Annotated in this window: 58 protein-coding genes and 1 pseudogene; 8 read left to right on the top strand and 51 right to left on the bottom strand. The window is 61.1% G+C overall.

All coding sequences use genetic code 11. The features are described 5' to 3' along the window. Positions 1-34: 34 nt before the first annotated feature. The 3 genes from ABUA09_RS12725 to ABUA09_RS12735 form a co-directional block, all read right to left on the bottom strand. The gene (locus ABUA09_RS12725; RefSeq protein ID WP_075704193.1) at positions 35-886 is read right to left on the bottom strand and encodes a patatin-like phospholipase family protein; all 852 of its coding nucleotides are present in this window, start codon (positions 884-886) and stop codon (positions 35-37) included. A 73-nt stretch (positions 887-959) separates the two neighbouring features. Continuing rightward, positions 960-1,970 (bottom strand): tRNA (adenosine(37)-N6)-threonylcarbamoyltransferase complex transferase subunit TsaD, encoded by a 1,011-nt coding sequence (gene tsaD, locus ABUA09_RS12730; RefSeq protein WP_058118026.1) that lies wholly within the window; start codon positions 1,968-1,970, stop codon positions 960-962. Beyond that, positions 1,951-2,211 carry a helix-turn-helix domain-containing protein gene (locus ABUA09_RS12735; protein ID WP_052082637.1) on the bottom strand — a complete coding sequence of 87 codons (261 nt, stop codon included), beginning with the start codon at positions 2,209-2,211 and terminating at the stop codon, positions 1,951-1,953. Before ABUA09_RS12735 ends, tsaD begins: the two co-directional genes overlap by 20 nt. Positions 2,212-2,296: 85 nt before the next feature. Here ABUA09_RS12735 and ABUA09_RS12740 point away from each other — a divergent pair, with 85 nt between their 5' ends. Further along, on the top strand, positions 2,297-2,536 hold the full coding sequence (locus ABUA09_RS12740; RefSeq protein WP_195973945.1) for a hypothetical protein: 240 nt from the start codon (positions 2,297-2,299) through the stop codon (positions 2,534-2,536). On the opposite strand, the gene ABUA09_RS12745 is transcribed toward ABUA09_RS12740, so the two are convergent. The 6 genes from ABUA09_RS12745 to ABUA09_RS12770 form a co-directional block, all read right to left on the bottom strand. Further along, positions 2,500-3,078 (bottom strand): GNAT family N-acetyltransferase, encoded by a 579-nt coding sequence (locus tag ABUA09_RS12745; protein ID WP_227151982.1) that lies wholly within the window; start codon positions 3,076-3,078, stop codon positions 2,500-2,502. The genes ABUA09_RS12740 and ABUA09_RS12745 overlap by 37 nt on opposite strands. Then, positions 3,065-3,523: a ribosomal protein S18-alanine N-acetyltransferase gene (rimI, locus tag ABUA09_RS12750; RefSeq protein WP_116722408.1), complete on the bottom strand. Its 459-nt coding sequence runs from the start codon at positions 3,521-3,523 to the stop codon at positions 3,065-3,067. Before rimI ends, ABUA09_RS12745 begins: the two co-directional genes overlap by 14 nt. A gap of 1 nt (position 3,524) precedes the next feature. Continuing rightward, positions 3,525-4,115, bottom strand: coding sequence for a GNAT family N-acetyltransferase (locus ABUA09_RS12755; protein WP_033117536.1), 591 nt, complete (start codon positions 4,113-4,115; stop codon positions 3,525-3,527). Between the two features lie 24 nt (positions 4,116-4,139). Continuing rightward, on the bottom strand, positions 4,140-6,788 hold the full coding sequence (polA, locus tag ABUA09_RS12760; protein ID WP_033117535.1) for a DNA polymerase I: 2,649 nt from the start codon (positions 6,786-6,788) through the stop codon (positions 4,140-4,142). Between the two features lie 119 nt (positions 6,789-6,907). Further along, the gene (locus tag ABUA09_RS12765; RefSeq protein WP_349949409.1) at positions 6,908-8,269 is read right to left on the bottom strand and encodes an MATE family efflux transporter; all 1,362 of its coding nucleotides are present in this window, start codon (positions 8,267-8,269) and stop codon (positions 6,908-6,910) included. 197 nt (positions 8,270-8,466) lie between these two features. Then, the gene (locus ABUA09_RS12770; RefSeq protein ID WP_306792529.1) at positions 8,467-8,715 is read right to left on the bottom strand and encodes a PF20097 family protein; all 249 of its coding nucleotides are present in this window, start codon (positions 8,713-8,715) and stop codon (positions 8,467-8,469) included. A 357-nt stretch (positions 8,716-9,072) separates the two neighbouring features. Between ABUA09_RS12770 and ABUA09_RS12775 the strand changes: the two genes are divergently transcribed. From ABUA09_RS12775 to ABUA09_RS12785, 3 genes are read left to right on the top strand one after another with little or no spacing between them, the layout of a single operon-like run. After that, positions 9,073-9,207 carry a hypothetical protein gene (locus ABUA09_RS12775; RefSeq protein WP_257534837.1) on the top strand — a complete coding sequence of 45 codons (135 nt, stop codon included), beginning with the start codon at positions 9,073-9,075 and terminating at the stop codon, positions 9,205-9,207. Between the two features lie 8 nt (positions 9,208-9,215). Further along, positions 9,216-9,392, top strand: coding sequence for a hypothetical protein (locus tag ABUA09_RS12780; protein WP_165366567.1), 177 nt, complete (start codon positions 9,216-9,218; stop codon positions 9,390-9,392). Then, on the top strand, positions 9,392-9,523 hold the full coding sequence (locus ABUA09_RS12785; RefSeq protein ID WP_264464865.1) for a hypothetical protein: 132 nt from the start codon (positions 9,392-9,394) through the stop codon (positions 9,521-9,523). The genes ABUA09_RS12780 and ABUA09_RS12785 overlap by 1 nt, the downstream gene beginning before the upstream one ends. A gap of 53 nt (positions 9,524-9,576) precedes the next feature. On the opposite strand, the gene cysS is transcribed toward ABUA09_RS12785, so the two are convergent. The 13 genes from cysS to smc form a co-directional block, all read right to left on the bottom strand. Further along, complete coding sequence (gene cysS / locus ABUA09_RS12790) at positions 9,577-10,986, bottom strand: cysteine--tRNA ligase (RefSeq protein ID WP_349949410.1); 1,410 nt, start codon at positions 10,984-10,986, stop codon at positions 9,577-9,579. A 12-nt stretch (positions 10,987-10,998) separates the two neighbouring features. After that, a complete protein-coding gene (gene epsC, locus ABUA09_RS12795; RefSeq protein ID WP_033117530.1) occupies positions 10,999-11,652 on the bottom strand; it encodes a serine O-acetyltransferase EpsC in 654 nt (217 codons plus the stop codon). A gap of 339 nt (positions 11,653-11,991) precedes the next feature. After that, the gene (locus ABUA09_RS12800) at positions 11,992-13,020 is read right to left on the bottom strand and encodes a hypothetical protein (protein ID WP_195614885.1); all 1,029 of its coding nucleotides are present in this window, start codon (positions 13,018-13,020) and stop codon (positions 11,992-11,994) included. Next, on the bottom strand, positions 13,013-13,492 hold the full coding sequence (locus ABUA09_RS12805; protein ID WP_058118034.1) for an RNA polymerase sigma factor: 480 nt from the start codon (positions 13,490-13,492) through the stop codon (positions 13,013-13,015). The genes ABUA09_RS12800 and ABUA09_RS12805 overlap by 8 nt, the downstream gene beginning before the upstream one ends. Positions 13,493-13,613: 121 nt before the next feature. Next, complete coding sequence (gene rsfS / locus ABUA09_RS12810; protein ID WP_058118035.1) at positions 13,614-13,973, bottom strand: ribosome silencing factor; 360 nt, start codon at positions 13,971-13,973, stop codon at positions 13,614-13,616. Positions 13,974-13,998: 25 nt separating this feature from the next. Continuing rightward, positions 13,999-15,489 carry an LCP family protein gene (locus ABUA09_RS12815; protein ID WP_052082635.1) on the bottom strand — a complete coding sequence of 497 codons (1,491 nt, stop codon included), beginning with the start codon at positions 15,487-15,489 and terminating at the stop codon, positions 13,999-14,001. Next, complete coding sequence (yqeK, locus tag ABUA09_RS12820; RefSeq protein ID WP_058118036.1) at positions 15,486-16,700, bottom strand: bis(5'-nucleosyl)-tetraphosphatase (symmetrical) YqeK; 1,215 nt, start codon at positions 16,698-16,700, stop codon at positions 15,486-15,488. The genes ABUA09_RS12815 and yqeK overlap by 4 nt, the downstream gene beginning before the upstream one ends. 32 nt (positions 16,701-16,732) lie before the next feature. Continuing rightward, positions 16,733-17,038 (bottom strand): ribosome assembly RNA-binding protein YhbY, encoded by a 306-nt coding sequence (gene yhbY / locus ABUA09_RS12825; RefSeq protein ID WP_033117555.1) that lies wholly within the window; start codon positions 17,036-17,038, stop codon positions 16,733-16,735. Next, positions 17,022-17,621: an XTP/dITP diphosphatase gene (locus tag ABUA09_RS12830; RefSeq protein ID WP_058118037.1), complete on the bottom strand. Its 600-nt coding sequence runs from the start codon at positions 17,619-17,621 to the stop codon at positions 17,022-17,024. Before ABUA09_RS12830 ends, yhbY begins: the two co-directional genes overlap by 17 nt. A gap of 3 nt (positions 17,622-17,624) precedes the next feature. Beyond that, a complete protein-coding gene (gene rph / locus ABUA09_RS12835) occupies positions 17,625-18,341 on the bottom strand; it encodes a ribonuclease PH (RefSeq protein ID WP_058118038.1) in 717 nt (238 codons plus the stop codon). A 41-nt stretch (positions 18,342-18,382) separates the two neighbouring features. Next, positions 18,383-18,589 (bottom strand): hypothetical protein, encoded by a 207-nt coding sequence (locus ABUA09_RS12840; RefSeq protein WP_058118039.1) that lies wholly within the window; start codon positions 18,587-18,589, stop codon positions 18,383-18,385. Between the two features lie 22 nt (positions 18,590-18,611). Beyond that, entirely contained in the window at positions 18,612-19,478 is an 867-nt protein-coding gene (gene ftsY, locus ABUA09_RS12845) for a signal recognition particle-docking protein FtsY (RefSeq protein ID WP_033117520.1), read from the bottom strand. Positions 19,479-19,540: 62 nt separating this feature from the next. Beyond that, positions 19,541-23,110, bottom strand: a complete 3,570-nt coding sequence (smc, locus tag ABUA09_RS12850) for a chromosome segregation protein SMC (protein WP_349949411.1) — start codon at positions 23,108-23,110, stop codon at positions 19,541-19,543. A 180-nt stretch (positions 23,111-23,290) separates the two neighbouring features. Here smc and ABUA09_RS12855 point away from each other — a divergent pair, with 180 nt between their 5' ends. Then, positions 23,291-23,902 (top strand): hypothetical protein, encoded by a 612-nt coding sequence (locus ABUA09_RS12855; protein WP_058118040.1) that lies wholly within the window; start codon positions 23,291-23,293, stop codon positions 23,900-23,902. 79 nt (positions 23,903-23,981) lie between these two features. Here ABUA09_RS12855 and ABUA09_RS12860 read toward each other — a convergent pair whose 3' ends face one another. From ABUA09_RS12860 to ABUA09_RS12920, 13 genes are all read right to left on the bottom strand, one after another. Further along, positions 23,982-25,358 (bottom strand): sodium-dependent transporter, encoded by a 1,377-nt coding sequence (locus ABUA09_RS12860; protein ID WP_058118041.1) that lies wholly within the window; start codon positions 25,356-25,358, stop codon positions 23,982-23,984. A 230-nt stretch (positions 25,359-25,588) separates the two neighbouring features. After that, a complete protein-coding gene (gene rnc, locus ABUA09_RS12865) occupies positions 25,589-26,281 on the bottom strand; it encodes a ribonuclease III (protein ID WP_033117516.1) in 693 nt (230 codons plus the stop codon). A 71-nt stretch (positions 26,282-26,352) separates the two neighbouring features. Then, positions 26,353-26,589, bottom strand: coding sequence for an acyl carrier protein (gene acpP, locus ABUA09_RS12870; protein WP_033117515.1), 237 nt, complete (start codon positions 26,587-26,589; stop codon positions 26,353-26,355). Positions 26,590-26,681: 92 nt separating this feature from the next. Next, entirely contained in the window at positions 26,682-27,719 is a 1,038-nt protein-coding gene (plsX, locus tag ABUA09_RS12875) for a phosphate acyltransferase PlsX (RefSeq protein WP_033117514.1), read from the bottom strand. A 236-nt stretch (positions 27,720-27,955) separates the two neighbouring features. Continuing rightward, positions 27,956-29,254 (bottom strand): methylenetetrahydrofolate--tRNA-(uracil(54)-C(5))-methyltransferase (FADH(2)-oxidizing) TrmFO, encoded by a 1,299-nt coding sequence (trmFO, locus tag ABUA09_RS12880; RefSeq protein ID WP_033117513.1) that lies wholly within the window; start codon positions 29,252-29,254, stop codon positions 27,956-27,958. Between the two features lie 55 nt (positions 29,255-29,309). Further along, positions 29,310-31,682, bottom strand: coding sequence for a type I DNA topoisomerase (gene topA, locus ABUA09_RS12885; protein ID WP_207743471.1), 2,373 nt, complete (start codon positions 31,680-31,682; stop codon positions 29,310-29,312). A gap of 81 nt (positions 31,683-31,763) precedes the next feature. Continuing rightward, a complete protein-coding gene (gene dprA, locus ABUA09_RS12890) occupies positions 31,764-32,981 on the bottom strand; it encodes a DNA-processing protein DprA (RefSeq protein WP_058118043.1) in 1,218 nt (405 codons plus the stop codon). A 22-nt stretch (positions 32,982-33,003) separates the two neighbouring features. Further along, positions 33,004-33,780, bottom strand: coding sequence for a TrmH family RNA methyltransferase (locus ABUA09_RS12895; protein ID WP_207745821.1), 777 nt, complete (start codon positions 33,778-33,780; stop codon positions 33,004-33,006). After that, on the bottom strand, positions 33,777-34,433 hold the full coding sequence (locus ABUA09_RS12900; RefSeq protein ID WP_033117510.1) for a potassium channel family protein: 657 nt from the start codon (positions 34,431-34,433) through the stop codon (positions 33,777-33,779). Before ABUA09_RS12900 ends, ABUA09_RS12895 begins: the two co-directional genes overlap by 4 nt. Positions 34,434-34,459: 26 nt before the next feature. Then, a complete protein-coding gene (locus ABUA09_RS12905) occupies positions 34,460-35,842 on the bottom strand; it encodes a TrkH family potassium uptake protein (protein ID WP_033117509.1) in 1,383 nt (460 codons plus the stop codon). 106 nt (positions 35,843-35,948) lie between these two features. After that, complete coding sequence (lysS, locus tag ABUA09_RS12910; protein ID WP_033117508.1) at positions 35,949-37,451, bottom strand: lysine--tRNA ligase; 1,503 nt, start codon at positions 37,449-37,451, stop codon at positions 35,949-35,951. Positions 37,452-37,478: 27 nt separating this feature from the next. After that, entirely contained in the window at positions 37,479-37,955 is a 477-nt protein-coding gene (gene greA / locus ABUA09_RS12915; RefSeq protein WP_033117507.1) for a transcription elongation factor GreA, read from the bottom strand. 173 nt (positions 37,956-38,128) lie between these two features. Further along, positions 38,129-38,833 carry a hypothetical protein gene (locus tag ABUA09_RS12920; protein ID WP_279203468.1) on the bottom strand — a complete coding sequence of 235 codons (705 nt, stop codon included), beginning with the start codon at positions 38,831-38,833 and terminating at the stop codon, positions 38,129-38,131. A gap of 198 nt (positions 38,834-39,031) precedes the next feature. Here ABUA09_RS12920 and ABUA09_RS12925 point away from each other — a divergent pair, with 198 nt between their 5' ends. Further along, positions 39,032-40,576 carry an alkaline phosphatase gene (locus ABUA09_RS12925; RefSeq protein WP_279203467.1) on the top strand — a complete coding sequence of 515 codons (1,545 nt, stop codon included), beginning with the start codon at positions 39,032-39,034 and terminating at the stop codon, positions 40,574-40,576. Between the two features lie 91 nt (positions 40,577-40,667). Next, positions 40,668-41,810, top strand: coding sequence for a YibE/F family protein (locus tag ABUA09_RS12930; protein WP_279203465.1), 1,143 nt, complete (start codon positions 40,668-40,670; stop codon positions 41,808-41,810). A 136-nt stretch (positions 41,811-41,946) separates the two neighbouring features. Here the strand turns inward: ABUA09_RS12930 and ABUA09_RS12935 are convergent, their stop codons facing one another. From ABUA09_RS12935 to ABUA09_RS12960, 6 genes are all read right to left on the bottom strand, one after another. Further along, entirely contained in the window at positions 41,947-43,113 is a 1,167-nt protein-coding gene (locus tag ABUA09_RS12935) for a S41 family peptidase (RefSeq protein ID WP_058118045.1), read from the bottom strand. A 70-nt stretch (positions 43,114-43,183) separates the two neighbouring features. After that, on the bottom strand, positions 43,184-44,455 hold the full coding sequence (locus ABUA09_RS12940) for a murein hydrolase activator EnvC family protein (RefSeq protein ID WP_033119072.1): 1,272 nt from the start codon (positions 44,453-44,455) through the stop codon (positions 43,184-43,186). 34 nt (positions 44,456-44,489) lie between these two features. Further along, a complete protein-coding gene (gene ftsX / locus ABUA09_RS12945) occupies positions 44,490-45,386 on the bottom strand; it encodes a permease-like cell division protein FtsX (RefSeq protein ID WP_033119071.1) in 897 nt (298 codons plus the stop codon). Further along, positions 45,373-46,062: a cell division ATP-binding protein FtsE gene (gene ftsE / locus ABUA09_RS12950; RefSeq protein ID WP_033119070.1), complete on the bottom strand. Its 690-nt coding sequence runs from the start codon at positions 46,060-46,062 to the stop codon at positions 45,373-45,375. Before ftsE ends, ftsX begins: the two co-directional genes overlap by 14 nt. A 127-nt stretch (positions 46,063-46,189) precedes the next feature. Beyond that, entirely contained in the window at positions 46,190-47,281 is a 1,092-nt protein-coding gene (locus tag ABUA09_RS12955; protein ID WP_208318642.1) for a PucR family transcriptional regulator, read from the bottom strand. Between the two features lie 154 nt (positions 47,282-47,435). Next, on the bottom strand, positions 47,436-48,203 hold the full coding sequence (locus ABUA09_RS12960; protein WP_207742840.1) for a pseudouridine synthase: 768 nt from the start codon (positions 48,201-48,203) through the stop codon (positions 47,436-47,438). A 58-nt stretch (positions 48,204-48,261) separates the two neighbouring features. Between ABUA09_RS12960 and ABUA09_RS12965 the strand changes: the two genes are divergently transcribed. Next, on the top strand, positions 48,262-48,744 hold the full coding sequence (locus ABUA09_RS12965; RefSeq protein ID WP_033119068.1) for a DUF4830 domain-containing protein: 483 nt from the start codon (positions 48,262-48,264) through the stop codon (positions 48,742-48,744). 46 nt (positions 48,745-48,790) lie between these two features. On the opposite strand, the gene ABUA09_RS12970 is transcribed toward ABUA09_RS12965, so the two are convergent. From ABUA09_RS12970 to ABUA09_RS13015, 10 genes and pseudogenes are all read right to left on the bottom strand, one after another. Continuing rightward, entirely contained in the window at positions 48,791-49,348 is a 558-nt protein-coding gene (locus tag ABUA09_RS12970) for a hypothetical protein (protein ID WP_033119067.1), read from the bottom strand. 20 nt (positions 49,349-49,368) lie between these two features. Further along, positions 49,369-50,229, bottom strand: a complete 861-nt coding sequence (locus tag ABUA09_RS12975) for a mechanosensitive ion channel family protein (RefSeq protein ID WP_227151990.1) — start codon at positions 50,227-50,229, stop codon at positions 49,369-49,371. Positions 50,230-50,386: 157 nt separating this feature from the next. Further along, positions 50,387-51,586, bottom strand: a complete 1,200-nt coding sequence (gene tuf, locus ABUA09_RS12980; RefSeq protein WP_033119065.1) for an elongation factor Tu — start codon at positions 51,584-51,586, stop codon at positions 50,387-50,389. 95 nt (positions 51,587-51,681) lie between these two features. After that, a complete protein-coding gene (fusA, locus tag ABUA09_RS12985) occupies positions 51,682-53,787 on the bottom strand; it encodes an elongation factor G (RefSeq protein ID WP_033119064.1) in 2,106 nt (701 codons plus the stop codon). A gap of 20 nt (positions 53,788-53,807) precedes the next feature. Further along, a complete protein-coding gene (gene rpsG / locus ABUA09_RS12990; protein WP_033119063.1) occupies positions 53,808-54,278 on the bottom strand; it encodes a 30S ribosomal protein S7 in 471 nt (156 codons plus the stop codon). Positions 54,279-54,471: 193 nt separating this feature from the next. After that, positions 54,472-54,894: a 30S ribosomal protein S12 gene (gene rpsL / locus ABUA09_RS12995; RefSeq protein WP_349949412.1), complete on the bottom strand. Its 423-nt coding sequence runs from the start codon at positions 54,892-54,894 to the stop codon at positions 54,472-54,474. A 78-nt stretch (positions 54,895-54,972) separates the two neighbouring features. After that, positions 54,973-55,215 carry a ribosomal L7Ae/L30e/S12e/Gadd45 family protein gene (locus ABUA09_RS13000; RefSeq protein ID WP_033119061.1) on the bottom strand — a complete coding sequence of 81 codons (243 nt, stop codon included), beginning with the start codon at positions 55,213-55,215 and terminating at the stop codon, positions 54,973-54,975. Positions 55,216-55,625: 410 nt separating this feature from the next. Beyond that, entirely contained in the window at positions 55,626-55,919 is a 294-nt protein-coding gene (locus ABUA09_RS13005) for a hypothetical protein (RefSeq protein WP_058118048.1), read from the bottom strand. A 3-nt stretch (positions 55,920-55,922) separates the two neighbouring features. Continuing rightward, positions 55,923-56,171 carry a phage holin gene (locus ABUA09_RS13010; RefSeq protein ID WP_279204727.1) on the bottom strand — a complete coding sequence of 83 codons (249 nt, stop codon included), beginning with the start codon at positions 56,169-56,171 and terminating at the stop codon, positions 55,923-55,925. A gap of 16 nt (positions 56,172-56,187) precedes the next feature. Next, positions 56,188-56,508, bottom strand: a pseudogene (locus tag ABUA09_RS13015) (N-acetylmuramoyl-L-alanine amidase); the annotation flags it as partial.

Consider the following 56,508-nt stretch of genomic DNA (forward strand, 5'->3'; position numbering starts at 1 on the left):
TTGAAAGGCCGTGCCGTTTTTTCGTCTTTTCCGTCTACTGCCCCCAGAACGACCGGACCTCGCCGGCGCGGGCCTTTGTCTGCTCGTATCCGTCCTGCCAGAGCGCCCGGATCTTGTCCACATCCCGCTCGATACGGGAAAAGCCCTGGGTATTTTGGGGCGCAAACAGGAGGACCTTCCCCTCCCGCTCCAACTGGAAGAGGTGCTCCCGGGAGGCATTATAGGTCTCCGCCCGGCGGCGCATGGTCTCGCAGAAGTGAGGATACCGCCTGTACCGCACGTCGATAAAGGGCTGGAGCTTCTCCGGCTCCCTGCGGTAGCTCCGCTCCCGGGTGAGAACCACCACCACCCGGTCGCAGCCCATCTCAAAGGCCCGCTCATAGGGAATGGCGTCCGCCGCTCCGCCGTCCAGGCAGGGCATCCCGTCCAGGTGGTAGACGGGAAACAGAAGCGGCATGGCGCAGGTGGCCTGGAGCAGCAGAAAATGCTCGTCCCGCCGGGGTACCGGCAGGTACTCCGCCTTGCCGGTGTTCAAATTGGTGACCACCGCCTCCACCTCTCCGGGAAAGGCGGCAAACGTATCATAGTCAAAGGGCACCAGCCGGTTGGGGATGTCCTCATAGGTGAATTTCAGCCCGAAATAGCAGCGGTTGGCGGGCCGCAGCAGGTTCCGCTTGCCCATGTACCGCTTGTCATTGGCGTACTTGGTCAGGATCTCCAGATTGCGTCCGAACTGGCGGGAAACGTAGCTCACCCCATAGGCGATCCCGGCGGATACGCCGATCACATAGTCCGGCAGCAGTCCCGCCTCCAAAAGTCCGTCGCAGGCACCGCTGGAAAAGATGGTGCGGAGGGCGCCGCCCTCCAGCACGATGCCGGTTTTCATGGATACCACTCCTTTGGTAAGGGATATTATACCTCTTTTCGCCTCAAATTGCAAAGGGCCAAGGGAGTCCCCCTCAGCCCTTTGCGATGTCCCGGTTGGCATAGGCGTTGAGCGCCATATCCGCCGTATGCCCGGCCAGATATTCGTAATAGGCCTGACAGCCGATCATGGCGCCATTGTCCCCGCACAGGGAGAGCGGAGGCAGGTAGAGGCGGCATCCGGCCGCGGCACAGGCCGCCTCCAGGTCCGCGCGGATGTGGGAATTGGCCGCCACGCCCCCCGCCACCGCCACCTTGCGGCGGCCGCAGCGGCGGGCGGCCTCCATGACCCTGGGGACCAGCATATCGCTGACCGCTGCGGAAAAGGAGGCGGCTAGGGACGGGAGATCCAGCGCCTCCTCCTTCTGCCGGGCGTTGTGGATGAGATTGATGGCGGCTGTCTTCAGGCCGGAAAAGGACATGTCCAGCGGAGCGTCGTGGACCTGCACCCTGGGGAAGGCGTACCTTCCGGCGTCTCCCGTCCGGGAGAGGCGGTCCATGGGGGCCCCTCCGGGGTAGCCGATGCCCAGCACCCGGGCCACCTTGTCAAAACACTCCCCCGCCGCGTCATCCCTGGTGGCGCCCAGGACCGCCATCTCGGTGTAGTCCCGCACATCCACAATGAGGGTGGTGCCGCCGGAGACGCACAGGCACACGAAAGGGGGCTCCAGCTCCGGGTGGGCGATGTAGTTGGCGGAGATATGTCCCCGAACATGGTGGACGGGGATGAGAGGCACCCCCAGCCCATAGGCCACGGACTTTGCGAAATTCACCCCTACCAGCAGCGCCCCAATGAGGCCGGGGCCATAGGTGACGGCCACCGCGTCCACATCGGCTTTCCGGAGACCCGCTTCGGCCAGCGCGGCGTCCGCCAGACCCGCGATGGCCTCCACATGCTTGCGGGAGGCGATCTCAGGCACCACGCCTCCGTAGAGGGCGTGCATGTCGGCCTGGGAGGCTATGGCGTCGGAGAGGACGGTCCGCCCGTCCCGCACCACGGCGGCCGCAGTCTCGTCACAGGAGGATTCAAAGGCCAGAATGTTCAAGGGCAGGTCCTTCTTTCTCTGGAGCGGAGGCTCCGTATCGGGTGGGATCGTCGGAGCGGCCCACCAGGTAGTCCAGCGACACATCATAGAGGTCCGCCAGGAAAATCCAACCCTCAATGCTCAGCGCCTGCTCACCGTGTTCATACCTCTGATATTGGCGAAGTGTAACACCCATCGCATCCGCAACATTACTCTGGGTCATTTTTTTCTTTTCCCGCAGTTTACGCATCCGAAACAGCATTTTATCTTCTCCCTCTTGACGTGACCTACTAAGACATATTATAATATGTCTTAGTAGGTCATATTTATAGGGGTGATACTTAAACATGTCAAGTATTCTAACAGAGCTATATGAAATCGTGGTTATCAAGTCGGAGATATCCAGTCCCGATTACCAGGCCGCCATGGCGGAGTGGCGCCGCGCCCGCGGGGGGAGCTGGCTGGACCTGGAGGATGCGGCCTATGCCCGCATGTACACCTGGGGAGAAATCTCCTTTTCCGCCGGACTGCGCATGGGCCTGGAGCTCTCTCACGACCTCTCGGGGATATGGATGAACCGATCGTAGAGCCAGGGGCTGAACTCATAGTGGTAGAGCCGCTGGTGGGCCTCCATGGCCTCCTCCCCGGTCCGGTCCCCGTACAGGAGCATGGCGTACCGCACGCCGAAAATACGCGCCACATAGCCCAACTCCCGGAACCCCAGGCGGCGGTAAAAGGCCAGCCGCCTGGCCCGGAGCCCATTCTCCTCCGGGGAGGCGTCGTCCCCCTCCGCCTCAGCCTCCACCAGAATCCCGCTGACGTGGCGGTACTGCCCCATCAGATGGGCCACCATCACGGTGCCGATGCCCTGTCCCCTGGGCTTGTCCCGGCAGACGCCCAGATAGTCCAGCAGCACGAAGCCGCCTTCCGGGTCCCTCCACAGCAGGGCATACGCCATCAGTTCCTCTCCCCGGTAGAGTCCCCAGGGCTCGTATCGCCCGGCGGACAGAAGCTTTTCCATGGCGGAGAGGGGTTTGCGTTCGGCGGGGGGAAAATCCGGCGTCAGGTGTTCCCGGTAGACAAGGTGCAGGGCGTCCAGATCCAGTCGCTTACATTCATACTGTTCCAATCCGATCAAACTCCACCGTCATTAAAATCGCGTCCTCATGGAGATCCGCGTAATAATTCTTTCTCCGGCCCACCGTCTCAAAGCCCATCTTCTCGTAGAGGGCGATGGCTGGGGCGTTGGACGCCCGCACCTCCAGGGTGAGAAACGCCAGATGGGCCTCCCCAAAGCGGAGAAAAGCGCCCAGGATCTCCTCCGCCACCCCTTGACGGCGGCTGTCCTCCGCCACGGCGATCTTTTCCAGGCAGCCCTCGTCCAGCACCACGCTCACCTCGCCGTAGCCCAGCACGGCGCCGTCCTCCCCCTCAGCCACTACCAGGGAGACGGCGTCGTTGTAGAGTTCGTCCGCAAAGGTCTGCTCCGACCAGGGCTTGGAAAAGCAGGCCCGCTCAATGGCGAGCACCTGCGGCAGATGGGAGCGGTCCATGGGCACCAGTTTTCTCTTCAAGTCAGTTTCGTCCCTTCATCCAATATGGGGGTTCCGGTGTCTCGCCGGGCCCCAGCGGGATCTTCGCATCGGGGCGCCCGGGGCCGTAAATGGCCCGGTGGGCCGCCATCAACTCCTCCATGCCGGCGGGCATCCGACCCAGGACCAGGGCCCGGAACCGAACGCCGCAGGACCCTATGTCATACACCGGCGCAAAGCCGCACCGCTCGTAAAAACCGATGCGCCGCAGCCGCAGGGCGTTTTCCGCCTCGGGGCCGCCGGGGACCGGGGCCTCCGCCTCAGTGATGATCAGGGCCCGGCCCGCATACCGCTCCCCCAGCAGCCGGAGGATGGCCGCGCCCAGCCCGCCGTTCCGCCGTCCGGCGGTAACGCCGAGGTAGTCCAGCAGCACATAGCCGGGGAACGCCTCCCGGCTCCAGAGCGTGGCATAGCCCAGCAGCGCCTGCCCCTCATAGAGGCCTAGCGGCTCATAGCAGCCCCGTTCCATCTCAGACACCATATCGGCGAGGGGTTTGCGCTCGTTCTCCGGGAACGCCTCAGAGAGCTCCCGCGCATACCAGCCTGCCAAATCAGAGATCGGCCGCAGCTCCATGGATGGTCCTCCCCTCTGCCTGTCTCACTCCTTGGCCTCCGCCCAGCTCTGTCCGGCGGCGGAGTCGGCCTTCATGGGCACGGAGAGCGCGGCCACGCCCTCCATCTCCTCGGTCAGCAGCGCCTTGACCCGCTCCACCTCGGCGTCGGGACACTCCACGATGAGCTCATCGTGGACCTGAAGGATCAGCCGGGCCGCCAGCCCCTCCCGGCGCAGGCGGTCGTCCACCCGGATCATGGCCAGCTTGATGAGGTCGGCGGCGGTGCCCTGGATGGGCATATTGAGGGCCACCCGCTCGCCGAAGGCGCGCAGATTGAAATTGGAGGACTTGAGTTCGGGCAGCCAACGGCGGCGGCCCATCAGGGTGGAGACGTAGCCGTCCTGCCTGGCCTGTTCCACCACCCGCTTCCTGTAATCCCGGACGCCGGCGTAATGGCCCAGATAGCGCTCGATATAATCCCTGGCCTCCGCCACGCTCACGTGGATGTCCTCGGAAAGGGAGAAGGCCGAAATGCCGTACACGATGCCGAAATTCACCGCCTTGGCGGCGGAACGCTGGGCGTGGGTCACCTGCTCCGGCGGGATGCCCAGCACCTGGGCGGCGGTGGCCGTGTGGATATCCTCGCCGGTGAGGAACGCCTCCTGCATGGCTTTGTCGCCGGAGATATGGGCCAGCAGCCGCAGCTCAATCTGGGAGTAGTCCGCGTCCACCAGCTTGTACCCCGCCGGCGCCACAAACATCTTCCGGAGCTCCGCCCCCAGCTCCGTGCGGACGGGGATGTTCTGGAGGTTGGGCTCCGTGGAGGAGAGGCGCCCGGTGGCGGTGACGGTGTTCTGGAAGGAGGTGTGGATGCGCCCATCGTCGGCGATGACCTTGGTCAGCCCGTCCACATAGGTGCTCTTGAGCTTGGCAAGCTGGCGGTAGTCCATGATGACGTCGATGATGGGGTGTTTTCCCCGCAGCTTTTCCAGCACCTCCACATTGGTGGAATAGCCGGTCTTGGTCTTTTTCACCGGCGGCAGGCCAAGCTGCTCGAACAGGACGCGCCCCAACTGCTGGGTGGAGTTGATGTTGAATTCCTCTCCCGCCAGCTCGTAGATGATCCTCACATCGGCCTCGATGCGCCCGTCCAGCATCTCGCCAAAGGCCGCCAGAGCCCTGCGGTCCACCAGCATCCCCGCCCGCTCCATGCGGGCCAGCACCGGGCACAGGGGGAGGTCCACCTGATAGTAGAGCTCGTGCATGCCCAGCTCCTCCAGCTTGGGGGAGAGCGCCTCATACAGGGCGGCCACCATCCCCGTCCAGGCCGACAGCGCCGCGAGGGCGGGCGCCGGGTCGGCCAGAGGTCCCCACGCCTCCGGCTCCGCCCAATCCTTCCGGGACGGCAGCTCGGTGTTGAAATAGGATATGGCTAGCTTATCCATGGCATAGCTCCCGTCGGTGGGGGCCAGGAGGTAGGCCGCCAGGGCCGTGTCGAAGACAAAGCCCTCCGCGGTGAGCCCCTCCCCCAGGAGCTGATGCATCAGATCCTTCCCGTCATGGGAGACCTTACGCACCGCGCCGCTGAAAAAGGTCTTGAGAAAATCCCGGTAGGGTCCCGCCCCCACCCGCTCGGCAAACACAGCGGACATACGCTCCCCCTGGAGCACGCATACGCCGTCCAGGGAGGGCAGCGCCTGGAGAAAGACCCGCTCGGCCCCTTTCCACTCCTCCAAAAGTCCGGCGAGGGCCGCCGGGTCGGTGATCAGCTCCGCCTGGACCTGAGGCGCCTCCGCCTTTTCGGCGTGCGCCAGCCCCTGGCTCCCTTTGAGTCCCAGCTTATCGATGAGCTTGGCGAATTCCAGGCGCAGAAACAGCTCATAGAGCACCGGCTCGTTGACCGGCCTGCGCAGCGCCTCCTCCGGGGTGAAGCGCACAGGGGCGTCGCACCGGATCGTGGCCAGCTCGTAGGACATCCGGGCCTGCTCCCGGCCTTCGCCCAGCTTTTTGAGGACGGCGGGCTTGGCCTCCACCGCTTCCAAATCGGCGTAAATGGCCTCCACGCTCTGGTATCTCTGGATGAGGTCCATGGCGGTCTTTTCCCCGACGCCCTTCACGCCGGGTATATTGTCGGAGGCATCCCCCATGAGGGCCTTGAGATCGATGATGTGGATGGGGTCAAAGCCGTACTCCGCCCGAAAGGTCTCGGGCGTCATATCCCGGGTGGCGGTCTGCCCCATGCGGGTGGTCACCAGCTTGACCCTGGCCGTCTGGGTGATCAGTTGGAGCGAGTCCTTGTCCCCGGTGACGATCACGGTCTCCCAGCCGGCGGCGGTATCCAGCTTTGAGATGGTGCCGATGAGATCGTCAGCCTCCCAGCCCTCCAACTCATAGCGGGGAATATTCATGGCGTCCAGCACCTCCTTGAGGAGGGGCACCTGGACCACCAGGTCCTCCGGCATGGGCTTACGCTGGGCCTTATAGCCCTCATAGGCCAAATGGCGGAAGGTGGGCGCCTTCAGATCGAAACAGACGCACAGGGCGTCGGGCTCCTCCTCCCCCACCAGCTTCTGGAGGATGGTGAGAAAGCCATAGACGGCGTTGGTGGGCGTGCCGTCCCGGGTAGAGAGGGGCCGGACGCCGTAAAAAGCCCGATTGAGGATGGAATTTCCGTCGATGACCATAAGTTTCATGGAGAAGCCTCCCGCCTGCGGATCAAAATAAGTTCTTACAGTATATCAGTTTTCCCCCACATGGGCAAGCTAAAACAGGCCCCGCCCGGGAGTTTGCGCCGGACGCGGCGTTTTCCCTCTCAGCTCCCCGCCCGCTCCAGGCTGCCCAGCGGCCGGTAGACCACCGCATACATGGTGAGGAAGCAGGCCAGACCCCCGATGAGCTGGGAGACGGCCTCGGCGACGAACACGCCGTCGGTCCCCATGCCCAAATAGGGAAGCAGCAGCGTAAGGGGGGCGTTGATGATGGCTTTCCGCAGCAAAGAGAAAAAAATGGCGTTTTTGGAGCGGCCCAGCGCGGTAAAGACGGACTGACCCGCGATTTGGAGCGACATGATGATGAAGAGGCTGAAATAGATGCGCAGCGCCGGGATTCCCACGTCCAAAATGGGCTGTTCGCTGGTGAACAGGCGGATCATCGCCTCCGGCGCCAGCATGATAATCGCCCAGGCCGCAGCCGAATAGAGGACCACCACGATGGAGGTGAAGCGAATCCCCTGCCGGACTCTGCGGGACTCCCCCGCGCCGTAGTTGTAGCCCAGCACGGGCTGGGACCCGTTGGAGAGCCCCTGGACCGGCATGGAGACCACCTCGCGGATGGAGTTGATGATGGTCATGGCCCCCACATAGAGGTCGCCGCCATAGGCCTGGAGCGTGGTATTACAGACCACCTGGACCAGACTGTTGGTGAGGTTTACAAAGAATCCGGCCAACCCCAGCGAGACGATCTTTCTGACCCGGCGCGCGGAAAGGGCCATGCAGTCAAATTTCAGCCGCAGGATAGCCCTCTTCCCGGTGAGGAATTTGAGCACCCACACCGCCGAGCAGCCCTGTGCGATCACAGTGGCCAGCGCCGCCCCCTGGACTCCCATATCCAGCACAAAGATGAACACGGGGTCCAGGACGATATTCACCACTGCGCCCAGCCCCACCGTCATCATACCGATCTTGGCAAAGCCCTGCGCATTGATAAAGGGGTTCATGCCCAGGCTCACCATAACGAAAAGGGTGCCGCAGAGGTAGATGGTGAGATAGGCGTCGGCATAGGGAAAGGTGGCCTCACTGGCGCCGAAGAGACAGAGCACCGGGCGCTTGAGCAGGAGAAAGACCAGGGTGGCCGCCGCACCCAGGATCAGCAGCAACGTGAAGGAATTGCCCAGAATATGCTCGGCCTCCTCATCGTCTCCCTGCCCCCGGCAGATGGAGCACAGCGGCGCGCCGCCCATGCCGCAGAGGTTGGCAAACCCCATCAGAATGGAGACGATGGGCATGGTAAGTCCCAGTCCGGTGAGCGCCAGATGCCCGGGCAGCCGTCCGAGGTACATCCGGTCCACCACGCTGTAGAGGACATTGATGAGCTGCGCCAGCGTCATAGGGGCCGCCAGCGTCAGAATATTTCTTGGAATGCTTCCCTTTGAAAAGTCGTTCTTCCGTTCCGACAAGGCACTCTTTCCCCTTCTGTTGTATCTTGCAGAAAAATAATATAAAATTGTAGCACAAATTTCCTCCCGGGGCAAGGAGGGCGGACCTTCTGTCCCTTTTCCCCACCTGTGCATTTGTGCTGGAACCAGTGAAGGGCAGCCTCGAGAAGAAGGCTGCCCGTAAAGACTGGTTTGTCCAACGGCCTATGACGCAGCCGTCACGGTTGGGTCGCTGCGATCACTATTTTGCAATCTGCACAGTAATGCGCCTGGGCCATATATCCGTTCGCCTTCAGCGGCTTGAACCCACCTAGGAGGGGAATCCCCTTTTCGGCCGTTGAAAAGGCAAGCATAGAGGGCCTTTCCCCGTCAGGAATCCACTGGACCGGCTGGCCTCCGTTTGGAATATAACCGGATCTCATTTCTTTTTGGCAATATGGACACTTCATTTTATCGGCGCCTCCCATTCAACCGCGGCAGATCCCTGCTGCGCTCCTGCTTGCAGTATTGTACCATGAAGGCAGTGATTTTTCAACGCGCGGCCAAATCGCTGTATGCCTGATCCGCGCGCAAAGGAACGAATTTCTGAAAGATTCGGCTGGACAGAGGATTTGCTATGAATTCCCTGCTTGAAAGGACCCGGGCGCTCTACCCCGCGCGCAAGGACCTGAAGGACGGCCTGCACCGTCACCCGGAGCTGAGCTGTTGTCCCAGTCCGCGCTGCCATGTCCCTCCTGGAACGGCTCGGCTTCGTAAATCCAAACCACAATTTGTCTGATTGATTTTGCCTTGCACCGCACAGACTAGCGATGAGGTGATTGGAAATGCCGAAGGACAGTCAGCCTGACAGCAAGCAGGCTCGGATGAAAAAAAGCAAAGGGCAAACGCCCATCACCCGAGAGAACCAAAACCAGAACCGGAACGCCAAGAAACAGTCGATTCCGGGCAACGACGTGTGAGGTGCACCATGCAGCGCGAATATGCGGATATGTACGCCCTGTTTCGGCACGACCACAAGGCCGAGGCCTACTTCGAGTCCCTGCCCGATTATGTGCGGGACCAGATCAGTATGCGCGTCAAGAACGTGAATACCTTTGACGATCTCCAGGGCTATGCCGACAACCTATTGCGGGGGGACGGCTGATGGCAAAGCAGGGGATGAAGCGTCCGGAGCGGACCCATACGCAGCCCCGGAACGATCTCCCGCCGGTCCCCGAGCTCCAAGGCGGGCCCAAGCGTACCAAGGAAAAAGCCAAACCCATCACAGAACCATGAGAAAGGCCCCGTCGTCCGAACAGCAGTCGGACGGCGGGGCCTTGCCGTGTGGGTCAGATCCGCTTCCACTCCACCCCGGCGGGGGTGTCCTTGATCTCCACGCCCATGGCCTTGAGCACGTCGCGGATACGGTCCGCTTCCGCCCAATTTTTGTCTTTTTTCGCCCCGGCCCGCCGGGCGATGAGCGCCTCGATCTCCTCGGCTCCCTCGACGGGGACCTTCTCTTTCTCCCGGAGCGCCGCGGCCTTCTCCAGCAGGTCCAGGCCCAGGACCTGGTCAAAGCTTCCGACCAGGGCGCGCTTGGTCTCGTCGTTCAGGTCCGCCTTCAGCACGTCATAGAGACGGGTGACGGCCAGCGAGGTGTTCAGATCGTTGCCCAGTGCCTCCTTGAAAGCCGCTTGATGCGCCTCCACCGCTGCCTCGTCCACGGTACCCTCTCCGGTCAGCGCGGCTACCCGGGCCACCAGCTTGTCATAGGCCGCTCTGGCGTTGTCCAGGTTCTCCCAGGAGAAGGTAAGACTCTTACGGTAGTGCGACTGGAGGCAGAAAAGGCGGTAGACCAGGGGATCATATCCCCTCTCCTCCAGGGTGGTGACGGTGGTGAACTCGCCCTTGGACTTGGACATTTTTCCGCCGGCGGTGTCCAGGTGGTGGACGTGGACCCAGTATCTGCACCAGGGATGCCCCAGATATGCCTCACTTTGCGCGATCTCGTTGGTATGGTGAGGGAAGGCGTTGTCGATACCGCCACAGTGGATGTCCAGGTATTCGCCCAGATACCGCATGGAGATACAGGAACATTCGATGTGCCAGCCCGGGTACCCCACGCCCCAGAGGGAGTCCCACTTGAGGGCCTGATCCTCGAACTTGGATTTGGTGAACCAGAGCACAAAATCCGTCTTGTTCCGTTTATTGTCGTCCGCGTCCACGCCCTCCCGGACGCCCACCGCCAGGTCCTCCTCGTCGTGGTCGTTAAACACATAATAGTGCTCCAGCTTGGCGGTGTCAAAATAAACATTGCCCCCCGCCTGATAGGCGTAGCCCTTTTCCAACAGCCCAGAAATGACCTTGATATAGCTCTCGATCATACCGGTGGCGGGCTGCACCACATCGGGATATTTGATATTGAGCTTCTTGCAGTCGTCAAAAAAGGCTTCGGTATAAAACCGGGCGATTTCCATGACGGACTTGTGCTCCCGCTGAGCCCCCTTGAGCATCTTGTCCTCGCCGGTGTCGGCGTCGGAGGAGAGGTGTCCCACATCGGTGATGTTCATCACGCGCTTGACCTCATAGCCGTCGTAGCGGAGAAACTTCTCCAGAATATCCTCCATAATATAGCTGCGGAGATTTCCAATATGGGCAAAATGATAGACCGTAGGGCCGCAGGTATACATGGATACCTTGCCGGGCTCATGGGGGATAAACTCCTCCTTGGTATGAGACGCGGAATTGTACAATTTCATACTGATAGCTCCTTACAAATTTTCACTTTTTGCCTGCTCATCCATCAGTTTTTCCAGCCACTCCAGCCGGGAACTGATGGCCTGAAGCTCTTTTTGTACCGGATCGGTGATATGGATCTGGTCCACATCGGCGGCGTAGTTCATCTTTTCACCCGCGATGCGCACCACCCGGGCCGGGACGCCCACGGCCGTGGCCTCTGCCGGGATCTCGCTGAGCACCACGGCGTTGGAGGCGATCCGTGCCCCGTCTCCCACCTTAAAAGGCCCCAGGACCTTGGCCCCGCAGGCGATCATGACGCCGTTTCCAATGGTGGGGTGCCGCTTCCCCTGGTCCTTTCCAGTGCCGCCCAAGGTAACGCCGTGGTAAAGGAGCACGTCGTCTCCGATCTCTGTGGTCTCTCCGATGACGATGCCCATACCGTGGTCGATGACGAAGCGGCGGCCGATCCGGGCGCCGGGATGGATCTCAATGCCGGTGATGTGTCGGGCGATCTGAGAATTAAGCCGGGCCAGAAAGAACAGCCTGTGCCGGTACAGCCAGTGGGATACCCGGTGAAAGAGGATGGCGTGTACGCCCGGATACAGCAAAAATATCTCCAGCTTGGATCGGGCCGCCGGGTCCCGGGCCTGATAGGCCGCCAGAGTCTCGGAAAGTCGTTTGAACATAGGGTCCCTCCTATTCTTGGACAAGCAAAAACGCCTCTCATGCCCAAAGGCATGAGAGGCGTCGTCACAGACAAAACGCGGTTCCACTCTCGTTTCTCACTCAAGGAGCCGATAACGGGGCCACCCGTGGGACGTTACGTCCCCGCGCTCCCGGATGCACTTCACGCAGGGCTCCCGTGGGACCGCTTTCAGCCGGTGGCGTTCCCTCTCTGCCCGGTATGACTCCCCCCGCGCTACTCTTTCCGTTCCTCGCGCCGTTTTTTCCTATGTCCTCAGTATATTATCACCTTGGCGTAATCGTGTCAAGTCTTCCGCGCCGCCCGTCCATTTGCGGAGACATTACGGGGTCTGGCTGCCCGGCTCCGTCTGGCGGGGCAGCTCGGAGAGCCAGCGCCCCTCCCCCGCGGCATCGCCGCACAGGGGGAGGTACCAGTAGGCCAGGGAGATGCCGGTCACGTCCTCCGGGTCCACCGGTTCCTCAAAGGTCCAGCAATCCAATCCGCGGGGATCTATCGTCCAGTGATCGTCTTTCAGTCCGAAGCCGCCGCCGCCCTCCCACCGTGGGAACAGGACCGTTCCATCAGACAAATAGACTGCCAGGGGACTGTACTGGAGCAGAGACTCCGCCTCCTGCTCAAAGAGAATGGAGGGTCCCAGCGGGGACAGGTAAAGCGTACGCAGCCGGACCGTGCCGATCATGTCTGAGAGCGCGACCTCCCGACTGGAGAGGATCTCGATGTCCAGAGGAATCCGCCAGTGGTCCTCCCCTATCTTCCCCCGGCCTAATCCGTCCGGATATATGCCCAGAACCAGCAGCTCCATCCCCTCCAGCCCGCCGTCCGCCGCAGTACCGAAGTAGGTCCCCCACGTTCCAAACTCCAACAGTGCCGTACCGCTCTCCGGGTCGAATCCGACGCACTTGCCGCCTATTGTGCGGGAATTCCCCTCCTGCTCCCCCTTTCCGTCCTCTTCCGGCCGTTCGACACCCCCCCACACATCCATGTCGGCTCTCAGCCTGTTCTGCCCTGTTACGTCCCGGGCCTGCGCATAGACCTTGACCATGGCCCTGTCTGCCATGGCGGAAATCACTTTGATCTCAATCCCGTTCGCGGTGCAGGCCGCCGCCTCCACAGGCTGCGCATAGGGCGCAAAGCCCCCCAGGAATTCCTCCAGGGTATCCCGCAGCGTCGGAGCCGAGGCCACCACCGTCATCACCATTGCGGCGCAGGCCGCCGCCACCAGCAGTATGGTCCTCCGAAGCGGCCTGGGCCGGCGTCCCTTTTGCTCCATGGCCGCCAGCAGCCGCTCCATCTGTTCCCGATCCGGTCCCACAGCTTCCATCTCCTTTCTGTATTCCTCTTCAAACATGCTCCTCGTCTCCTTCCAGCCCTCTCCGCAGCATTCCCCTGCCCCGGTGGAGCCGGGTGCGGATCACATCCTCACTTTTCCCCAACAGCCTGGCGATCTCCGCCACGGAGTAGCCCTCATAATAAAACAGGTGGAGTGGAATCCGATAGTTGGACGGCAGGGTCATCACCGCCTCCAGTACACTGCTCATCTCCTGCCCAGGCTGTGTCAGGCCCTGAGCCTCCTCCAGCGGACGCGCCTTCCTTCGCCAGGCAGAGCGGAACAGATCCCCCGCGCAGTTGGCCGCCACCCGCAGAAGCCAGGCCTTGGCGTGCTCATCATCCCGAAAATCCGGGGCGGCGCGCATCAGCCGGAGGAACACCTCCTGCATCACGTCCTCGGCGTCCGCTCTGTGCCCTGTTCTGGCATAGGCCAGCCGGTACACCGACGGGGCAAACCGACGTGCCAGCCGTTCCGCCTCTTCCCTGTCCATCTTCCATCCCCCCTCTTGCCCTTCTCTAATTATGACACGGATCAGCCGGCCAAAAGGTGACAAAAAAAGAGCGGATCGCCGCCCGGTAAGCACCGCCGCGCCGATCCGCTCTTTTTTCGCCTCAGTTGGGCTTGAGGATATCGCTCAGGTCCACATCCACGGCATCCTTCCACAGCCGCTCCAGATCGTAGAACTGCCGGGCCTCGTCCATAAACAGGTGGACCACAACGCTGGAGAAGTCCAGCAGCACCCAAGTGCCGCCCCGGTGGCCCTCTATGTGGTGGGGCGCCTCGCCCCGCTCCTTCATGACCTTTTCGCACTCATCCGCCAGTGCCTTCACCTGCGTGGTGGAGGTGGCGGTACAGATGACGAAATAGTCCGCCAGGGTGGTGAGGGCTCCGGTCTCCAGGACCTTGATGTCCTGTCCCTTTTTGCTGTCCAGCGTTTCCGCGAGGACCAATGCCATTTCTTTGGGCGTCATAGGCGTTCGCTCCTTATCTGAAATTTCAAATGATGGGGATCCCCTCAGGGGGCCCGCTCTCCGCCCCGGAATCAGGCGTAGGCGTGGGCTCAGGCGCCGCCGGCTCGTCGTCGGTGGGCCCCTCCAGCCCGGCGGACGGTGTCGCCGTGGGCGCCGTGGTCTCTCCGCCGCCTCCGCCGGGTGGAGCGGAGGTGGCGCCCGGGTCCGGTGTGACGCCGGGAGCCGGTGTTTCCGTGCTCTCAGGGAGCTCAGGGGTCTCGCTCACCTCCGGCGTGGGCGTCTCCTTGGGTGTGCTCTTATAAGCGGCCCAGGCCGAGTTATGCCTGGTATCCTCCAGTACGCCGGTGCTGGAGCCGATGGTCCCGTCGCTGTTGACATACATAATATCCAGATCTTTATCGTCCAGATCTTCCAGATAGGGGTTGAAATACTCGTTCACCACGGATACCAGCTCTTCGGTGTTGGGCACCACATAGGACTGGAACTGGTAGCTCTTTCCCGCAAAACTGCGGCTCCACACGCTCTTGTTGGTGCAGGGCATGGTGACAAAGTTCACATTGTCAATGCTCAGGGGCGGCTTCCCCAGTACGGCCTGCTGCCCAAACCAGAAGATATTCTGTACGGTGAGATCTGTGGTCACGTTCTCTGTGAACACACCCGCCAAATTCAGGATGGTGGAGGGCTCTGTTACCTTTGTCAGCAGCTTCTCCACAATGGCTTTGAGCAGCTTCTGCTGGGTCTCGATACGGCCGATGTCTCCGTTTACGTATCCGGTGTTGTTGTTGCCGTCCCGGAACCGGAGGACCTTCATCACGCCCTCCCCATCCAGATGCTGCATCCCCTTGGAGATATGGATATGCAGGTCCTGGGTCGGATCGTCGTAATTCATGTTGACGGGGACCTCAAAGTCCACGCCGCCAATGGCCTCCGCCATCTCGCCCACGGCCTCCCACTCCACCACTACGGAAAAGTCGGGGATAAAGCCCACCAGCTGGCTCACCTCGTCGAAGAGCGCCTGGATGCCCTCGTCTCCTCCCCCGTATACGTTATAGACGGAGTTGATGCGCTTGATGTCCCAGGAGACGTTGACCATGGTGTCACGGGGAATGTTCATGACGCTCAGCTTCTGATTGGGCACATCGTAGGCCACCAGCATCACCGTGTCGGTGTTCCCGCCGCCGCCCGTGTCCCGCCCAATGATGAGAAAGGTGAAGAAATCTTCTTTCCGCCCGCTGTCGTTGATCTCCGGCGCGTCGGAGGAGATCGGCTCCCCGCTGGCGACCGGCGGCTTGGGGCGGTTCTGCGTGGTGGGGACGTTCGGCTTGACAAACAGGAGGCGGGATGCCGCAAACGCCGTCACAATGATCGCCGCAATGACTGTGACAACGATATAGACCACCCGCAGGGCTTTCTGTCGGGACGTCAGCGGCACACGCGGCTTTTTCTGCTTCTCCGGTTTCTCGGTGCTTTTCTGGAGGCGGCTGCCGCCTTTTTTATGCTCTTTCTCTGGGTTCATCGGTTTCGTCCTTTCAGATAGTCACGTGCCTGGAGGGTATTGGTATGGACGGGCATCCCCCGTTCTTCCATATCCCCGATGGTCAGCTCGCAGCCCAGCAGAAGGGCGGCGTCCAGATCCTCATAGGCCAGCTTCCGAAGCTTTGAAAGGCCCGGGAAGTCGGCCCGGGAGGGCTCAATGTAGTCGGCCAGATACAGCACCTTAGACAGCAGGTCCATATCCGCTTTTCCGGTGGTGTGCCAGTAGATGGCCATGCAGACCGCCTCCGGCTCTCCAAAAACGTGCCGTGCGATGGCCGCGCCGGTCTTGGCGTGGAGAAGCTTGACCGCCACCCGCTCCAGCTCGTCCAGTGCGATCCCATACCGGTCACACAGCGCCAGCTGCTCGTCCAGCTCCAGATACTTAGTGCAGTCGTGGAGGATGCCCGCCCGCCGGGCCAGGCGGGCATCCGCTCCCCACCGCTCCGCCAGCCGGACCGCCTCCTCCTCACAACCCCGGATGTGGGGGATGCGCTTGGCCTTCACCATGGAGAGCGACGCACAGCGCAGATCGTCGTCAGAGAGGCGCTTCAAATCGGCGCTCACGCCATAGAGCCCCTCCCGCAGGATATAGCCGTAGACCTGGCACCACAGAAGCGCCCTGGCCTCCACCCGGTTGCGGACCAACAGCTCCCGCACCTGTGTGGAGGAGATCTCCATCACCCGGGGCAGCCGGACCAGGGCCACACGGGCCCCATACCGCTCCCGAAGCCGCCGGGCCTGCCCTTCCATCCCGCCGCTGTCTGCCTCCGTCCGGTCAAAGGCAGCGATCCCGGCCAGGGATATGATCTTTTCCGGCTCCCGCCAGGTCTGGAGAGAGAGGAACATGTCGGTGCCCAGCAAAAGCCACAGCTCGTCCTCGGGATAGCGTTCCCGGAGCTGGGCCAAGGTATCCGCCGTATAGCTCTTCCCCGTCCTGTCCATCTCGGCGGCGCTGGCCTCGGCAAGCCCGGGGCTTTTCAGCTCCAGGTTCACCCCATCGGCCACCATGGCTGCCATGGCGAGTCTGGCCTGGGGCGCCACCGCGTCAGGCGGCAAAGCCTTGTGGGGCGGCACGGCCGCGGGTATCAGCAGCAACTTGTCCAGCCCCAGCGCTTCCGCCGCGGCCCGTGCAGCCTCCATGTGTCCCAGGTGCGGCGGATCAAAGGTGCCGCCGTATACGCCGATTTTCATAGAGATTCCTCCACAGACAGATCATTGTGAGTTTATTTCACCAGGGCGATCCTGTCCTTCTTGTCCTTGTTATGGCTTTGACGATACAGCACGAATTTTGTTCCAATGACCTGGACCACCTCGCTACGGGTGGCCCTGCTCAGCGCGTCGGCGGCCTCCCGGGGGGAGAGCATAGCGTTCTCCAGCACCCGGCATTTGATGAGCTCCCGGGCCTCCAGTGCGTCGTCCGCCTGCTTGACCAGATTCTCCCCCAGGCCGTCCTTGCCGATGTGGACAATGGTATCGATGGAATTGGCCAGCCCCCGAAGCTGGGCCCGCTGCTTACTTGTTAGATCCATTTAAATAACGCTCCAATTTGATTTGAAATTCTTTCAGGGCATTCCCCCGATGGGAGATGGCGTTCTTTTCCTCTCCGGTGAGCTGGGCGAAGGTCTTCTTTTTTTCCGGGACAAAGAAAACGGGGTCGTACCCGAAGCCGTTTTCCCCCTGCGGCGCGTAGGCAAGTGTGCCCCGGCACTCTCCGCGGGCGGTGATCACGTCGCCGTTGGGCATACACAGTGTAATGACCGAGACAAACCTGCATGTCCGGTCCAGCTGTCCCCTCATGTTCTCCAGCAGAAGGCGGTAACGTCCCACATCGTCCAGTCCTTCACCGCCGTAGCGGGCGGAATAGACGCCGGGCGCTCCGTTCAGCGCGTCCACCACAAGCCCCGAGTCGTCGGCAATGGACGGGAGCCCGGTGCACTCCATGACGGCCCTGGCCTTCAGCAGGGAGTTTTCCTCAAAGGTGGTTCCCGTCTCCTCCACTTCCACGTCCGCGCCCACCTCGGACTCCAGGACCACCTCCACGCCCTGGGCGGCCAGGATGTCCCGCATTTCCACCAGCTTATGCTGGTTTTTACTGGCTAGTACCACTTTCATCCTTTACCCTCCCAGCGCCTGCCGCTGGATGGCCTGCACTTCCCGGATGCCCTTGGCGCACAGGTCCACCAGCACACGCTGCTCTTCTATGGTGAATGCCCGGCCCTCGCCGGTACCCTGGAGCTCCACCAGCTCGCCCTCTCCCGTCATCACGCAGTTGAGGTCCACTTGGGCGGAGGAATCCTCCTCATAGCAAAGGTCCAGCATGGGCTGGTCGTCCACGATACCGGCGGAGACGGCCGCTACGCAGGTCTTCAGCGGCATCTCCGGCAGAACGCCTTCGGACACCAGCTTGTGGAGGGCATAGGAGAGGGCCACAAAGCCGCCGGTCACCGAGGCGGTGCGTGTGCCGCCGTCTCCCTGGAGCACGTCGCAGTCCACCGTAATGGTCCGCGCTCCCAGCTTCCGCATATCCACCGCCGCCCGAAGGGCGCGGCCCACCAGGCGCTGGATCTCTGCCGAGCGCGGGGAGAGCTTCAGCTTGGCGATGTCCCGCTTGGAGCGCTCCCGGTTGGCCCTGGGCAGCATGGAGTACTCCGCCGTGACCCAGCCCTCCCCCTCGGGGACGTGGGGCGGCGTGCGCTCCTCCACGGAAGCCGTGCACAGCACATGGGTGCTGCCGCAGCGGATGAGGCAGGAGCCCTCTGCAAACCGATTGACGTTTGGAATGATCTCAATGGGGCGGAGCGCATCATAGGCTCTGCCGTCGATACGAGGCATGTGGTTTCCTCCCAATATAATTTTTTGTTCTCAAGTTCAGATCACAGCAAAAAAGCCGCCGCGATGATCAGTGCTCCAACCGCCAGGAGCACGGCGCCCCGCCGCCGGAGGTCGCCCACCGTCAGGCGGCGCTTGGGTCCGCCGCCCCGCCCGCTTCGGCCGGAGATCCACTTCGCTCCCGTCAGATAGACGGTGCCGGTAACCGCCACGATCACGCCCGCGGCAAACATGCGTCCCGTCCCGTTCATACAGACACCTCCGGCGCTTTTCTCATACCAGCGCCTCGGTGAAGGCCTCGGCGTCAAAGGGACGCAGGTCCTCCACACCCTCTCCCAGGCCGATATATTTCACCGGGATCTGCAGCTCGTTGGCAATCGCCACCGTGATCCCGCCTTTGGCGGTGCCGTCCAGCTTGGTGAGTACAATGCCGGTGACCCCCGCAGCCTCACGGAACTGTTTGGCCTGGATAAGGCCGTTCTGACCGGTGGTGGCATCCAGCACCAGCAGCGTTTCACGGGCACAGCCGGGAAGCTCGCGGTCGATCACCCGGGAAATCTTGTTGAGCTCATTCATCAGGTTTTGCTTGTTGTGGAGCCGTCCTGCGGTATCTACCAGGATCACGTCGGTGTTTCTCGCCTTGGCCGCGCTCACCGCGTCGAAGACCACGGCGGCTGGGTCGGCTCCCTCATGCTGCTTGACGATCTCCGCACCGGAGCGCTGTGCCCAGACGGTGAGCTGCTCCGCGGCAGCGGCCCGGAAGGTGTCCCCCGCGCAGAGGAGGACCTTCTTCCCCTCCCCCTTCAGACTGGCCCCCAGCTTGCCGATGGTGGTGGTCTTTCCTACTCCGTTGACACCGATGAAGAGGACCACGGAGGGTTTGGTGTCCAGCTTCAGGCCCTGGTCGCCCACGGCGAGCATCTCCTGAAGGACCCGGCGCAGACAGGCGCGGACGCCCTCCTCATCCTTGATCTTCTCGCCCTTGACCCGGCTTTTGAGCTCCTCCACCGCCTTGAGCGTGGTATCCATCCCCATATCGGACAGAATGAGGGTCTCCTCCAGCTCGTCATAAAAATCATCGTCAATGGCGGAAAAGCCGGAAAAAATGTTCAGCTTTTTGATCTTATCAAAAAATCCCATTTTCTGCCTTCCTTTAGTTTAATTTTTCCCCGCAATGGGGGTAGTACCGGATATTTCCCCCGTCACTTCAGGTTCAGCTCCCGCTCCACATCGCTCAGATTGATGGTCAGCAGCCGGCTGATCCCCTGTTCCTGCATGGTGACGCCGTAGAGGACGTCGGCCTCCTCCATGGTCCCGCGGCGATGGGTGATGACGATGAACTGGGTCCGGTCGCTCATGCCGCGCAGGTAGCGGGCGAAGCGGGCGACATTGGCGTCGTCCAGCGCGGCCTCAATCTCATCCATGACGCAGAAGGGGGTCGGGCGGACCTTTAAAATCGCAAAGTAGAGCGCAATGGCCACAAAGGCTTTCTCTCCGCCGGAGAGCAGGGAGAGGACTTTCAGCGCCTTACCCGGCGGCTGGACCCTGATCTCAATGCCGCAGTTGAGGATATCTTCCGGATCGTCCAGCTCCAACGTGGCCTTGCCGCCGCCGAAGAGCTCCGCAAAGGTCTCCCCGAAGGCGGTATTGATGACGCCGAATTGCTGGGAGAAGATCGTCTTCATCTCGCCCGTGATCTCGGCGATGACCTTCTCCAGCTCCCGCTTGGACTGCGCCACATCGTCCCGCTGTCCGGTGAGATAGGTGTATCGCTCGTTCACCCGCTCGAACTCCTCGATGGAGTCCAGGTTGATGTTTCCCAGGCTCGAGATGGCGCGTTTGAGCTCACCGACCCGTTTCTGTGCCTTGGCTGTGGACTCCAGCTCCAGGCGCTGGGCCCGGGCCGCCTCGTGGGAGAGCTCATAGGTCTCCCACAGCTTGTCCAGGATCTGCTTTTCCTCCAGGGCGGCGGTAACCTTCTTCTGCTCCAGCACCGAGACTTCCCGCTCCAGATTCAAAAGCGCGGCATTTTTCTCCCGGCTCTCCCGGTCCGCCCGGTTCCGCTGGGCCTCCAAAGCCAGCTTCTCTTCGCTGAGGCGGGCGACGGCCTCTTTTTTGCTCTCAGTGGCGCCCCGGATCTCCTGGAGCCGCGCCTCCTGCTCCCCGATCCGGGCGGTCAGGCTCTCGTTTTTCTCCTGGTACCCAGTGAGCAACGTCTCCCGCTGGGCCCTGTCTCCGGTGATGTCCCGGCACAGCGCCTCCAGCTCCCGGAGCGCCTGCTCGGAGGCGGACTGCTCGGCCTCCAGCGAGGCCACCTCCAGCCTGAGCTGGGCAATACGGGCATTCACCCGCTCCATCCGCGCCCGGCTCTCCTCCTGTCCGGCGGCCTTGCCCTCAGCCTCCGTCCGCAGGGCCTCCGCCGCGCCCTCCAGCGCCTCGATCCTGGCGCGGGCGTTCCGGGTATCGGCCTCGGTCTGGCGGGATCGGGCCTCGATCTGCGCCAGCTCCTCCCGAAGTCCGGCCTGCTGGGCGTCCAGCTCGGCATAGGACTTTTGATAGCCCTGAAAACGCTCCTCCAGTTTGAGGATACTGTCCTCCAGCTCACGGCGCTGGGCCTGCGCCGTCTCCATCTCATAGGCGGCTGCGGTGTGCTCCCGGCGGGCTTCCTCCAGTGTCCGGGCCGCCTCTCCGAGGCGGCCGCGGATGTCTTCGATCTGGGTGTTGAGCCGCTCCAGCTCATTGGCCCGGCTGAGGATCCCCGCGCTGCGGGAGGCGGAGCCGCCGGTCATGGAGCCGCCCGGGTTCAATACCTGCCCGTCCAGTGTGACGATGCGGAACCTATAGTGGTATTTCCGTGCCATGGCGATGGCGGCGTCCATGTCCTCCGTAACCACGACCCGCCCCAGCAGATTGGAAAAGACGCGCTGATAGCGGGGGTCGAACTTCACCAGCTCATCTCCCATGCCCACAAATCCGCGCTCCCCCCGCACGCCAGCGTCCCGAAACTCGCCGGGGCGGATGGAGGAAAGGGGGAGGAACGTGCATCGGCCCCCGTCTCTCCGCTTCAGGTAGGAGATCGCCGCTTTGCCGTCCTCCTCGCGCTCCACCACAATATTCTGCATGGCCGCCCCGAGGGCGATCTCGATGGCCACGGTATAGGCGTCCGGCACATGGACAAGCCCGGCCACCGGACCGTGGACGCCCCGAAGGCTCCCCCGCCCGGCCTCGCCCATCACCAGCTTGACCGCTTTGGAATACCCCTCATAGAGCTTTTCCATCTCTGTGAGCATATGGATACGGGCGGAGAGGGCATTTTCCTCCATCTGGAGTTTGACATGCCGCTCCTCTGCCGACTTGGCCTTTTTCTGACGGGCCTCCACCCGCAGTGCGTATCCGCTGATCACATTCAGCAGCGCGTTACGGTCCTCCCGGGCCTGTTCCAGTTCCCGCCGGACGCCGTCCCCCTCCGCATGGGTCTGGCTGATCCTCGCCTCTCCGGCGGAGAGTTCCTGCCGGACGGCCTCATCCCGATCCAGCAGCTCCTGGGCGGCGGCGGCCAGCGCGGAGAGCAACGCCTTGGCCTCCGCGGCGGAGGCGCTCTCCACCGCCGCCTTTTCCCGCAGGACCTCCCGCTCCGCCTGGAGGAGGCCTGCACTCTTGCTCTCCGTCCTGCTCTGGGCCTCGGACTCCTCCAGGCCCGCTTTCAACTCGACCATCCGCGCGGAGATCTCGTCCAGGCGCGCCCGGCGGTCCGCGATCTGCGCCGAGATAGACCCAGCCCGGCCCTCCTGGGCCTCCAGTTCCCGTTTCACCCGGTCCGCGTTTTCCAGATTGCTCTGGATCTGGGACTTGAGTACCGCGATGGCCCGCTCGCACTCGTTGGCGTCGGCCTCCCGCTGCTGCATCTGGAAGCGAAGGCCCTCCGCCTCCATATCCTTTTCCCGCATCTGCGCCGCATATCCCTCCGCGGCCGCATAGAGGGACTCCACCTCGTGCTGCGCCTCCTCCTTCTGGCGGACGGCGTTTTCAAAGTCAGATGTGATCTTGATGGTATTGGCGCGGATCTTATCCAGCTGCTCCATCCAGAGGGAGATTTCCAGGCCCCGGAGCTCGTCCCGGAGGATCAGGTACTTTTTTGCTTTCTCCGATTGAGCGCGCAGGGGCTCCACCTGGAGCTCCAGTTCGTCGATCTTGTCGTTGATGCGCACCAGATTCTCTTCGGTGCGCTCCAGCTTCCTCTCAGCGTCCTCCTTGCGGTGACGGTAGCGGGAGATGCCGGCGGCCTCCTCAAAAACCTCCCGGCGGTCGGCGCTCTTGACGGACAGGATCTCATCGATCTTACCCTGTCCAATGATGGAGTAGCCCTCCCGGCCCAGCCCCGTGTCCATAAACAGCTCGTTGACATCCTTGAGCCGGACGGCATGGCGGTTGATGTAGTATTCGCTCTCCCCCGAACGGTAATACCGCCGGGTGACCATGACCTCGCTCTCCTCCCGGTCGAAGAGATGCCCGGTATTGTCCAACACCAGAGAGACCTCTGCAAAGCCCAGCTGCTTCCGCCTGGCGGTGCCGCCGAAGATGACGTCCTCCATCTTGCCGCCCCGGAGCGCCTTGGTGGACTGCTCCCCCATCACCCAGCGGATGGCGTCGGAAATATTGGATTTTCCGCTGCCGTTTGGCCCCACGATGGCGGTGACATCGTGGTCAAAGGTCAGCACTGTTTTATCCGGAAAGGATTTGAATCCCTGGATCTCCAGCGCCTTTAAATACAAAAGCACGCACTCCCTATAAGCCCATTGTGTTAATTAAAATATTATACCAATTTTGCCGTCGCATTGCAAACCTTTCCCTGCCGATATTTGCTGTTTCAAAGAGGCGGTTTTTGTGATATGATACCCTTGATCCGCACGGTACGGAATACCGCATGGGAATTCAACGCTTGGAGGACTGAAATGAAAAGACGAATTGCACCGCTACTGCTTCTGTCTATTCTGGTTGGACTGCTCTCTGGCTGCTCGGGACAGGGCGCATCGGATATGCCCTTTACCGCAGGCGCCTGGAGCGGAGACCACTACGACAGCGCCTTTCTGGACCTGCGCTTTACCTTGCCCGAGGGGTGGGAGGCCTCGGGAGCCGACCAACTGGCCGACATGAGCGCCGCTGCCGACAAGGCCCTGGACCTCCAGAAAGGCGGAACCGGTGAACATCCGGAATCCATCTATCACTACGAGCTCTCCGCCAAGGACCCGGAGACCGGCGCAGGCGTTCTGGTCCTGGTCAACGCTTACAGTGCCAGCGCTACCGACTATACCTCCGGTCTCCAGAAGGGGGCGGAGGCCGAGGGCGCCTCCTATACCGTCGGGAGCACGGAGACCGTGACCCTGGCGGGCCGCCGCTACCTGATGGTGCCGCTGACCATGGAGGGCCAGGAGACTCCCTACCAGCGGCAGTACGTCCGCAAGGACGGCGACTATCTCATCACCGTGATGCTCTTTGCCCCCACCGACAGCGCGGAGGCCTTCACCGAGATGGAGGGCTTCTTCACCCAGCTCTCCAGGTCTTAAGGGCGCAAAACGCTCCAGCCGGCGGAACCTCCGGCGCAGCGCAAACCGGGCGCACCGCTGATGCGGTGCGCCCGGTTTTTCATTGGAAGAACTTCTGATAATAGCCCATAGCAAAGATCACCAGTACAATGAAGGGCAGGACATACGTGACATAAGCTCTCGACCACTTGGGGAATTTGAGCCCTTCCCCGGCGTCCGCCTCCGCCAGGAATTGTTTCCACCCCCAACCCCGTCGGGAGGTGCAGAAGAGCAGATAGACCAAGCTGCCCAGGGGGAGCAGATTATTGGATACGATAAAATCCTCCAGATCCTGAATATTGCCCACGGGCGTGGAGAATCCGCTCCAGACGTTGAACCCCAGCACACAGGGCAGGGACAGCAGGATCAGGGCGATCCCATTGACCACGATAGCCTTTTTCCGGCTCCAGCCCAGGTCCATGGCAAAGGCGACGATGTTCTCAAACACCGCAATGATGGTGGACAGCGCCGCAAAGGACATGAACAGAAAAAAGAGCCCGCCCCATACGCCGCCCAGCGGCATCTGGTTGAAGACGTTGGGCAGCGTGACAAAGATCAGCCCCACACCCTGACCGGGGTTGACGCCGAAGGCAAAGCAGGAGGGGAAGATGATCAGGCCCGCGACGAGGGCCACAAAGGTATCCAGCACACTGATGCTGATGGCCTCTCCGGTGAGGGACCGCTCCTTGCCGATGTAGCTGCCGAAGATGGCCAGGGCGCCGATGCCCAGGCTCAGGGTGAAGAATGCCTGGCTCATGGCGTCGTAGATCGCCGCGCCCAGAATAAATCTGCCGTCCGTGTCATATGCCAGGTCATGGAAATCGGGTACCAGGTAGAACTTGAGGCCCTCCACAGCCCCCGGCAGCGTAACGCTGCGAACCGCCAGGACCAGCATCAGGAGCAGCAGACAGACCATCATCGCCTTGGTGATGCGCTCCACGCCTTTTTGCAGCCCCAGGGAGCAGATCCCAAATCCCAGGAAGGTGACGACCAGCATCCATCCGATCATAGGCCCCGGCTGGGCCAGCATGTCGTAAAAAGCCGTCTCCACCCCCGCCGCGTCCAGGCCGCTGAACTCTCCCAGGAACATTTTGCAGACATAGGAGAACATCCAGCCGCCCACCGTGGTATAGAACATCATGAGCAGATAGTTGCCCGCCATGGCGCCATAGCGGTAGAGGTGCCACTTGGCGCCCTTGGGCTCCAGAATGTTGAAGCTCAGCGCCGCCGACTTCTGGCTGGCCCGGCCCACAGAAAACTCCATGACCATAATGGGCAGGCCCAGGATCAGCAGGAACACCAGATAGACCAGCACAAATGCCGCTCCGCCGTATTTGCCGGTGATGTAGGGAAAGCGCCATACGTTGCCCAGGCCGATGGCGCACCCGGCGGAAATGAGGATGAACCCCAGCCGGGATGAAAACTTCTCTCTCTCCAATTGTAGATCCTCCAACCTCTTTGTTTTCGGACACAGGGCCGGCTTTGCCTTTGAGAATCGGCTCGCAATAACACGCTGGCCGGCGGCGCCTTCCCCGCCCGGCTTTCACCATGGTATTGCGAACCACTTCACATCCGCTGCCGCCCCCGCCGCTTTTTCAGAGCTTCGGCGCCCTCTGTCCGGTTCTCCGCCGTCCCGCCGCGCCTCCGGGAGGGCGGCCTGTGGGGCCCTCAGCCGTCCGCCGCCGCGCCCGTCAGGTGCGCGATGGCCGCCTTCGCCGCGCTCTGCTCGGCCTCCTTTTTGCTGCGCCCCTCTCCCTTTCCGGCGGGCGTCCCGTTGAGATCCACCTCCACACGGAACACTTTGGCATGGTCCGGTCCGCTTTCGCCCGTCAGGCGATAGGACAGCACCTGACCGCTCTCCCGCTGCACCAGCTCCTGGAGCGCCGTTTTGTAGTCCCGGATGCCGCCCTCCTGCTCCCGCTCGTTGTTGGTCAGGATAAAACTTGTGATGAACTTCCGCGCCGAGCCGATGCCGCCATCCAGGTAAACCGCAGCGATCACCGCCTCCACGGCATCCGCCTGAATGGACGGCCGCTTCCGCCCGCCGCCCGCGTCCTCACCGCGGCCCAGCTTGAGATACTGCCCCAGCTCCAGCTTTCGGGCCACCTCCACCAGGCTCTCCTCACATACCAGAGCCGCCCGCGTCCGGGTGAGCTCCCCCTCCGGCATATCGGGGTGGCTCCGGAACAGGTGATCCGCCACCACCATGCCCAGTACGGAGTCGCCCAGAAACTCCAGGCGCTCGTTGCTGGCCTCGCCCTTCTGCTTGTTTTCGTTGGCATAGGAGCTGTGGGTCAGAGCGTTCTCCAACAGGGACCTGTCGTGAAACAGATATCCCAGCCTCTCTTCCAACTGCTTCATACGTTTCTCCCCTCCTTCACACGCGAAAAGAGAGGCCCCGCCTTGGCGGGGCCTTTCATGCTTGTCGATTCTCAGGCGTCCAGCTTGTTCTGGAGATAGTGCACCAAGTCGCCCACCGTGGTGATGGAGGATATCTCATCCTCTCCCATCTCAGAAACGCCGAACTCCTCCTCCAGGGCCATGGAGAGCTCCACGATATCCAGAGAATCCGCGCCCAGATCATCCTCAAAGGTGGTCTCCATCGTGATCGTGTCCGGCTCCACCCCAAACTGCTCCGAAATGAGTTCACTCAGCTTCTCAAAAATCATATTGTACTCGACTCCTTAGGCTGGATTATTTACACTCACATAATAGGGACATTTTTCCGGCCTGTCAATACTATTTTTGAAAAATGAGGCCCTCACTCCGCTGCCGCGCCCGTCCGCTCCAGGCGCATATGGTCGATATTTTCCGTAATATCCTCGATGATCCCGGAAGCGGCGAAGGACGCGGCCTGCCGGATGGCGTTCTTGATGGCGTAATCATCTGAGGAGCCGTGGGCCTTGATGACCGGTTTGGATATCCCCACCAGTGCCGTGCCGCCCACCTCGCCGGAGTCCAGCAGCTTTTTGAAGTGGGCGATGCCGTCCTTGACGCACAGGGCCCCCAGCTTGGTGACGAGGCTCTTCTTGAACATCGCCTTGAGCTCCTTGGCCAGGAAGCCGCCGGTTCCCTCCATGGTCTTGAGAAAAATATTTCCCGAGTAGCCGTCGGTCACGATCACGTCCACCTCGCCGTAGACCGCCTCCCGGGCCTCCACATTGCCCGCAAAATTGATGCGGCCCTCGTCCCCCGCCTTTTTGAGGAGCTGGTAGGCCTCCCGCTGCAGGTCAGTGCCCTTGGACGGCTCCGCGCCGATGTTCAGCAGCCCCACCCTCGGCTCCGGGCGGCCCATGACATGTTCTGCGTAATAGGAGCCCATAAAAGCGAATTGGAGCAGATATTCCGGCGTACACTCGGCGGTGGCGCCGCAGTCGATGAGGACCGCGCCTCCCTTGCCCGTGGGGACCACGGGCGCCATGGCCGCCCGGCGGATGCCCTTGACGCGCTTTACCAGGAGCGTCGCCGCGGACAGGAGGGCCCCTGTGCTGCCCGCTGAGACAAAAGCGTCCCCGCCGCCATTTTTCAGAAGGTTCAGCCCCACCGTCAGAGAGGAGTCCTTCTTCTCCTTGAAGGCGGTGGCCGGATTGTCACAAATCTCCACCACCTGGTCGGCATGGGCGATCTCCACACCTGCGGGCAGCGTATCGATGCCGTCCTCCTTGAGACAGCGGAGGATGTCCTCCCCGCGGCCCACCAGGACCACCTCCACACCGTACTCTTTTACGGCGTGCAGCGCTCCACGGACATTGCACTGGGGGGCGTTGTCTCCGCCCATGGCGTCCACGATGATCTTCATGAAATCCCTCTTTCTAAGCCAGTATGCGTCGTTTTGCTTGTCCCTATCATACTCGCTTCCGGGACTTCTGGCAAGTCCCAAGTGGACGCAAGGCGCCTCACGCCGCCTAATCCCAGAGGCACAGGACCAGCAGAACGACCTGCTCCATCGCGGCATCCTGCCTGTCAGTTGCTTGAAAAACGATTCAACCTATAAAAATGTGACAGTCGGGCGGCAAAATGCCGCCCGACTGTCGCCTATATCTCCAGCGTGCCCAGGATATCCAGTGCGCGCCGGCTCAGTTCCGCGTTTTTGTTCCGCTTGCCCTTAACCCGATGATCCAGAGGCGGAATGATACCGAAATTCACATTCATGGGCTGGAACGCCCCTACGGTCTCATTGGAGACATACAGGGCCAGGGCCCCCAGGGCGGTCTCCTGTGGGAAGTCCACAGGCCGCTGTCCCAACAGCCGGCGGGCCAGCTCCACCGCCGCCACAAAGCCGGAGGCGGTGGATTCCACATAGCCCTCCACGCCGGTGATCTGCCCGGCAAACATCACGTTTTCACGCCCCCTCAGCCGGTAATACCGGTCCAGGAGCCTGGGGGAGTCCAGATAGGTATTCCGGTGCATGACGCCGTAGCGGACAAACTCCGCATTCTTCAGCGCCGGGATCATGGAAAAGACCCGTTTCTGCTCCGGCCAGGCCAGGTGGGTCTGGAATCCCACCAAGTTATAGATAGATCCTTGGGCATTGTCCTTGCGGAGCTGCACCACGGCATACGGCGTGAGGCCTGTTCTGGGGTCCCGGAGCCCCTTGGGCTTCAGCGGGCCGTACCGCAGGGTATCCCGCCCCCTGCGGGCCATGACCTCCACCGGCATACAGCCCTCGAACACATTCTGGTCCTCAAAGCCGTGGACCTCCGCCGCCCGCGCGGTGGTGAGCGCCTCCCAAAACGCGGCGTACTCCTCCTCGCTGAGGGCGCAGTTCACATAGTCCGCCGTTCCTTTGTCATACCGCGAGGCAAACCAGGCATGCTCCATATCCAGGCTCTCAAAGGTCACCAGGGGGGCCGCTGCGTCAAAAAAGCTGAGGTAATCCGCGTGGACCAGACGCTGGATCTCTCCGGCCAGCGCGTCGGAGGTCAGCGGCCCTGAGGCCACGATGGCGTCTCCCTTCTCAGGGATGCTGGACACCTCCCCTTCCTCCACCGTGATGAGAGGGTGCGTTCTGATCCTTTCGGTGACTTCACGGCTGAAGCCCTCCCGATCCACGGCGAGCGCCCCGCCGGCCTCCACGCGGTGTTCGTCCGCGCAGGCTAGGATCAGGGACCCGCAGCGGCGCAGCTCCTCCTTGAGCAGTCCCACCGCGTTCTCCAGCTGGTCGGACCGCAGGGAGTTGGAGCACACCAGCTCTCCAAAATAGGGTGTGTGGTGGGCAGGCGTCATCCTCTGAGGCTTCATTTCGCGCAGGACCACGGGGATGCCCCGCCGGGCCAACTGCCAAGCGGCCTCGCTGCCCGCCAGGCCCGCGCCGATTACGATGACTGGTTCCATACACATAAGCCTTTCTATCGAAGACGGGCCGCCGGCTCCGGCGGCCCGTTCCGTTTTATTCCGCCTTTGCGGCGGTCCGCTTTTTTGTGGTCTTTTTTGCCGCAGCAGTCTTTTTGGAAGGCGCCTTTTTCTCTACGGTCTTCTTGACCGCTGCCTTTTTTGCCGGAGTCTTTTTGTCTGTGCTCTTCTTGGCCGCCGTCTTTTTCGCCGGCGCGGCCTCTTCAGCCGCCGCGGTCGGCTGCTTTTCCTCTCCGGCAGCCTTGCCGCTCTCGGCGGCCGGTTTCTTTTTATAGCCGCCCCGCTTATCCTCCGGTGTGAAGTTGGCGCAGTCCGGGTTGATGCAGAAGGGCTTTTTAAATCCCCTGCCCGACTTTTTGAACATGGTCCAGCCACACTCCGGGCAGTTGTCCTTCACAGGGACGTCCCAGGTCATGAAATCACAGGTGCTGCCGCCGCGGCCGCCGTTGTGCTCGCAGCCATAATAGGCATACCCCTTCTTGGAGGTCTTTTTCAGGATGCGCCCCCCGCACTTGGGACATTTTCCGGGCATCTCCACCACGATGGGCTTGGTAAACGTACATTCCGGATACCCCGGGCATGCCAGAAAGCGGCCGAACCGCCCGGACTTGATGACCATCTGCCGTCCGCACAGGTCGCACACCTCGTCGGATACCTCGTCGGGGACTTTGATGCGCTCCCCGTCCAAATCCTTCTCCGCCTGCTGCAGCTCTTTCTCAAAACCGCCGTAGAACCCGGACAGGAGGTCCTTCCATTTCTCCTTGCCTTCCTCCACCTCGTCCAACTGCTCCTCCATATGGGCGGTAAACGTGGTGTCCACAATGTCGGGAAATTTGTCCTTCATCAGGCCGGTGACCACCTCCCCCAGGGGCGTGGTGCGCAGGTACTTCCCCTCCTTCACCACATATTCCCGGTCCAGGATGGTGGAGATGGTGGGCGCATAGGTGGAGGGCCGTCCGATGCCCTTCTCCTCCAGGGCCTTGATGAGGGTAGCCTCGGTATACCTGGTGGGAGGCTGGGTAAAATGCTGTTCCGGCTTTACGCCGGTGAGGGAGAGGGGTTCCCCCTCCTTCAGATCGGGCAGAGGGGACTGCTTCACCTCGTCCTCCTCGTCCCGGCCCTCCACATAGACCGCTGTAAAGCCCGCAAACTTCAGGGAGGAGTGGGTGGCCCGGAAGGTGTAGCCCGCGGACTCCACCTCGATCCCCACGCTGTCGTAGACGGCATTGGCCATCTGACATGCCAGGAACCTGCTCCAGATGAGCTTATAGAGCCGGTACTGCTCGCTGGTCAGGTCCTTCTTGATCTCCTCGGGCGTAAGGCGGACGTCGGAAGGCCGGATGGCCTCGTGAGCGTCCTGTGCGCCGGACTTCGCCTTGAAATGGCGGGTCTCGGCGGGATAGTAATCCTTTCCGTAGCGGCTGACGATCATCTCCTTGGCGGCGGCCAGAGCCTCTTCGGAGAGACGCAGAGAGTCGGTCCTCATGTAGGTGATCAGGCCTACGGTGCCCTCCCCCTGAATGTCCACGCCCTCATAGAGCTGCTGGGCCACAGCCATGGTGCGGCGGGGCGTCATGTTGAGCTTCCGGCTGGCCTCCTGCTGGAGGGTGGAGGTGATGAAGGGAGGCGCGGGGGAGCGGTTTTTGTCCTGGCGCTTTACGCCCTTGACGGAGAAGGGGACGCCCCGCACGGCGTCCACCACCGTCTGCATCTCCTGCTCACTGTGGAGCTCCATTTTCTTTTCCCGCCCGTGGAAGGCCGCAGTGAAAGCCCCCATGTTGGGGGCGATCCGGGAAAGATCCACGTCCAGCGACCAGTACTCCTGCGGCTGGAAGGCGCGGATCTCCTCCTCCCGCTCGCATACCAGGCGGGTGGCTACGGACTGGACCCGCCCGGCGGAGAGCCCCCGGCGGATCTTTTTCCACAGGAGGGGGGAGAGCTGGTAGCCCACGATGCGGTCCAGGATGCGCCGGGCCTGCTGGGCGTCCACCAGGTCCATATCGATGTTCCGCGGAGAGGCGATAGACTCGTTCACCACCCGCTTGGTGATCTCGTTGAAGGTCACCCGATAGGTCTTGTCGTCGGGGATACGCAAAAGCTCCTTCAGGTGCCAGGAGATCGCCTCCCCCTCCCGGTCGGGGTCGGTGGCGAGGAACACTTTCTCGCTCCCCTTGGCCGCCTTCTTGAGCTCGGATATGACCTCTTCCTTGCCCTTGATGGGCTGATAGTCGGGAAGGAAGCCATGCTCCACGTCCACGCCCAGCTTGCTTTTGGGCAGATCCCGGACATGTCCCATAGATGCCTTTACCTCATAGCCCGGCCCAAGGTACTTGCCGATGGTCTTGGCCTTGGCCGGGGATTCCACAATTACTAAGTTCGTCTTCGCCACAGTATACCTCCAGTAGATCATCCTTCTATATGATCAAACGGGCGGCCACAGGCCGGTTCTACCGCCGGACGCCATAGAAACGGCCTCCGGCCGCCCGTCCTATTATTCCGTTTTGAACCGGACCAGTGCCTCAAAGCGCCTGCCGGGCCGCTCCGCCACATAGCCTTGGACCTGAAGCATGGTGAGGGCCGAAAGGACCCGCCGGGCCGGGATCTGCGTGAGCTCGATGAGATCATCGGCCAAAAGCTTTTTCTCCTCCAGCGCGGCCAGAAGCTCGATCTGGTCGTCTGTCAGGGCGCTTCTGTCAATATATGCCCGCTCCGGGGACTTGTCAACCGCTTTTTCCGCATCTTCGGTATGCTTTTCCTCCGGCTCCTCTGCCCGGGGCTCCAGACGGGCCGCGGCCTCCTCCCCGCTCAGCGGCACGGGGCGGCGGACTTTGCCGGGAAAGCGGTCCTCATATTCTCGCAGGACATCCCGAGCACAGGTGACCAGCCGGGCCCCCTGCTGGATGAGGCGGTTGGGCCCCTCACTCATGGGGGCATCCGCATTTCCGGGCACGGCAAACACATCCCGGTCCTGGTCCAACGCCTGCCGGACGGTGGTCATGGTACCGCTCCGCACGCCGCACTCCACCGCCACCACACCCAGACTTACGCCGCTGATGATGCGGTTGCGCACAGGAAAGTGCCAGCCCTCCGGCGGTGTACCGGGCGGGTACTCGCTCAAAAGGGCGCCCGCCGCGGCCACATCCTCGTAGAGGAAACGGTTCTCCCTCGGGTAGGCCACGTCAATGCCGCAGCCCAGCACCGACACCACCGGGCCGCCGCCCTTGAGCGCCCCTCTTACCGCCTCGGTGTCCAGGCCCTGAGCAATACCGGAGACCACCAGGGCCCCCTCCCGGGCCAGCTCCAGCCCCAGCCGCCCCGCCATCCGCTTCCCATACTCCGAGGGCCGGCGGCTTCCCACCACGGCCACGGCGATCTCCTCATCGAAGGCGGGCAGCCGGCCCTTCACATAGAGGACGGCGGGCGGATCGTAGATATTCTTGAGCCGGTCCGGATAGTCGGCGTCTCCCAGCGTGAGGATGCGCAGGCCGAGTCGCTCGCAGTCGGCCAGGATGCCCTCCGCCTCCGCCAGGTGTTTCTCCTGGAGCGCAGTCCGCACGGGAAGAGGGAGGTCGGACAGGAGGTCATACTCGCCGGGATCGGCAAAGTAGGCCCCTTCCGGCGTGCCGAAATGCTCCAGCAGCCGGACGGCGTGCTCGGGGCGCAGCCCCTTTCGCGTGGTCAGCCACAGCCAATATTTCAGACTCGCCATATCCTCCGTCCCCTCTCTCGTTTCAGATGGAAAGTCCGCTCCGCGCCATCTCCCACAGCACCACTGAGGCCGCCACTGCGGCGTTCAGGGATTCGCAGCGCGCCCGCATGGGAATCTTCAGGGTCTGTCCGCACAGGGCCAGCGTCTCCTCCGAAACCCCCTTGCCCTCACTGCCGATGACCACGGCGCACCGGCGCAGGTCTGCCCGGCGTACATCCTCAGTATCCGCCCGCAGCGCAGTAGCGTACAGTGGGAGCGCCGCGTCTGTCAGGCGGGCGGTCAGGGTCTCGCGCTCCATTTCCCAGACGGGAAGACGGAAACAGGCCCCCATGGTAGCCCGGACCGTTTTTGGGGAAAAGGGGTCCGCACAGCCGGGCAGCAGGATGAGCCCGTCCGCTCCGAAGGCGTCGGCTGTGCGCCAGACCGTACCCACGTTGCCCGGGTCCTGGACCCCATCCAGCACCAGATAGCGGGCGCCGGTAAGCTTGTCCGGCGCGCTCAGATCCGGAGCCCTGCACAGGAACAGCACCCCCTGGGGCGTCTCTGTGGTGGACAGGCTCTTCAGCAGCTCCGCCGGAACGGACACCTCTCGCGCTCCGGGCGGGCATGGGACGCTCCGCCCCTCTTCCGCCACCACGGCGGTGATCTCCGCCCCCCACCGCAGGGCCTCCGCCAGCAGCTTGGGCCCGTCACAGACAAACTCCCCCCGCTCCCGGCGATAAGCGCGGGAGGCATTCAGTCTGCGGATGTGGCCCACCAGAGGATTTTGGCGGCTGGTGATATGTTCCACGCTGCTCATAGATCGTGGAGGGTACTGGTGTTTTCGTTGCGGCCCAGCGTGACCACCACATCGCCGGGCGAGATCACATAGGACGCGCCGGGGGCCACTACCAGGTCGTTTTCACTCCCGCCCTTCCGAACGGCGATGATATTGACGCCATATTTGGCCCGCACGTCCAGATCCTTGATGGAATGTCCCTGCCAGGGCTTCGGGGCGGCGAGCTCCACGATGCCAAAGTCGTCGGAGAGCTCGATAAAATTGAGGATATTGGAACTGGAGAGGTTCTGCGCCAGCTTCACGCCTGTCTCGTGCTCCGGGAACACCACCCTGTCTGCGCCGATCTTTTGCAGCACCTTCTGGTGGACGTGGCTCTGGGCCTTGGCAATGACCTGTTTGACGCCGATCTCCTTGAGATTCATAGTGATGAGGGCGCTGTTGCCCACATCGTCGGCCACCGCCACAATGGCGCAGTCATAGTTTCTCACTCCAAGGGCCCGGAGGACGGCCGGGTCCCGGGCATCGCCGGTGACAGCATGGGTCACATGGTCGGCAATGGCCTGCACCCGTCCCTCGTCTCCATCGATCGCCAGCACCTCATGGCCCAGCTTGCAGAGCTCTGCGGCAACCGCAGTGCCAAAGCGCCCCAATCCGATCACAACATAAGTTTTCACAGCATACAGCTCCTTTTGACCGCAGTTCAGCCGATCATGATATCCATGGTGGGATATTTGATCTTTGCCGGATACTTGCTCCTCGCCAGAAAAGCGATGGAAAAGGACATGATACCCACGCGACCCAGGAACATCATACAGATGAGCAGCACGTGGGAGAAAAGGCTCAAAGTGGGGGTGATGCCCACCGTCACGCCCACCGTGGCCATGGCGGAGGCCGACTCGAAGGCAGCGGACAGGAATGGGACGTCGTCCACCAGAGAGATAATCATGGATCCTGCCAGGAAAATCACCGCCACGATCAGTGTGAGGGTGAGCGCGTTCATCACCCTGCGGTGGGAGATGCTCCTGCCCCGCAGGGTGACCTCTTCTCTGCCCGCCAGGCCCGCCCGCAGGGTGAGAAAAAGCACGCCCACCGTCACGGTCTTGAGTCCGCCTGCGGTGGAGCCGCTGGAGCCCCCGATGAGCATCAGGATACAGGACATCGCCAGGGAGCTGTCCCGCAGATTCCCCTGTCCGATGGTGTCAAAGCCGGCCGTACGCAGGGTGACGGCCTGGAAGGCGGCGTTGAGCACACGCTTCCAGCCGGGCATATCACCCAGCGTTGCAGGATTGTCCCACTCCGCCAGCAGGAAAAAGAGCCCGCCCCCCAGGATCAGGGCGGCGGTAAAGCTCAGTACCATCTTGCTGTACAGGGAGAGTCTTCTCAGGTCTCTTCCGCAGCGCAGAATATCCTCCCATACAAAAAAGCCCAGTCCGCCGATGGTGATGAGCGCCATGATCGTAAGCAGTACGACCGGATTTCCATTGTAAGAGGCCAGGCTGGAAAACTCCCCCTCCGTCCCCAGCAGGTCGAACCCCGCGTTGCAGAAAGCGGAAACGGCGTGAAAGATCCCGCGCCACAGGCCCTTTAAAAATCCATACCTCGGCAGGAAGCACAGCGTGAGAACGACCGCTCCGGTCCCCTCGATCAGGAAGGTACCCATTAGAGCGTGGCGCACCACACGGACCACCCCGTCCATATCGTTGAGATTCAGTGTGGAGACCATGATGAGCCGCTCGGAGAGCCCGATCCTGCGCCGGAGGGCAAAGGAGACCAGGGTAATGACCGTCATAAACCCCAGACCGCCAAGCTGGATCATCGCCAGAATGACCACCTGTCCGAACAGGGTCCAGTGCGCCCAGGTGTCCACCAGAATAAGACCGGTCACGCAGGACGCGGAAGTGGCCGTAAAAAGGCAGGTGAGCGGATCGGTGGCCTGCCCGTCCCGGCTGGCCACGGGAAGCATGAGCAGCAGTGTTCCCAGCAAAATGATCACACCGAAGGAGGAGACCACGATGCGGGCTGGGTTCAGATTCTGCATGCTCCGAAGCCGGTTGCGGATACGCCAGCGGATCTGGAAAGGCACAAAAAAGCCTCCTTAGAGACGGGCCGCATGGGCCCATTGAAATTACCGGAACGCACAACAGCATACCGGCGGATCTCTCCGACGGTATGCTGCTGCATGTCTATCTTCAGTCCAGCGGCTTCATGGTGGGGAAGAGAATTACCTCCCGGATGGTGTCGGAATTGGTCAGCAGCATGACGGCCCGGTCAATGCCGATTCCCATACCGCCCGTGGGAGTCATGCCGTACTCCAGGGCGTTAATAAAGTCCTCATCCATCATGCCAGCCTCATCGTTGCCCATGTCCCGGAGCGCCAGCTCGTGTTCAAAGCGGCCGCGCTGGTCGATGGGATCGTTCAGCTCGGAGAACGCATTTGCAAATTCGCAGTGGTTGATGAAGAGCTCAAACCGCTCGGTAAGCCTGGGGTCCTTGGGGGAGCGCTTGGTGAGCGGGGAGACCTCCACGGGGTACATGGTAATAAAGGTGGGCTGGATCAGTTTCTCCTCCACACGCTGGTCGAAGCACTCATAGAGAGCGGTCCCCCAGGTGCGCTCACACCCCTCCATATCGATGCCCACAGCCTCGGCGGCGCGGCAGGCGGTCTCATCGTCGCTGATGGCGTCGAAGTCCACGCCCACATACTGCTTTACCGCATCGATCATGGTCAGGCGCTTCCATCCAGGGGTCAGGTCTATGGTCTCGCCCAGCCACTCCACCTGATAGCTGCCCAGGATATCCTTGGCGGCGGAGGAGAGGATACCCTCCGCAATATCCATCATATCGTGGAAGTCGGCATAGGACTCATAGAGCTCAATGGTCGTGAACTCCGGATTGTGCTTGGGGTCCATACCCTCGTTGCGGAAGATGCGCCCGATCTCATAGACCCGCTCGAAGCCGCCCACGATGAGGCGCTTGAGATGGAGCTCCGTTGCGATGCGCATATACATATCGATGTCCAAGGTATTGTGATGGGTGATGAAGGGCCGGGCGGTAGCGCCGCCGGAAATGGTGTTGAGGATAGGGGTCTCCACCTCCATATAGTCCCTGGCGTCCAGATAGGCCCGGACGTGCCGGATAAACTTGGTGCGGATCTCAAAGGTCCGGCGCACATCCTCATTCATGATGAGGTCCACATACCGCTGGCGGAACCGGGTCTCCGTGTCCTTCAGCCCGTGGAACTTCTCCGGCAGGGGAATGAGGGACTTGGACAGGAGAGTGACCTTGTGGGCCTTTACGGAGATCTCGCCGCGCTTGGTCTTGAACACCTCGCCCTCAACGCCCACGATATCGCCGATATCGATCTTTTTGAACTTGGCGAAGGCCTCCTCGCCCAGCTCGTCGATGCGGACATAGAGCTGGATGCGTCCCTTGCCGTCCTGAAGATCGCAGAACACGGCTTTGCCCATCCCGCGCTTGGACATGATGCGTCCAGCGACGGAGACCTGTTTCCCTTCCATCTCCTCAAACTTTTCCTTCACGTCAGCGCTGCGGGCGGTGACGACATATTTGGTGATCTGAAAGGGGTCTTCCCCCGCGTCCTGAAGCTCTTTGAGCTTGGCGCGGCGAATGAGCCTCTGCTCGGACAGGTCCATCTCCTGCTCGGGTGCGCCGGTGTTCTTCTCTTCTGTCATTTTGGGTTCCTCCTGTTTCTCGGCTTACTAGGCCTTTTGTATATCTAGGACCTGGTAGTGGAGGACTCCGGCGGGGGCCTCCACCACTACGTCATCTCCAACGACCTTGCCCAGCAGGGCCTTGCCGAAGGGAGATTCCTCTGAAATGCGACCGTTCATGGGATCGGCCTCCTGGGAGCCCACCACCTGGTAGACCTCCTGCTCGTTGAACTCCTTGTCCAACACGGTGATCCGGCTGCCCAGACGTACAGCGTCATGGGCCGTTTCGTGCTCCTCGATCACTACATAGTTGGCCAGAATGGTCTCGATTTCCGCGATGCGGGAATAGAGCTTGCCCTGCTCGTTCTTCGCCTCGTCGTATTCGCTGTTCTCGCTCAGGTCGCCGAAGGAGCGGGCCTCCTTGATCTGATCGGCCACCTCTTTCTCACGGACCGTTTTCAGGTAAACGAGCTCGTCCTGAAGGGCCTTGAGCCGCTCAGGGCTCAGCTTGTATTCTTTCGCCATGCTTCACTGCTTCCTTTCTCTGTGCGAATCAATCCGAATCTTAGAAAGACCGGTACCCGTTTAAAATCCACGGAATATCCGCCGGGCTCCAGGTCCTTGGTAGGTTTTATTTTTATTAAGGTAAGTGTCTGCTTCTGCATTATTCTGTATTATATGTAGTTTGTTCCGGTCTGTCAAGAGTGGAAATCGGTAAAAACTGTTATCTCCGCCGGGTCTAGCCGTCCCGTCTCCCACAGGGCCGCCAGTAGAGGAAGCCCTTCACAGTCCTCCGGCAGGGTCTGTTCCCGCAGGGCAAAGGAAAAATGATCCATCCGGGGGCTGTTCCCGGACAGGTCCACGATCCTGGCACCGCCGCCGGCGGAGGGCGCAAAATGGATGGCCAGATCCGGTGCGCGCCCGGGCGCATCCTCCAGGGCCGGGACGCCGTATTCCCGCCGCAGCTCCGCCTGGAGCCCCGCCCCGCCGACAGGGGCCGCGATCAGAAGGTTTTTCACCTCCGGACACAGCTTCAGAGCCGACATGCGCATGGCCCGGGTCACGCGCTCCCCCCGCAGGACCACCGTAGCCCCCTCCGGCCGGATATGCGCCCCGGTCAGCGCGGCCAGGGCCACCGCCGGCGCCATGGCGCGGCAGAACTCCCCCGTCTCTACCGGCCCCAGGCCGGCCGACTCCAGCGTGTCCCACTGTGCGAACCCCGCCGGGACCAGCACCCGCTTCACGCCCTGCTTCCGGAGCGCCCTGGCCGCCCGGCGGAGCCGCCGGGGCCTCCACGGCTCCGGGATCTCCGCCCGCAGAATGGGCATATCCAGGACCCGTTCCGGGGAAAATTGTGTCCGCAGGGACCTCTTCCGCCCGACGGCAATCTGTCCGATCCTCATCCGATTCACCTCGGGACAGAATATGCGCCGCCCGGCAGATTATACCGCAGATATACCGTGTGCAACGCCCCATTTTACCCGCATTTTTCTTTTTCTTACCTCTCCTTCCCGATCTTTTACGCTCCGCTGATAGCGCCATCTGCCCCTTATCCCGTATCATAGCGATGCCCCTGAAAAACAAAACTGGAGGAAGAAAGAATGAAGTTACAGCGCACCTTGGCCCTCTCTCTTGCCGCGACATCCCTGGCAGGAACCCTCGCCGCCTGCTCGGCAGGCGCCGCAACGCCCGCCCCTACCGCAACGCCCGCCGCAGAGCCCTCTGTCCAGACGCTGAGCAGCCAGACGTCCCCCGCGCAAAAGGCCCCCAAGTACGTATTTCTGTTTATCGGCGACGGCATGAGCTACCCCCAGTTCCAGGCGGCCTCCGACTACCTGGGCGCCATGGCCGACACCAACAACGACGACATCCTGGACGGCAACGTGAACCTCTCCTTCATGGATTTCCCTGTGGCCGGCTCCGCCGTCACCTACGACTCCACCTCCTTCTGCCCCGACTCAGCTTCCACCGCCACCTCCATCTCCACCGGCTACAAGACCTACTCCGGCACCATCAATATGGATGAGACCGCCACTGTGGCTTACGAGACCATTGCCGAAAAGCTTCGGGAGCAGTTCGGCTGGAAGATCGGTGTGATTTCCAGCGTCAACCTGAACCACGCCACCCCTGCCGCTTTCTATGCCCATCAGGCCAGCCGCGGCAACTACTACGAAATTGGAGAGGAGCTGGTGGCCTCCGGCTTCGAGTACTTCGCCGGCGGCGGGCTGCTGAAGCCCACCGGCTCCGCCAAGGACAAGACCAGCCTCTACGATCTGGCCGCTCAGTCGGGCTATCAGGTGGTCATGACCCAGGCTGAGGCCGAGGCCGTCACCGCCGGCCCCGTTCTCATCATTGACGAGCATCTGGCCGACTCTGACGCCTTTGCCTATGAAAATGACCGCACCGAGGATATGTGGGCGCTCTCCGACTATGTGAAGAAGGGGATCGAGGTGCTGGACAATGACACCGGTTTCTTCATGATGGTGGAGGGCGGCAAGATTGACTGGGCCTGCCACGCCAACGACGCCGGCTCTACCATCGCCGACACCATCGCGCTCTCCGACGCCGTTGAGGAGGCGGTTGCCTTCGCCAAGCAGCATCCCGACGAGACCCTCATCCTGGTCACCGGCGACCACGAGACCGGCGGTCTGACCATCGGCTACGCCGGCACCGACTACGATACCTTCCTCACCAACCTCTCCAATCAGAAAATCAGTTATGCCAAGTACGACAGCAACTACGTGGCCGGCTACAAGGAGAACAACACCTCCTTTGAGGATGTGATGAAGGACGTGGAGGCTCTCTTCGGCCTGAAGCTCTCCGGCGCTGAGGACGATAAGCTGGTCCTCACCGACTACGAGGTGCAGAAGCTCAAAGACGCCTACGCCGCCACCATGGACCCCGACCGCGCCAAAGCCGATCCCGCCAACCAGGCTGAATACGTCCTGTACGGCACCTATGAGCCCCTCAGCGTCACCATTACCCATCTGCTCAACAACAAGTCCGGCATCAATTTCTCCTCTTATGCTCACACCGGCCTCCCCGTAGCCGTGTTCGCCCAGGGCGCGGGGCAGGATCTGTTCGGCGGCTCCTATGACAACACCCAGATCTACCACAAGCTGGCCGATCTCCTGGACGTGAAATAGAAGCTCCTTCCCATGCGTGCAAAGGATGCGGCCCATGCCGCATCCTTTGCACTGTTTCACTATTTGAAAAATCTGAAAGGAACACACACCCATGACGCTTCTGCGCAATACGGACCGCCTCCGTTACCACGCTCCCGTCCTGGTCTGTCTGCTTTTGGTCCTGCTCCTTGTTCTCCTCCCCACCGGCTTTGAAGATGCGGTCATCTATAAGGGGGCGGATCGGTGCGCCGCCCGGGTCCTTTCCGTGGACAACTCCTCCATCATCGACACCGGGCTGATCCGCTCCGGAGAGCAGACCTGCACGCTGGAGCTTCTGGGCGGCAGGTTTGAGGGGCGGACCGTCGAGGCTCAGAACCTCCTGAACGGCTCCCTTGAGCAGGATAAGATCTTTTCGCCCGGAGACCGCGCCCTGGTCGTCATCAGCTACCAGGGCGATGAGATCCTCCTGGTCACGATGACCGACCACTACCGCCTGGACAAAGAGGCATGGCTGGCATTGGCTTTCGCGCTTCTCCTCATTCTTTTTGCCGGGCGCACCGGCGTCAGGGCCATTTTGTCCTTTGTGCTCACCGTGCTCACGCTGTGGAAGGTGCTCGTTCCTCTCTATCTGAAGGGGCTCAGCCCCATTTGGGTGGGACTGGCCGTCACGCTCTTTCTTACTGTACTCATCATCGCCCTGGTCTACGGCTTTGACCGGCGCTGCGCTTCCGCCGTGTCGGGCGCGACGCTGGGCGTCCTGGTGACTGCGGCGCTGGGCTGCCTGTGCACCGATCTCTTTCAGATCCACGGGGCCGTCATGCCCAACTCGGAGAGCCTGCTTTACAGCGGCTACCAGGACCTGAACCTGACCCGGATCTTTATGGCCTCTATTTTCATCGGCTCATCCGGCGCGGTGATGGACCTGAGCGTGGACATCACCTCCGCCGTCAAGGAAGTGGTGGATAAAAAGCCCGACATGGGCTGGCGGGAAGCTGCGCGTTCCGGTATGAACGTGGGCCGGGCCGCCATGGGGACCATGACCACCACTCTGCTGCTGGCCTATTCCGGCGGATATGTGGCGCTGCTGATGGTTTTCATGGCCCAGGGCACTCCTGTATGGAACATTTTGAACTACAAGTATGTGGCCTCGGAGATCATCGATACCATTGTGGGCTCCTTCGGTCTGGTGACCGTGGCCCCGTTTACAGCCGTTACCAGCGGATATTTGCTCACGCGGGGAAAATCCCCTCTATAAAAAAACAGCTACCGCCGTCCCCGGGTGAGCGCGCCCACCCGGAGGACAGCGGTATTTTTATCGGCCGTGCCGTATGGTTCCGCCCTATTCCGCTCCCTCAGCCGATACTGGCGGAGATTTTACTGTGGATCACACCTCATCCGGCAATCATTTGAATGGCCGCTTGGAGCTGCGGGTCCTCCGCCGGGTCCAATGCATGGTTCTTCAGCTTCTGTTCCTGCTCCTCCGTAAGCTCCAGCTCCCGGTCCAGCGTAAGGCCCGTCCCTATGAGCGAAACGCCCTTTCCGGTAAAGTATTTGGCCGTGGAGATGTTGATCGCGCCGCCTGAGAGGAGCGGAAAGGTCTGCTGGGAAAACCCTTTTCCAAAGGTCGGCGTCCCCACAATGATCCCCCACTCCATCTCCTGGAGCTCAGCGGCAAAGAGTTCCGCCGCCGAATAGGTATCTCCATTGACCAGCACCGCCATAGGGAGGTCCACACATGCGGCGTCGGACTGGACGCTGCTCTGATGCCCGGCCTTATCCTCGCTGCGGAAGATGGTCCCCTCAGGCAGCAAATAGTCCAGCAGCGTTGTGAGCTCATCCAGGTAGCCGCCGCCGTTGTTGCGCACATCAAATACCAGCCGCTCCACGCCCTGCGCCTCCAGCTCCTCCACCGCAGCGACGGCCTCCTCCGCGCACCGGCTGTTGAAGTTCCGAATGGCCACCACGCCGGTGCCGTCGTCCAGGCGCTCATAGGATACGGGGTGCTCCTCCACTCTGGCGCGGACCACTTTGAAACGCTGTTCGATCCCATCCGCCCGTTGGATCAGCAGCTCCGCTTCGGACCCATCCGGCCCCCGCGTGTACTCTGTGGCCCGGCTGCGCGCCTCGCCCTCCATCCGGACGCCGTCTATCTCCAGAATTAGATCTCCGGCCTTCAGGCCCGCCTTGTCCGCCGGGCCGTCCTCCGTCACCGCTTCGATCAGAAGTCCCTCCGTCTCCGGGTAGGACACCGTGCAGCCCAGACCCACATAGGCGTTGCTTTTGTTCTCCTTCTGGCGGGCATATCCCTCGGCGTCCATGTAATAGGACCAGCGGTCTCCCAGTCCGGTGATGAGACTGTCCATGGCGCCGTCCACCGCCTCCCCGATGTCGTGCTCACCTACGAACTGTGTGTTGATGAGCACCATAGCCTGCGCCATGCTCATCCCCTCCTTCCCCAGCAGCAGGCAGAGGATCCCTGCCAGCAGCACTGCGGTCAGCAGGACGGTCAGCACCACCGTCAGCACCAGGGCCCGGACGGAAAAGCGTTTTTCTCTCATGGTTTTCTCGGTCCTTTCTGGAAAGACAGCGGGGACAAGGGGTCACCCCCTTGTCCCCGCCTGTATTTTCTCAACTGTATACAAATTGATCTTTCAGCGCGGGATAGTAATCCAGCGCGTCGGCCCGCTGTCCGTTGACCCGGAACTCGAAGTGGAGATGATTGCCGGTAGAGGAGCCGGTCGTCCCCACATACCCGATGACCTGATCCTGGGTCACCACATCTCCCTCTTTTACCGCACGGGAGTTCATATGGGCGTAAAGAGTGGCGATGCCATTGTCGTGCTGGATCACCACATAGTTGCCGTAGGAACTGCCGTAGGTGGAGATGGTCACCACGCCGCCCCGCGCGGCATGGATGGGGGTGTTCCTGGGCGCGCCGATGTCCGTGCCCGTGTGGTTTCCCGGTCGCCCGGTGATGGGGTGGATACGGGGACCGAAGGTGGATGTAATCCGGTAAATGCCGTGAAGGGGCCACTGCCAGCCGCTTCCGGGATCAAAGTTGATCTTTCCGGCGTCGATCAGAGCCTGGAGTTCCTTCTGCTTCTGGAGGATCTCGCTGGTGACCCGGTTGGCCTCGGCGGTAAGGGCGTCCTTCGCCTTGGCGGCCTCGTTCTCATCGGCCTTGATGTCCGCGATGAGCTGGTCGATTGTGGCCTCCTTCTCCTTCAGGTCCGCTTTCCGCGCCTCCAGATCCTCTTTCTCCGCCTGCTGGTCGGCCCTGGTGGCCTCCAGCACGGCCTGCTGGTCCTGAAGCTCCTTCCGGGTGGCGGCCAACTGGTCCATCACCGCGTTATCATACTCCATGATCTCGCCTATCATCGTGGCCCGTTCCAGCAAATCGGAGAAGTCTGATGCACCGAACAGAATGTCCCAATAATTGACGGTGCCGGACTCCTCCATGACCCGCACCCGCTCGCAGAAGAGGGCGTACTGCGCCTCCTCCTTGGCCCGGGTCTCGGCTACCTCGGTCTCCTTGTCAGCAATGAGCTGATCATACTGTGCAATGGTCTCGGTCACCTTGGCAATGGCTTGGTTCTGGGCGTTGATCTGCTGCTCCACCAGGCTTTTCTGCTCCAGCGCCTTGGATTTATCGCTCTGGATGCTCTGGAGCTGCTCGTTGAGTTTTTTGATCTGGGCATTCAAGTCGGCGGCCTGTGACTTCCCCGCGTTGATCTGCTCCTGCAGCTCCTCCTGACTGACGGCGCCCGCGGTCTGGAACACCACTGTGATCATGGGCAGGATCATCAGGAGCGCCATCAGCAGCGCCAGCAGGGCCACAACCGTCTTGTGCCAGTCGCGCCTGGGTCTTCTCTGCTTTGTGTTCTGCTTCGGATTGGACACGGGATCTTCTCCTTTCACGAGGGAGGGGTGGAACTCAAACCTGAAGGAATTTCCGAATGGCCATCAGGCTTCCGCAGGCGCCGATGGCCAGGCCGGCAGCAACAAAGGCGCCCAGCACACGGGCCGCCAGCGTTTGAAATGGAACGATGGCGATGAGCTGCAGGCCCCCCTGTTCGGAGATGGCGCTTACGATAAGGCTGTAGATGCCCCATTGCAGGAAGAACGCCAGCACCGCACCCAAAAGGCCCAGGATCATGCCCTCAAAAATAAAGGGCCAGCGGACGAACCAATTGGTCGCGCCGCACATCTTCATAATGGCGATCTCCTCCCGGCGGTGGAAGGTGGCCAACTTGATGGTGTTTGCAATGATAAAGAGGGAGATGATCAGCAGCATAGCGATCAGGATCCACGCCACCGCACCGGCCATATTGCGCAGGGTGACAAAGCCGTCTGCAATATCCAGCGAAGCCGTGACCTTTGCGATGCCGGAGATCTGCTCCACCGCCTTCACCGTCTCCCCCATCTTCTCGATCTCCACCACATGGATGCGGTAGCGGTGGCGGAGTGTGTTTTCCGGCAGGTCCTCAAAGAGGTCCTTGTTCTCGCTGTCGGCATAGCGTTCCACATACTGGTCCATGGCGGCCTGCCGGTCCACAAAGGTGGCGGAAGAGACATTGGCGAGGCGCTCCAGCTTGCCCTGGAGGGCTTTGGCCTGCTCCTCAGTGAGAGATTCGTCCACATAGGCGGTGAACTCGTTCTGGGCCTCCAGGTCCCCCAGCGTATTGTCCAGATTGACGGCCACCAGGGAAAATGAGCCCATGATGATCAGGCAGGCCACGATCATACACACAGCCGCAAAGGACATCAGGCCGTGGGTAAAGATACTGCGGAAGCCCTCCTTCAGGTGATAACCCATGTTATACTGATTCATTGTTGTAATAACCACCCATCCCGTCGCTGATGATCCTGCCGTTCTCAATGGCCACCACCCGTTTGGAAAAGCGGTTGACCAGCTCTTTCTCATGGGTGACCACCAGAACGGTGGTGCCCAGCTCGTTGATCTTTTCCAACAGCATCATGATCTCCAGGGAACGCTGGGGGTCCAGGTTTCCGGTAGGCTCGTCGGCAACGATGACCTGTGGGTTGTTCACCAGGGCCCTGGCAATGGCTACGCGCTGCTGCTCCCCGCCGGAAAGCTCGGTGGGCAGGCGGTCGCCCTTATGATCCAGGCCCACCAGTTGCAGCACATAGGACACCCGCTTCCGGATCTCCCGCGGAGAAGCACCCACCACCCGCATGACAAACGTGAGGTTCTCCTCCACCGTCTTTTTCTCGATGAGCCTGAAATCCTGGAAGATGACGCCCAGCGTGCGGCGCAGGTAAGGGATCTGTCGGACGTGAATGTTGTTGAGGTTATAGCCGTTCACCATCAGCCGCCCTTCGGTGCAGCTCACCTCGCCAGTGATGAGCTTGAGGATGGTCGACTTCCCGGACCCGGAAGGCCCCACCAGGAAGACAAACTCCCCGTCCTCAATGCGCATGGACACCCCTTTCAGGGCACGGGTGCCGTTGTCATATGTCTTTTGTACATCTATGAGTCGAATCATTGGCAATCCTCACACATTTGGACACAAACGAGCGGCGGGGCCCCCACCCGCCCTACCAGATCTGTTAGCCCGGGACACGGTAGGACGAAGGTCCGCCTCCGCCGCTGGTCATCTTGTGATTTCTTTTTCAGGACTCGATGCCCCTGGACACCAGATATTTCTTGACCATCAGCGCCACCTTAAAGGTGATGGCGTCGTCAAACTCCCGCAGGTCCAACCCGGTGAGCTTTTTGATCTTTTCCAGCCGGTATACCAGGGTATTCCGGTGGACAAAGAGCTTGCGGGCGGTCTCCGAGACGTTCAGATTGTTTTCAAAGAACTTATTGATGGTGAACAGCGTCTCCTGATCCAGGGAGTCGATGGGGTTCTTCTTAAAGACCTCCTGGAGGAACATCTCACACAGGGTGGTCGGGAGCTGATAGATGAGACGCCCGATCCCCAAATTCTCATAGTTGATGATGGACTTCTCTGTGTCAAACACCTTGCCCACGTCGATGGCCACCTGGGCCTCCTTGTAAGCACGTGCCAACTCCCGGATGTGGGTCACGATGGTGCCCACGCCGATCACGACCTTGAGATTGAGCTCCGACCTCAGCGCGGCCTCCACCTGCTCGGCCACCTTATAGAGATCCTTACTCTCCGTGCCGTCGGAGAGCTGCTTAATGAGGGCGATATCCATCTCATTGATGGACAGGACAAAGTCCACCTGTTTGTCGGGGAAGAGGGACTGTACCACGTCAATCGCGGCCATATCCGTAGTGCCCACCTGGCGAACCAGGAACACCGCCCGGGGCGCCTCGGAGGTGAAGTGGAGCTCCTTGGCCCGGACATAGATATCCCCCAGCAAAATATTGTCGGAGATGATGCTCTTGACAAAAGTGGCCTTGTCGTGCTTTTCTTCATAGTAGGCCTTGGCGCCGTTGAGGGCCACTGCGGCCATGGAGCATACCATGCGGGCCGCATCGTCCTCCCCGCGTGCAAAGGCTGCATAATCAAACTGAGAGCTCCACCCTGCCAGCGGTTTGAACGTATTGCCGTCAAAGGCCACCAATTCCGTGTCGGCCTCGTTGATCGCTTCGACCGCTCCCGTCCACTTCTCTCCAATACAGGTCAGTTCATTGCAAGCTACCACCGTTCCCTCAGAATCAATCACGCCGATGGCACGGTCGGTACTGTCCTTCATTTGCAAAACCACACTCTGGAAAACCCGGCTGGACATCGCTTTGCCCCCTTCTATGCGCCTGCAGCGCTTAATCTCTCAACACCGCGGTTCTTTTCAGACCCGGCTTTTCTATTATACTGGTTTTTTTCTCCCTTTTCAATAGGGAAAACGTATTTTTTTGTGAAAAATGCCGAAGGGGTGCACATGGAAATTATTCCAATTCCTTCAATCTCTTCCGCTCCTCCTCCGTCAGAGGTCTCCAGCCTCCGGTCACCAATTCCGGGTCCAACTCCAGCGGTCCCATAGAGAGCCTTTTCAGGTAGAGCACCGGCTTTCCCCGGGCCGCGAGCATCCGCTTGACCTGATGGTATTTCCCCTCCCGCAGGGTAACAAGGCCGGCATCCGGCTCCGGGAGCAGCTCCAGCTCCGCCGGCAGGCAGCGCAACCCATCCCCCAGCATCATGCCCGCGCGGAAGGCCGCGGCGTCCTCCTCATCCAGACGCCCTGCGGCGCGGACAAAGTACACTTTGTCCACATGACGCGCGGGCGTGAGAAGGCGGTGTCCCAGCGGGCCGTCGTTGGTGAGGAGGAGCAGACCCTCCGTATCCTTGTCCAACCGCCCCACCGGAAACAGTCCCACCCGCCTGAGATGCTCCGGCAGCAGATCCAGCACGGTGGGCTGCCTGGGGTCCTCCGTGGCGGAGAGCAGTCCCGCCGGCTTGTGGAGCATCAGATAGACATATCGCTCCCCGCAGACCTGCTCTCCGTCCACGCGCAGGTCCAGCCCCTCCCGCTCATACTTTTCCTCCGGGCGCCGCGCCACCGCCCCGGCCGCCTCCACACGCCCAGCCCGTACCAGTTCTCCAGCCTCCCGCCGGGACCATCGGCCTGTTCCCGCCAGAATTTTGTCCAGCCGCTCGATCAGAATCCACTCCCCTCCGGAGCCTCGCTCCTTGTCCTTTTTGTAATATTGTATCATACCCGGGGACTCCTGCACATACAAATAACCCGAAAAGAAATGGAAGGAGCGTTGCGCTGTGTTTATCTGGACCGCCAAACTGCGCCGTGGGAGACTTGTTGCGGGCGTGGCCGCTATCGTGGTGCTCTGTGGCGCCGTGGCTCTGGTGGGCGGGGTACTGTCCGCCAGGGGAGTGGACGCGGTCTCTCCCGCCCCGGCCAGCCCCAAGGGCATCAAAACCAATGAGGACAGGATCGCCTATCTGGAGAGCTACGGCTGGCAGGTCTCCGCCGACCCGCTCTCTGTAGAAGAGCTGGCCATCCCTGAGGAATTTGACGAGACCTATACCCAGTACCTCTCCCTCCAGTCCGGCCAAGGCTTTGACCTGGAAAAATACAAGGGCAAGCGGGTCAAACGCTATACCTACGAGATATCCAATTATCCCACAGGAGAGACCGGCGTCCAGGCCGGTCTGCTGATCTACAAAAACACCGTGGTCGGTGGCGAAGTCCTCTCCAGCCAACTGGGCGGCTTCATCCACGGACTGGCCATGCCTGGATAACGGCGGCGCGGCGCTCATAAATGAGCGCCGCGCCGTTTTCTTCTGCCTATTGGAGCGACTGGGATGCTTGATAGAGAAACACCAAGTACAGGATGCCAGCCACGAACATGACCAGCGCCACTATAATCAGCAGCAGGGCGGCCGCAATGTTGATGATCGGCACCAGGACCAGCACAGCGCAGACAATGGATACTAGCGTACACACGGCGTACAGCTTCCAGACGGTTCCCCCCTTGTCTGCACAGGCCTGATCCCCCTTGGCAGAGAGCAGATGGGAAGCCGCCATACAGACATAGTATACGGTCAACAATCCCAGAATACCGCTGCAAATACTCAATATACCGGAGAAAAAGCCGCTTTCCCCGAGCAATGTGCCCAAAAAGTTGGCCACAATATTGCCGACCGAGGTAAAGAACGCATTTTTAAAATAGGGATGGGTGGGGGACGCGGTGTGAAGGCCCACAAGTCCCAGGATCAGACCCGCCAGTCCCGCTAGGCTGCCCACCAGTGCCACGCCGCTCAGTACTGTGGCGATCAAGCCCACGATTTCAGATAAAAACAGTGTTTTGAGTCCCTTTCCGGCCAGCGCGTAGTCTCCATACATAAATCAATCACTCCTCTTTTTCAGCGGTCCTTCTCCACCGGATTTGAGATCAGATGGACATTCAGGTGGTTATAGGTCAGCCCGATGCCGTTCCGGTCAAAAGCGGCCCGGACCTGTTCCAGCAGATCATAATAAAGCTCCCAATAGTCCTCCGTGGCACACCAGACCCTCAGGGTATAGCTCACGCTGCTGTCCCCCAGCGCTGTGGTGCGGACAAAAGGCTCCGGCGTAAACAGCGCCTTGGGATGGGCCCCCACGACCTCCCGTATGACCTGTTTGACCCGTTCCGGATCATCTTCGTAGGACACGGCAAAGGAGAGGTCCACTCTGCGCCGGTCCTGACTGTTATAGTTGGTGATTTTCTCACCGGAAATCTCTCCATTGGGCACGAAGATGATCTTGTTGTCAATGGTCTTCAGCCTGGTATAGACAAGTCCGATCTCCGCCACCGTACCGGAGAGTCCCGCTGCATCCACATAGTCCCCCACGGCAAAGGGCTTGGACACCATGACCATGATACCACCGGCCAGATTGGACAAAATACCCTGCAGCGCGAGGGAGAGCGCCACGCCGATGATCCCCAACACGGCCACAAAGGAATCCACAGGGATGCCGATATATCCGGCCAAAACAAGAAGCGTCACCATCCACATGATGACTTTCAAGCACGAGCGCGTAAACTTGTGGACTGTGGGCTCGATCCGCAGGCGGGTCATCGTTCGGTCCAAAATGCTGATGACCAGCCGCATCCCCACCACACAGATGACAAACAGCAGCGCCACATACAGCGCCTTGCTCCACGTCATGGAGCTGGATATCCTTTCAAAGGTCTCGGTGACTTCCTCAGGTGAAGTACTTTCCAAGGGCAGAATATCGGACAAGGAACCGGCCTCCTTACATATCATCACCATTTGACAGGCTGCTGGTTCAGTATACCACATCCTTGATCAAAAGGAAAGATGCTCCCACCCCTGCCATACCCGACTGGAAAAAGAATACCCCGCCGCAAAATGCGGCGGGGTATTCCCTCACGCTTGATTACTCGTTGATCTCGATGACCACGCCGGAACCGACGGTACGACCGCCCTCGCGGATAGCGAAGCGGAGGCCCTTCTCAATGGCGATGGGGGTGATCAGCTCCACGTCCATGTCGACGTTGTCGCCGGGCATGCACATCTCAGTGCCCTCAGGCAGAGTGATGACGCCGGTCACGTCGGTGGTACGGAAATAGAACTGGGGACGATAGTTGTTGAAGAAGGGGGTATGACGACCGCCCTCTTCCTTAGACAGGACGTAGACCTGGCCCTTGAACTTGGTGTGGGGGTGGATGGAGCCGGGCTTGCACAGGACCTGGCCGCGCTCGATATCGGTCTTGGCGATACCACGGAGCAGGCAGCCGGCGTTGTCACCAGCCTCGATGAAGTCCAGCGTCTTGCGGAACATCTCCATGGAGGTGACCACGGTGGACTTCTTCTCCTCGGTCAGACCGACGATATCGACGGTCTCGCCAGCCTTCAGGATACCACGCTCCACACGGCCGGTGGCCACAGTGCCACGGCCGGAGATGGTGAACACGTCCTCGACGGGCATCAGGAAGGGCAGGTCGTCGTTACGGGCGGGGGTGGGAATATAGGAGTCAACAGCGTCCATCAGCTCCTTGATGCAGGCAAAAGCGGGATCGTCTACGCCACCCTCACAGGTCAGGGCGTTCAGAGCGGACCCCTTGATGATGGGGGTGTCGTCGCCGGGGAACTCATACTTGTCGAGGGTCTCGCGGACTTCCATCTCGACCAGCTCCAGCAGCTCGGGATCGTCCACCTGATCGCACTTGTTCAGGAACACGACGATGGCGGGCACGCCCACCTGGCGGGCCAGCAGGATGTGCTCCTTGGTCTGAGCCATGGGGCCGTCGGTGGCGGCGATGACCAAGATGGCGCCGTCCATCTGAGCAGCACCGGTGATCATGTTCTTGATATAGTCGGCGTGGCCCGGGCAGTCGACGTGGGCATAGTGGCGGGCGTCGGTCTCGTACTCCACGTGGGCGGTGTTGATGGTGATGCCGCGCTCACGCTCCTCGGGAGCCTTGTCGATGCTGGAATAATCCTCGTACTGAGCCTGACCCTTCAGGGCCAGGTACTTGGTGATAGCGGCGGTCAGAGTGGTCTTGCCGTGGTCAACGTGGCCGATGGTGCCGATGTTGACATGGGGCTTGGTGCGTTCAAACTTAGCCTTAGCCATTTTGAGTAATCCTCCTTATATTACAGGTTGTAAGCGACAAAATTTAGTTTTTACGGCTTACATTCTACCGCATAGACGCTAGAATTGCAAGTCCTTTATTCCGCGTTGTGGCCGCGCTCGGCAATGATCTTATCCGCGATGCTCTTGGGGATCTCCACATAGCTGTGGGGCTCCATGGTGTACTGGCCGCGGCCCTGCGTGGAAGAACGCAGGTCGGTGGCGTAACCGAACATCTCGGAGAGGGGGACCAGCGCGTCGATCTGGGTGGCGCCGGGACGGGTCTCGGTGCCCTGGATCATGCCGCGGCGGGAGGAGAGGTCGCCCATCACATCGCCCATATACTCGTCGGGCGCGATGGCGGAGACCTTCATGATGGGCTCGAGCAGGATGGGGTTGGCCTTCCGGCAGGCCTCCTTGAACGCCATGGAACCGGCGATCTTAAAGGCCATTTCGGAGGAGTCCACCTCGTGGTAGGAGCCGAAGGTCAGATGGACCTTCACATCCACCACGGGATAGCCCGCCAGCACACCGGCCTGCATGGCGCCCTGGATGCCCTGATCCACCGCAGGGATATACTCCTTGGGGATCACGCCGCCGGTGATCTCGTTGAGGAACTCATAGCCCTTGCCGGGCTCGTTGGGCTCCACGGTGATACGCACATGGCCGTACTGGCCCTTACCGCCGGACTGCCGGGCATACTTGGTGTCCTGCTCGACGGCTTTCTTGATGGTCTCCTTATAGGCGACCTGGGGCGCGCCCACGTTGGCCTCCACCTTGTATTCACGGAGCAGACGGTCCACGATAATCTCCAGATGGAGCTCACCCATACCGGCGATGATGGTCTGTCCGGTCTCCTCGTCGGTCCAGGTCTTGAAGGTGGGGTCCTCCTCGGCCAGCTTCATCAGCGCCAGGCCCATCTTCTCCTGACCAGCCTTGGTCTTGGGCTCGATGGCCACACGGATGACCGGCTCGGGGAACTCCATGGACTCGAGGATGATGGGGTGCTTCTCATCGCACAGGGTATCACCGGTGGTGGAGTTCTTCAGACCGATGACCGCGGCGATATCGCCGGAATAGACGGTCTCGATATCCTCCCGGTGGTTGGCGTGCATCTGCAGGATGCGGCCGATACGCTCCTTCTGGTTCTTTGTGCTGTTGAGCACCGAAGTACCGGTGTTGAGCATACCGGAGTACACGCGGACAAAGGACAGCCGGCCCACATAGGGATCCGTGGCAATCTTGAATGCCAGCGCGGAGAAGGGGGCGTTGTCGTCCGCAGGGCGGGAGTCCTCCTCCTCGGTGTCCGGGTTGATGCCGTCGATGGGGGGAATGTCAACAGGAGAGGGCATGAAGTCCACGATGGCGTCCAGCAGCTTCTGCACACCCTTATTTTTGTAAGAGGTGCCGCAGGTCACAGGGACAATCTTGTTGTCGATGGTGCCCTGCCGGAGCACCTTGCGGATCAGATCCTCGGGGATGGGCTTCTCCTCCAGCGCCAACTCCATGATCTCGTCGGAGAGGTCGGCGCAGGCGTCGATGAGTTTGGTGCGGTATTCCTGCGCCAACTCCATCATATCGGCAGGGATCTCCTCCACGCGCATGTCCTTGCCCATCTCGTCATAATAGATGTCGGCGTCCATCTCCACCAGGTCAATGATACCCTTGAAGGTCTCCTCCTTGCCGATGGGGAGCTGAATGGGCACAGCATTGCATTTCAGGCGGTCGTGGATCATACGCAGCACGTTGTAGAAATCGGCGCCCATGATGTCCATTTTGTTGACATAGATCATGCGGGGGACCTTGTAGTGGTCGGCCTGGCGCCACACAGTCTCAGACTGGGGCTCCACGCCGCCCTTGGCGCACATGACGGTCACAGAGCCGTCCAGCACGCGCAGGGAGCGCTCCACCTCCACGGTGAAGTCCACGTGACCCGGGGTGTCGATGATATTGATACGGGTCTGGGGGAACTGGTCCTTGCTGCCCTTCCAATAGCAGGTGGTGGCAGCGGAGGTGATGGTGATGCCGCGTTCCTGCTCCTGGGCCATCCAGTCCATGGTGGCGGTACCGTCGTGGGTCTCGCCGATCTTATAGTTGACGCCGGTGTAGAACAAAATCCGTTCTGTCGTGGTGGTCTTGCCGGCGTCGATATGAGCCATGATACCGATGTTCCGGGTATTCTCTAAGGATACTTTCCTAGGCATACTCTAATAACTCCTTATAACTACCAGCGGTAGTGCGCGAAAGCCTTGTTGGACTCGGCCATCTTGTGGGTATCCTCGCGCTTTTTGACCGCGGAGCCGAGGTTATTGGCGGCATCCATGATCTCGCCGGCGAGGCGCTCTCTCATGGTCTTCTCGCTGCGGTTGCGGGCATAAGTGGTGAGCCACCGCAGCCCCAGGGTCTGACGGCGCTCAGGCCGAACCTCGATGGGCACCTGGTAAGTGGCGCCGCCCACGCGGCGGGCCTTGACCTCCAGGGACGGCATGATGTTCTCCAGAGCGGTGGTAAAGACCTCCAGAGGGTCTTTTCCGGTCTTTTCCTTGATGATATCGAAAGCACCGTAGACCACTTTCTGAGAGACGCCCTTCTTACCGTCCAGCATGATGCTGTTGACCAGCTTGGTCACCAGGACGGAGTTATACAGCGGGTCGGGCAGAACCTCTCGCTTGGGTACGTTTCCTCTTCTGGGCACTTTGCTTCCCTCCTTCACAGTATGATTTCATAGGTACTCGAAAGCCGCCTCAGTGGGCAGCCCCCGTGTAAAGACAAGTGCCTGCTTGTCCAGTGCCTGCCAAAGAAACGCCCCTATTATATAGGAAGCGCACGTTGGCAAGACTGTCGTCTTGCGCCGGGGCGCAAACATGCTTTCATGTTTGGAAGAAGTCTTACTTCTTGCCAGCCTTGGGCCGCTTCGCGCCATACTTGGAACGGGCCTGCATACGACCGTTGACGCCCTGGGTATCCAGAGTGCCGCGGATGATGTGGTAGCGCACGCCGGGCAGGTCCCTAACACGGCCGCCGCGGATCATGACCACGGAGTGCTCCTGCAGGTTGTGCCCCACACCGGGGATATAAGCGGTAACCTCGTAGCCGTTGGTGAGCTTCACACGGGCGATCTTACGGAGCGCGGAGTTCGGCTTCTTCGGAGTAGAGGTGCGAACAGCGGTGCACACGCCGCGCTTCTGAGGAGAAGGCAGGTCGGTCTCGCGGTTCTTCAGGGTGTTCAGACCATGCTGCATCGCGGGAGAATTGGACTTATAAGTCGCGGCCTCCCGGCCCTTCCGGACGAGCTGATTAAACGTAGGCATAAATAGTTCCTCCTTTCTCGAGTTCTCATTTTATTATTTTAACAAAATAATGGTAGAATTATTCTGTTAAAACCAAAGTTAGCGGACCAGCGCCGCCACGGCGGCTCCCACAGCGATGCCACAGGCCTGGCCCAGCTCCCGCGTGGCGGAAATCCGCTCCACGGGCACGCCGTGTTCGGCGCAAAGTACCTCGATGGGGTCCGTCACACCCGGGTCTGCATCCTCTGCCAGAAATACCCGGACGGCCCGCCCGTCGGCAAGGGCACGGCGGGTCTGTTTGGCACCCACCACCCGGGGTCCGGCTTTGAGTTCGGTCAGCAACCGTCATCCCCCCTGTTTCAGATGTCCCAATGGAAAGCGGGGTTTTCCACCTTGTTTTCCACCGTGCGCGGATACACCTGCGCAATTTGGAATTATACCATGGCGTTATGGGGAAGTCAAGCAATATTTTGACAGGCGTCCCTGCCTTCGGGCCTTGCCGTTTCTACCGCATCCCATAGGAAAATGGTAAGGCATTTGGGGTAAAAATTTTTAAATATTTTATGAAACGAACTCCAGTCTTTCTGTTTCTAATCAGTAGGAAGGAAGGGCGGCAGGGTGCCCGGTTACCTCCCCCGCCGCAGCCCGTCCTGAATATTCCAATCACAATGAGAATGATATACCGCTTTAGAAGCGATATTCTCTGGGCACAAAGGGGAGAGGCCGGGGAGTAATCCCCGGCCTTTTTACGACTATCTCACGATCTGTGCCGCAAGGAATCCCACAGCGCCCGAGACGGCCAGCCAAATGAGCTTGTCCACGATACCGTCCCAGCGCTTGGCGGGCTTCTCGGTGAGGGCCTTCACGTCGGTCTTGATCTCCTTCACGTCGGTCTCCACCGTCTCCTGCCGTGTCGCCAGCACCTCCACGGAGGACACCAGTTTGTCCAGGTTGTCCTGTCGCTCCTCCACCTTGTCCAGCCGGTGGGTGTTCGATTTGCTCCGCTGCTCGATTTCGGCCACCTTGACCGCGATGTCCTCCGCCATGGCTTACTCCTCCCTGGCCCTGATTTCGTCCTTCAGGGCGTCCCCCGCAAGGGCGGCCTGTGTAAAGCTGTTGTTCTTCCACCACGCCGCCAGGGAGGCGGCGATGGTCCAGCCGGTGGCGATGAGGGTGTTGACGTTCTCGTCCGCGATGGGGATGGTCTGGACGCCCAGCATGCTCAGCACCTGGTTGACCAGGGCCAGCAGCAGTACAACGCTCCGGGCAATCGTGCCCGCGCTGATCTTGTTGGTCATGATAAGTACTCCTCTCCTAATTTGCCGCGGCCAGCTTTTGCAGCAGGTCCGCGCCGTATCGGTACGCCTCCAGGTAGTCCATGGTCTCCTCGGCCAGCCCGAAGCGCGCCTGTACCGTCTGCCGGTTCGTCTTTGCACACGGCCCTCCCTCGCACAACGCCAGGAATGCCTCCCAGGCCCCGCTTGTGTGCCGGATGGTGTACGGGCAGTCCTTGCCGTTCCAGTGATTGTGCTGGACCACATGACCGATGGGGGTACCGTGCTCCTCCATCAGCAGCCGCACCAGCGAGGCCGCGTTTTCTCTGGCCTTGGCAAAGTCGCCGTCCGCGTTGACGCA

The sequence above is a fragment of the Intestinimonas sp. RTP31139st1_F5_RTP31139_211217 genome (assembly GCF_040226735.1).
In the GTDB taxonomy this organism is placed as follows: Bacteria; Bacillota; Clostridia; order Oscillospirales; family Oscillospiraceae; genus Intestinimonas; species Intestinimonas butyriciproducens.

Bases quoted from the DNA above. Each gene is read 5' to 3' on its own strand.
- ABUA09_RS12725 (WP_075704193.1), bottom strand. From the start codon at position 886: ATGAAAACCGGCATCGTGCTGGAGGGCGGCGCCCTCCGCACCATCTTT.
- ABUA09_RS12735 (WP_052082637.1), bottom strand. From the start codon at position 2,211: ATGCTGTTTCGGATGCGTAAACTGCGGGAAAAGAAAAAAATGACCCAG.
- ABUA09_RS12740 (WP_195973945.1), top strand. From the start codon at position 2,297: ATGTCAAGTATTCTAACAGAGCTATATGAAATCGTGGTTATCAAGTCG.
- ABUA09_RS12755 (WP_033117536.1), bottom strand. From the start codon at position 4,115: ATGGAGCTGCGGCCGATCTCTGATTTGGCAGGCTGGTATGCGCGGGAG.
- polA (WP_033117535.1), bottom strand. From the start codon at position 6,788: ATGAAACTTATGGTCATCGACGGAAATTCCATCCTCAATCGGGCTTTT.
- ABUA09_RS12770 (WP_306792529.1), bottom strand. From the start codon at position 8,715: ATGGGAGGCGCCGATAAAATGAAGTGTCCATATTGCCAAAAAGAAATG.
- ABUA09_RS12775 (WP_257534837.1), top strand. From the start codon at position 9,073: ATGCCGAAGGACAGTCAGCCTGACAGCAAGCAGGCTCGGATGAAAAAA.
- ABUA09_RS12780 (WP_165366567.1), top strand. From the start codon at position 9,216: ATGCAGCGCGAATATGCGGATATGTACGCCCTGTTTCGGCACGACCAC.
- ABUA09_RS12785 (WP_264464865.1), top strand. From the start codon at position 9,392: ATGGCAAAGCAGGGGATGAAGCGTCCGGAGCGGACCCATACGCAGCCC.
- cysS (WP_349949410.1), bottom strand. From the start codon at position 10,986: ATGAAATTGTACAATTCCGCGTCTCATACCAAGGAGGAGTTTATCCCC.
- epsC (WP_033117530.1), bottom strand. From the start codon at position 11,652: ATGTTCAAACGACTTTCCGAGACTCTGGCGGCCTATCAGGCCCGGGAC.
- ABUA09_RS12800 (WP_195614885.1), bottom strand. From the start codon at position 13,020: ATGTTTGAAGAGGAATACAGAAAGGAGATGGAAGCTGTGGGACCGGAT.
- ABUA09_RS12805 (WP_058118034.1), bottom strand. From the start codon at position 13,492: ATGGACAGGGAAGAGGCGGAACGGCTGGCACGTCGGTTTGCCCCGTCG.
- rsfS (WP_058118035.1), bottom strand. From the start codon at position 13,973: ATGACGCCCAAAGAAATGGCATTGGTCCTCGCGGAAACGCTGGACAGC.
- ABUA09_RS12815 (WP_052082635.1), bottom strand. From the start codon at position 15,489: ATGAACCCAGAGAAAGAGCATAAAAAAGGCGGCAGCCGCCTCCAGAAA.
- yqeK (WP_058118036.1), bottom strand. From the start codon at position 16,700: ATGAAAATCGGCGTATACGGCGGCACCTTTGATCCGCCGCACCTGGGA.
- yhbY (WP_033117555.1), bottom strand. From the start codon at position 17,038: ATGGATCTAACAAGTAAGCAGCGGGCCCAGCTTCGGGGGCTGGCCAAT.
- ABUA09_RS12830 (WP_058118037.1), bottom strand. From the start codon at position 17,621: ATGAAAGTGGTACTAGCCAGTAAAAACCAGCATAAGCTGGTGGAAATG.
- rph (WP_058118038.1), bottom strand. From the start codon at position 18,341: ATGCCTCGTATCGACGGCAGAGCCTATGATGCGCTCCGCCCCATTGAG.
- ABUA09_RS12840 (WP_058118039.1), bottom strand. From the start codon at position 18,589: ATGAACGGGACGGGACGCATGTTTGCCGCGGGCGTGATCGTGGCGGTT.
- ftsY (WP_033117520.1), bottom strand. From the start codon at position 19,478: ATGGGATTTTTTGATAAGATCAAAAAGCTGAACATTTTTTCCGGCTTT.
- ABUA09_RS12855 (WP_058118040.1), top strand. From the start codon at position 23,291: ATGAAAAGACGAATTGCACCGCTACTGCTTCTGTCTATTCTGGTTGGA.
- rnc (WP_033117516.1), bottom strand. From the start codon at position 26,281: ATGAAGCAGTTGGAAGAGAGGCTGGGATATCTGTTTCACGACAGGTCC.
- acpP (WP_033117515.1), bottom strand. From the start codon at position 26,589: ATGATTTTTGAGAAGCTGAGTGAACTCATTTCGGAGCAGTTTGGGGTG.
- plsX (WP_033117514.1), bottom strand. From the start codon at position 27,719: ATGAAGATCATCGTGGACGCCATGGGCGGAGACAACGCCCCCCAGTGC.
- trmFO (WP_033117513.1), bottom strand. From the start codon at position 29,254: ATGGAACCAGTCATCGTAATCGGCGCGGGCCTGGCGGGCAGCGAGGCC.
- topA (WP_207743471.1), bottom strand. From the start codon at position 31,682: ATGATCTACTGGAGGTATACTGTGGCGAAGACGAACTTAGTAATTGTG.
- dprA (WP_058118043.1), bottom strand. From the start codon at position 32,981: ATGGCGAGTCTGAAATATTGGCTGTGGCTGACCACGCGAAAGGGGCTG.
- ABUA09_RS12895 (WP_207745821.1), bottom strand. From the start codon at position 33,780: ATGAGCAGCGTGGAACATATCACCAGCCGCCAAAATCCTCTGGTGGGC.
- lysS (WP_033117508.1), bottom strand. From the start codon at position 37,451: ATGACAGAAGAGAAGAACACCGGCGCACCCGAGCAGGAGATGGACCTG.
- greA (WP_033117507.1), bottom strand. From the start codon at position 37,955: ATGGCGAAAGAATACAAGCTGAGCCCTGAGCGGCTCAAGGCCCTTCAG.
- ABUA09_RS12920 (WP_279203468.1), bottom strand. From the start codon at position 38,833: ATGAGGATCGGACAGATTGCCGTCGGGCGGAAGAGGTCCCTGCGGACA.
- ABUA09_RS12925 (WP_279203467.1), top strand. From the start codon at position 39,032: ATGAAGTTACAGCGCACCTTGGCCCTCTCTCTTGCCGCGACATCCCTG.
- ABUA09_RS12930 (WP_279203465.1), top strand. From the start codon at position 40,668: ATGACGCTTCTGCGCAATACGGACCGCCTCCGTTACCACGCTCCCGTC.
- ABUA09_RS12935 (WP_058118045.1), bottom strand. From the start codon at position 43,113: ATGAGAGAAAAACGCTTTTCCGTCCGGGCCCTGGTGCTGACGGTGGTG.
- ftsX (WP_033119071.1), bottom strand. From the start codon at position 45,386: ATGAATCAGTATAACATGGGTTATCACCTGAAGGAGGGCTTCCGCAGT.
- ftsE (WP_033119070.1), bottom strand. From the start codon at position 46,062: ATGATTCGACTCATAGATGTACAAAAGACATATGACAACGGCACCCGT.
- ABUA09_RS12955 (WP_208318642.1), bottom strand. From the start codon at position 47,281: ATGTCCAGCCGGGTTTTCCAGAGTGTGGTTTTGCAAATGAAGGACAGT.
- ABUA09_RS12960 (WP_207742840.1), bottom strand. From the start codon at position 48,203: ATGATACAATATTACAAAAAGGACAAGGAGCGAGGCTCCGGAGGGGAG.
- ABUA09_RS12970 (WP_033119067.1), bottom strand. From the start codon at position 49,348: ATGTATGGAGACTACGCGCTGGCCGGAAAGGGACTCAAAACACTGTTT.
- tuf (WP_033119065.1), bottom strand. From the start codon at position 51,586: ATGGCTAAGGCTAAGTTTGAACGCACCAAGCCCCATGTCAACATCGGC.
- fusA (WP_033119064.1), bottom strand. From the start codon at position 53,787: ATGCCTAGGAAAGTATCCTTAGAGAATACCCGGAACATCGGTATCATG.
- rpsL (WP_349949412.1), bottom strand. From the start codon at position 54,894: ATGCCTACGTTTAATCAGCTCGTCCGGAAGGGCCGGGAGGCCGCGACT.
- ABUA09_RS13005 (WP_058118048.1), bottom strand. From the start codon at position 55,919: ATGGCGGAGGACATCGCGGTCAAGGTGGCCGAAATCGAGCAGCGGAGC.
- ABUA09_RS13010 (WP_279204727.1), bottom strand. From the start codon at position 56,171: ATGACCAACAAGATCAGCGCGGGCACGATTGCCCGGAGCGTTGTACTG.